The sequence below is a fragment of the Microbacterium hydrothermale genome (assembly GCF_004854025.1).
GTDB classification, from domain to species: Bacteria; Actinomycetota; Actinomycetes; order Actinomycetales; family Microbacteriaceae; genus Microbacterium; species Microbacterium hydrothermale.
The window spans coordinates 56,324-97,299 of record NZ_STGM01000010.1 but is presented as its reverse complement, the minus strand read 5'-3'; the positions used below and the strand labels follow the sequence as shown (position 1 = coordinate 97,299).

Here is a 40,976-nt window from a genome sequence, read left to right as displayed (position 1 = left end):
CTAGCCCTTCACGGCGCCGGCCATGATGCCGCTGACCAACTGGCGTCCGGCGATGCCGAAGAGAAGAAGAAGCGGGATCGTTGCGAGGGCCACACCGGCGAGAACGAGCGAGTAGTTGATGAAGTTGCCCGCGGCCAGTGACTGGAGCGCGACCGGCAGGGTCGGGTTGCTGGAGGGTAGGACGATGAAGGGCCAGAAGAAGTTCGTCCATGTGGTGACGAAGGTGAAGAGGGCTAGCATCGCGGCAGCCGGGCGTGCGGCTGGCAGTCCGACGTGCAGGAATGTGCCGAACATGGAGCATCTGTCGATGCGTGCCGCCTCGATCAGTTCGAAGGGGATCGTGTTGCGGAGGTATTGAGTCATGAGGAACACGCCAAATGGCGTGACGAGCGTTGGGACGATGACAGCCCAGATGGAGCCCGCCCATCCGAGGTTCGACATTGCGATGAAGAGTGGGACGACACTGAGTTGCGTGGGGACGGCGGTGGTGGCGACGACGAAGACGAGTAGCGCGTCTTTTCCTCGGAAGGTGAGCTTCGCGAAGCTGTAGCCGGCGAGAGTCGAGAACAACACAACGCTGGCTGACACCGTCACTGACACGATGATGCTGTTCGTCAGGGCGAGCCAGAAGGGGACGGCGTTGATCGCCCCGAGCCTGACGTGATCGTCCAAGACTTCCAGTTCAACGAATGGGCCCGAGGCGCAGCCGTCGTTGCAATCCAGATGCACGCACTCGGCGTCGGCCTCGGACGAACGGTCACTCACTGAGGCAGCAAAAGACTCCCCGTTTGTCGGTCGCGACCACGCCGTAGACGTGCCGGTGGGCGTCGGCTTGGTCGACGCGGATCACGGTCCCGGTGTGCAACAGGGAGCGCCCATGCTTGTAGAGCTCGGTCCACCGACGCAGGTCTTCGTCGGCTTCGGATTTATCTAGGTGGCGCGTCCACTTCGGTGGCGGAACCAGGTGGTGAGCTCGCGGACAGCACGGATAGTGACGGATGTGTCGGAGCTGTAAAGGTCGTCGAATGTGTCGCGGTATCCCTCGGGCGGGGTGTCAGCGGGGACTCCGATGGGTTCGTAGCCCATGGTCCAGCTGGGGAAGTTGCGTTGCTGGAGGGTCTCGCGCAAGAGAATGCGCATGCCTGTGTGCCGGGAGTCCAGGCGGATTGTCTCCACGAGATCCCGAACCACATCCTCGGGGCCCTCGAGCACCTGAATAAACCGACCGCCGCGATAGAGGAGCATCCCGGTGAGGTTGCTCGTACTGTTCTTTTGCCGGCTGTGCTTCAGCAGGTCTTGGAGGTCGACGGGGCTGAACGGCTTCGTGGCGGTGCTGGAGTAGACCACGGAGTGCAGTGCCTGGTCGGGCATTGTAGATCCTTTCACCACTGCGGGGGCTTCTGGTCGGGTACGGGCGGAGATGCTACCGCGGCCATCGCAGTCGCTCGGTCGGGAAAGGTGCCGATGTCGCGTGAGAAAGCGTCGAAGGCAACATAACTCTCGCTGGGGAGACGGTCGATGTAGCCGATGAAGTTGCCGCGGTGGCTCCCGACAAAAAATCCCTCCTCGACACGCGACCAGCTCACCTCGTCAACCTGGGGTTGGTCGGACATGTCGCGCCTTCCTGTGTTCATTAGCGAGCGAGTTACGCAGCGGGTTCCTTAGTGAGGGGACTTGCTCGTGCGATGGGTGGTGGCCGTGCGGCGTCATCGACTCTCCTGCCTGGATGCCGTCGGGATGCTCCCCCCGTTTCTAACTGACCCTGACGCCGCGACCGGCTGGTTGCGGATGCCGCGGAAACGTGTGGGCGATACGTGCACTACAGCAACACGCCCTCGAGAGCCCAGATTGCGTTCTGGGCCGTGGAGCAGGGGTACTCCGTCGCTGATGACGTAGGAGGCACTCGGCATTCCGCGCATCGCACGCGGGGCAAGGAAGTCTCATCAAGGACAGTCTCCGGGCGGTGGCCGTGGAGGATGATCGCCAACCCCGCAACCAATCGATCTCCACTGACCAGCGCCCGGCGCAAGACTGCGGCACGCCGCGCGACGTAACCATCCTTGGCAGCGTCTGCGCCGACAAGCTCTGCGGTCGGCTCTGGCCACCCACTCCCGCTCGATGGCAGGAGTGACACGGCGTCGAGATCATCGAAGCCCATCGACCACTGCGGAAAGCGACGGGCCGCGTGATTGCTAGACCACACCTTCATAACGTCTTTGTGTCTCTCGTCGATCTGGATGCGAGAGAAGAGAGATTCCACCTCCTGCTCCTCACCCTCCAGCACTTGCATCACCCTCCGCCCGCGCAACAGCAGCAGCCCCGAGATACCCCGACGAGCATTCGCCGCGCGAGACGCATCCAGCATCATCGCCACGTCCTCGGAGGCCGTGGGCGAGACCAGGGTGCTGACGTAGACAGTGGTGTGGATCACAAGCGAACCGTACGACATGCCGGACACTTACCAGGCTGGCTTGCGCCAGACCAAACGGAAAGCCGGCAACCAGATCATCGCCCACCTCAGCACCTAGGGGTGCAAGTGCAGCAGCTCCGCTGTCTCGACGTGGAATGGATCAGCTCCGCCCTGGCAGCCGAATCCTCACACGGCCGCCCCCTCCGTCTCGTCGGGCCTCAAATACTCCGCCCGCCTGCTTAGGCTCATCGCAGCTGGGGTAGAGACTGCTTATATCTCAGCTTTGTGGCGGTGAAGCCACCTACGACGGCGGTGATGAGAGCGAGGGCGAAAAGCACGGGTCGCCGGTGCCGGATGGCCCACGTTTGTGGGCTGAACGAGTGGGCTTCGTCCGAGAAGATGCCTCGGGCGCCGTGGTCGCCAGCGACGGGTTCCCAGAGGTTTGGATGTTGGGTGGAGCGAGGTCTGCCCGTTTGCACCTGACCGCTGTATGCAGTCTTGGCGAGGAACCAGTCGAGAAACCGTCCGGCGAAACGCGCCCCGAGGATGGTGGCTGCGGTAGGTTCACCCACCCAGGTGCGTCGACGCGGGACGTCAGCGACGTCGGCGACCGCGCGGGCCCCCACCTCGGGTTCGAAAATGGGAGGTACGGGTTGTGGGTGTTCGGGGAAGTTGGATTTGACCCAGCCGAACTGTGTTGTGTTGAGCGCGGGCATGTCCACAAGGGAGATGGCGACCTGGCTGTTGTTGTGAGTTAGCTCCGCGACAACGGCGTCGGTGAATCCGTGGATGGCGTGTTTTGCGCCGCAGTATGCCGATTGGAGGGGGATGCCCCGGTGGGCAAGGGCGGATCCAATTTGGATGACGTGACCTGCGCCCCGCGGAGTCATGCGGCTGAGTGCTGCGCGTGTCCCGTTGACAACTCCGAGGTAGGTGACACTCGTGGCACGGTCGAAGTCCTCGACGGACGTCTTAAGGAACTCCGAGATGGTGCCAGCCATGGCGTTGTTGACCCACAGGTCGATCGGGCCAAGGTTGGCTTCGATTTCTGTCGCGGCTGCGTCGAGGGCTTCTGAGTCGGCGACATCCGCGCTGACGGCGTACCCTCGTCGTCCACGTGCCTCGATTTCTCTTACGGTCGCGGCCAGGCCATCCGCACCTCGCGCCAGAACCGCCACGTCCCACCCGCGATCCGCGAGCTCCCGGCTGATTGCTCGACCCAAACCCGCCGAGCCCCCTGTAACGACAGCCACACCTCGCGTGCTCATGGTCAGCTCCCTCGTCATGAAATTGTTTTGTCGAAACCGTACATTTCCGACCAGGCGGCACGAGGGGGTTGCAAGACGGCCCAAACCTCAACATCGACTCAGGCGCGCGAGGGTTCAGCTCCGGGGCGGTCGCCGGGGCGCCCGCTGTACCGGTCCCATTCGAGGGCCTTGAATTGCAGGAAGGTGCAGAGGTTTCCTGCGACGACGAGTTCTGCCGCGAGGGAGGCGAGAGCGTGGGGTGCGAGGGTCAAGTCGTCATCTCGCGCCGTGAGAGTGGCCTCCCAGAGGGGTTGGTCGTACCCGGTTGCCTGAATGATGATTGCGGCGTTTGCGTGATGGAGGTTGACGATCACCAGACCGGTGTCGGCGGTGTCGTCGTCCTCTTGAGGGGCGACATGGACGTCGCCGGCAATGAGGTGTCCTTGAGCGCGAAACTCCTCCACCCATTCGGTGAGGAGGGTGGCGCTGCGCCTGGGGGGTGAATTGGTCAATTCGGGTTCCACACGATGATCGTAGAGGTGACCTCCGACACTGCCGCCGTCACCGTTTGCGGGGCCACGGCTGGATCAGGTAGGTGTCAATATCGACCGACCACCCGGCTTCGGTGCGATTGGCCCATCCGCTGTCGAAGATCCATGCCGCATCCATGTGTGCGCGCGCCGCGGCAGACCCACCGAGCGGATCATTCAGGGTGACGGTGCCGACGTTCTTAGCGATCAGACCGTCCCGGATTGCTCGCACGAGTGAGCGTCGTTGGCTGGGTTCGAGGTCGTCGTATGCCACAGCTGAGAACGCTAACGAGCAGCCCACACCCAACGGCCCGCTTGCACCCGCCGATGGAATCAAGTACATCGACGAGGAATCGTCTCTGTTATCGGCTATGAACGCACCGTCGCCTTGGGGGAGGGAGGTAAACGCCGCGCAGGCCGTTTTCCCGAAGCCGACAACATCGTGCCGCTAGACGCGAAACCCTGCCGTCACCAGCAACCATCCCCGTGTCCATCTGCCTCGCCACCTCTGTGCGCCAGCGTCGCTGTCCACTCCTGCCGTGACGGCGGGCACGGGCGTATTGCGAGTTTCACCCGGCACAGTTGCGCGTCAGGCTTCCTGTGCTGCGGCACGGTGGTTCCATAGAACGTGCGCCGCGGTGATGATGTCGTGCGCGACTTTTAGGTGATTCCAAATCGCGACAGCGCTCGGGTCCACCTGCGCAACCGGCTCGTCACGCACGTCTACACCGATGAACGTCATGTCCGCCAGCTCGCGCATGTTTGCGGGTTCTCCGTGTGCGATGGAGCTGGCCGTCGACCAGTACCAGTAGCCGAGGGCGTCGCCCAGGCCGGGTACGTATGTGCCGGCTTCGCTCGCGAGCGTGCTCGGACTGATGGGTTTTGTGGCGCGTTTGACTTCGAGTCCGGCGTCTGTGGCCATTGTCGCCAGGTCCGCGAGCTGCCCATTGACAAACCTCTCCTGCGCAATGAAAGCGTCCTGCGCGTCGGGGCCGGCTAGTTCGGTGAACTTCATGGCGAGCTTGCGAGAGTAGGAAATCTCGGTGTATCGAAGCCGTAGGGATCGGGCTATCCGTTCGTCACTTTCTTCAGGCCCGAGAACCCACAAAGCCGTGTTGGCAGCTTCGAGGAGCCCTCGAATCAGTACGAATTCGGCCGACAGGTGGAGCCGCATCCCCCTACGATCATCGCTCAGGACCATGCTGTCGAAGGCGCGCATGAGATTGTGAAACGTCTGGATGCCGTTGTCCGCTTGATGCGCTGGCGACACGAGCGAGAGCGGGTCGGTCTTCGTCGCCGCGCTGCGCTTCTCAACGGATAGCTTCGGCAGCCGAAGTTTGTCTTCGCGGAGGTCGGAGCCGTCTTCGCGCGACATAACCCCGTCACGGCCGTTCATCGCGTCCCTCCACCCATTGAGGAGACCGGCAATCTTCCGTTGCGCCTGCTCCTCGGAAACCTCGTCCCCGTGACGTTGTATGTAAGAGCCAACGAGGCCGACGAACCGGTGGTGAAATCTGCCGCCATGAGCACACGGTAGGCGCCGAGGGTTCCTCTTTGCTGGCATCCCGTGCGAAATGTTTCGACAGGCCCGTCAGGGAGTGCTTCGTAGGAGAACCCGAGCTGGGCTGCTCGCGCGGGTGTGTCCGTGGTGCGAAACCGATCGGTTTCGCACTACCGCCTGGGAGTCGTCGAGTTCTCGAGATCTGGCGGGTCATCGTGATGCAAAATCTTGGTGAAGTAGCTGTCCGAATGGGGATCGCTATCCGGTACGGCAGGGGCCGGCGGCCCAGCGACACGGATTCCGCGAAATCCCGCGGGGGACACTCGTACCGCATAGGCGTCCGATTGCGCATACCGTTAAGGGGAGCCTATGCGGTACGCTCCGCGTATGAGGGTGGGATACGCGCGAGTCTCGACAATCGAGCAGGACGCCGAGCGACAAGTGGCTCGGCTGCTCGAGCTCGGCGTGCCAGAGGACCGCATCTACAGCGATGTCGGTTTCAGCGGCGCGAAAATGACCCGGACCGGGCTGGACAACGCCCTGGCCGCGGTGCGCGAGGGCGACACCTTCGTCGTTCCCGCACTCGACCGTCTCGCGCGGAGCACCGAAGGAGCGCTCGAGGTGATCCGCAGACTGACGGATGCTGGGGTGATCTTCCAAAACGGCACCACGCCATACGATCCGAAGGACCCGATGGCGAAGCTGTTCTTCACCATCCTCGCCGCCGTCGCCGAGGCGGAAGGCGGGTGGATCAGCTTGCGCACGCGCGAGGCTATGGCGCGACCAAAAGTCCGCGCGAAGCTGAAAGGCCGGCGCCCGAAACTGACCGAACGGCAGGACGAGAACATCGCCAAGCACATGGCCGCGGGCGATCTCGCGGTCGCGGAGATCGCGCAGATGTTCAACACGTCACGCACGGGCGTCTACCGAGCTCAGGCGCGCCATCAGGCGCGCAGCGCTCAGAAGGTGGGGGAGTGATGGACACGCTGAGGATCGTCGGCCTGGTCGTCGGCGGGGTCATCCTGCTGGGGGCCCTGGTGACCATGGGGGTATGGGTGCCGAAGGTGCTCTACCGCAGCCCGGAACCCGGCAAGCTCGACGGCCTCACGGTGAAGTTCACCGATGCCCGCGTGTCCGAGGACCGCGTCATCGACCGCACGTGGGCGGTGTCGGTGTACATGCAGAACGAGGGCAGCCGCCCGCGGGAGATCCCGCGCATGGCCTACGACACCGCGTTCTGGTCGAACAGGCGAACGGGCGTGACCCGGGCTCGCACCGAGTACAAGGGCCACCTCGAGCACGATTTCCAGTACGAGGTAGTCCAGGGCAACGGCGTTGTCGCCAATCGCGTGCTCAACCCCGGCGACACCCCTGCCGTGTTCACCGCCTACGTCACGATGCCGGGGGACCAGTACCCCGAAGCGCTGGATATCGCGTCATTCGACGGGTCTCAGGCCGCCAAGCATCTGCGCGGGCGCCTACAGGTGAGCGCTGACGCATGATCTCTTCCACAAGGGGCCAGGCCCCGCGCCTTTCCGGAGGGCTGTCGATAGCCTCGATCACACGGCTGATCGAGGGGGGCAGAGATGGCACCACGTCGTCGCGCGCAGCGGCCACACGAAGGGCAAGGCGTCTTCGACCTGTGGGGGCTGTCCGAGCAACAGGCCGACCAAAGCATCGAGCAGGCGCGGAACGCGCCGCCCGCGCCCGTCGAGCAGCAGCTCGTCGACGGGCAACTGGACTTCAACTTCGACGAGGACACGGAGGTTCGCGATGAACCGGTACGGGATGCTCGCGCGCGAGCACTGGACGAAGTACGCACCCAGCAGAGTGGCGCAGCTGGAGAACCCGGACGAGTTCTTCGAGAGCCTGGGGGAGCAGGTAGCGGATCGGGTGACGACCCTCTCTCGGATTCTCGAGGGGCAGCATCGCCCGTCCCCGGACTACCTGGACCAGGTGGCGCTGCTGAACGCCTACCGGAAGCAGGCGGAGGAGCGGGCGCTGAGCGATCTGGTCTGGTTGACGCCGGATCAGGTGGAGTACGACGAGACGGAAGCGGCATCCCAGGAACTGGGGGAGCTTCCCGATCGGGCGGAGCTCGAGCGGCAGATTCGGTACCTGCAGGAGGATCAGAGCGACCCGGACTCGGCGCTGCTGACGGCGGTGTACGAGGAACGTCTGGCGCAAATGCAGCAGACGTTGGCGCGGATCGTGGAACTGGAAGCGAAGGTTCCCGAGGGGTACTGAGCTTCCGTCCTGCCGCGCAGGACGATCTGGCACCCTCCGGTGCCAAGGCGCGCTTCCAGGCGAACATCGCCGCCATCGAGACCGTTCGTCGGCTCGATGCAGGGCAGCGGCCGGCTACCGCCGATGAACAGGCCACGCTCGCGCGCTGGTCGAGTTGGGGCGCCATCCCGGGGGTGTTCAACGAACGCCGCGACGACTGGGCGCGTGAACGGGAGCAGCTGCAGAGCCTCTTGACGGACGCGGAGCTCACCGCCGCGCGCCGCACGACCATCAACGCGCACTACACCGACCCCGCCTACGTCGACGCAATGTGGGCGGCGATGCAGCGCCTCGGCTTCGAGGGCGGGCGCGTGCTCGAGCCGGGTAGCGGCGCGGGGACATTCATGGGCATGGCGCCGGTGGGCGCCGAGATGACCGGTATCGAGCTTGACCCGCTCACCGCCTCCATCTCGCACGGGCTCTATCCGGCCGCAGATGTGCGCACCGAGTCGTTCGCGGACACCCGCTTTCCGCGGGCATCGTTCGACGCCGCGATCGGCAACGTCCCGTTCGCCGACGTCGCGCTGCACGACTCCACGCACAACCGTGGCGGGCACTCGATGCACAACCACTTCATCATCAAGTCCCTCGCCCTTACGCGCCCGGGCGGGCTCGTCGCCGTGCTGACAAGCCGGTTCACGCTCGATTCGCAGAACCCCGCTGCCCGCCGCGAGATGAGCGACATGGCCGACCTGGTGGGCGCGGTGCGCCTGCCCACCGGGGCACACCGTCGCGCCGCCGGCACCGAAGCCGTCACGGACCTCCTCATCCTTCGTCGACGCGAACCCGGCGCCGAGCCCGCGGACGCGACCTGGGAGAGCGTCACCCCGCGGCTCATCGACGGGGAGAAGATCTACGTCAACTCCTACTTCGACAACCGACCAGACCACATCCTCGGCGCGCTCGAGGTGGGAACCGGTATCCACGGCTCCACCACGCTGCAGGTCCGCGGAGATCTCGCAACCGCGGCCGCGCAGCTGGACGCCGCCCTCACCGACATCACGACCAGCGGCATCGAACGCGGGCTCACCATGGCGGCGCCGAGCGCCGACGTTCTCACCGAGCGGGAAACGCGTGTCACAGCCGATCCTGCGCTGTGGGACGGAACCATCGTCGACCAAGGCGGGGGAGAGTTCGCCACCGTCGCAGACGGCGCGCTGACGCCGCTGAAGGTGCCCCGCACCCACGCGCGGGAACTCGCAGCGCTGCTCGGGCTTCGTGACCAGGCTCGCGCCCTGGTCACACGGGAGGCGCGCGAGTCGGAGGACACCGACGAGATGGTGGCGCAGCGTCAGGCGCTGCTCGCCGACTACCGCGCCTACGTCGACTCCTACGGCCCGATCAACCGGTTCAACGAACGTTCCACCGGCCGCGTCGACGCGGAGACCGGAGAGGAGATCCTCGCGCGGGTCATGCCGAAGGCGGTCAGTCTCATGAGAGATGACCCGTTCGCGGCGCTCACGCTGGCGCTGGAGCGCTTCGACGAACAGACCCGCACCGCCGTGCCCGCCACGCTCCTCACGGAACGTGTGGTGGCGCCGCGCTACATCGCGCAGGGCGCCGAGAACGCTCAAGATGCACTCGCCCTAAGCCTGGATCGCACCGGCAGTGCAGACCTCGCCGTGATCGCCGACCTGCTCGGCGTCGACGAAGCCGACGCTCGCGAACAGCTCGGCACACTCGTCTACGACGACCCCGCGACCGGTGGCATCATGCCGGCCCCCGAGTACCTTTCGGGAAACGTCCGCACGAAGCTGGAAGAAGCCGTCGCCGCCGCCGAAACCAACCCGACTCTCGAGGTGAACGTCACCGCGCTTCGCGAGGTGATGCCCGAACCCATCGGCATGGAAGAGATCGAGCCCCGTCTCGGCGCCGTGTGGATCGACGCTCCTACGCACCAAGCCTTCCTGCGCGACATCCTGCAGGACAACAGCGTCACCGTGGAGAACCCTCTTCCCGGCAAGTGGAACGTGCGCGGGCAGCGGTGGGGCATTCGCGCCACCAACGAGTGGGGCACCGATCGGCGCCCCGCTACCGACATCGCCGCAGCACTCATGGAGCAGCGCAACCTGATCGTGCACGACACGATCAAGGACGCTGAGGGACGGGAACGCCAGATCCCGAACGCCGTGGAAACGGAAGCCGCGCAGGAGAAAGGCCAGGCGCTACAGGCACGGTTTGCGGAATGGGTATGGGAAGAACCCGAGCGCGCTGCCCGCCTGCACGACGAGTACAACCGCCGCTTCAACAGCCTCGTTCTTCGCGACTACTCCGCCGCCGGCGACCACCTCACGCTGCCAGGGCTCGCGAGCAGCTTCACGCCACGCCCGCACCAGCGCGGCGCGGTCGCGCGCATGATCGCCGAACCCGCGGTGGGGCTGTTCCACCAGGTCGGCGCGGGTAAGACCGCCGAGATGGTCATGGGCACGATGGAGCTCAAGCGCATGGGCATGGTGAACAAGCCCGTCGTCGTGCTCCCGAACCACATGCTCGAGCAGTTCTCCCGTGAGTGGCTGCAGATGTATCCCCAGGCGAAGATCCTTGCGGCGTCGACCGCCGATCTCACCGGGGACAAACGACGTCGTTTCGTCGCGCGCGCCGCGGCGAACGACTGGGACGCCGTGTTGATGACGCAGAGCGCGTTCAAGACGATTCCCCTCTCGCCTCAGTTCGAAGCGGACTACATCCAGGCGCAGACCGACCAGCTTCGCGCCGCCCTCGCTGACGCGCAGGGCGAGGACGCCAAGTCGATCAAGCAGATCGAGAAAGCCATCCTCCGAGCCGAGGAGGCGTACCGAGCGAAGGCCGATATCCCGCGTGACCCCGGTCTGGAGTTCGAGAGCACGGGAATCGATTACGTCGTCGTCGACGAGATGCACATGTACAAGAACCTCACGGTCGTGTCGAACATCCAAGACGCGGGCAAGGTCGGATCGAAGCAGGCCACCGACCTGCACATGAAGCTGGAGTATCTGCGCAGCCAACACGGCGATCGCGTCGTCACCGCCGCGACCGCAACGCCGCTGGCCAACTCGGTCACCGAGGCCTACGTGATGCAGCGCTACCTCCGACCGGACCTGCTCGAAGAGGCGGGCATCACCTCGTTCGACGGATGGGCGGCAACGTTCGGCGAACAGGTCACCGAGTTGGAGATGGGACCCGCAGGGGACTTCCGTGTGAAGACCCGATTCGCGAAATTCCAGAACGTCCCCGAGATGCTGCGCATGTGGCACGTGTTCGCCGACGTGAAGACCGCGGAAGACCTCAACCTCCCCACCCCCGCGATCGCGGCACGCGACAGCGACGGTGAGCGCGCTCACGCGACCGTCGTCATCCCGCCGTCTCCCGCCATGCAGGAGTACATCGCAGAGATCGCCGACCGCGCGGAGCGGGTGCGCGCCAAGCAGGTGTCGCCCACCGAAGACAACATGCTCAAAATCTCCGGCGACGGCCGCGCCGCCGCCCTCGATATGCGCCTGGTGCGTCCCGGCGTCGAGCCCGATGGGCTCGGCAAGCTGGACTACGTTGCTGACCGCGTTGCCGAGCACTGGCGACGCGAACGTGGCCTCATCTTCACCGACAGCACCACCCGCGAACCCTCGCCCATCACGGGCGGTTTGCAGCTGGTGTTCTGTGACCAGAGCACCCCCGCCGCAAACCGCTGGAACGCCTACGACGAACTACGCACCAAGCTCACCGAACGCGGCCTCCCGGCCGACTCGATCCGCTTCATTCACGAAGCGAAGAACGACGCCGAGAAAGGCCGGCTATTCGCCGCCGCCCGCAGCGGACACGTCGCCGTGCTGATCGGATCGACCGGGAAGATGGGCGTCGGAACGAACGTCCAGGACCGCATCACGGCCATGCACCACGTCGACTGCCCGTGGCGTCCCAGCGACCTCGAGCAGCGCGACGGCCGCGGCATCCGCCAGGGCAACCAGAACGACGAGGTGGCGATCTACCGGTACGTCGTCGAGCGCAGCTTCGACGCCTACTCGTACCAAACGGTCGAGCGGAAAGCGAAGTTCATCAACCAGATCATGCGGGGCCGGCTGGACTCGCGCGAGATCGAGGACATCGGCGAGTCCACGATGAGCGCGTCGGAGGCGAAGGCCCTGGCATCCGGTAACCCGCTCATCCTGGAGAAGGCGCAAGCCGACCAGGCGCTGCAGAAACTCCGCCGTCAGGAGACCGCGCATCACCGCGCCCAATCGTCCCTGAGCACACGCCGCAGCAGCGCCGTGAAGGAGATCGACAGCGGCCAGCAGATCGTTGCCCAGTTGCGTGAAGCCGCCGCCCGCTCAACCGATGTCAGCGGCGACAAGTTCCGCATCGAGCTCGGCGAACGGACCTACACCAGCCGATCAGAAGCCGCCGAAGCTCTCGGCGCTTGGGCCCACCGACACGGCCTCCAGTACGGCACTGCCATCCCCGTTCCCGAACGCATCGGCTCCATCGGCGGGCACGTCATCACCGCGCACACCGAGCGCCAGTACTACGCCACCACGGGCGGAAAGAACATGCTCAGGCTCACCCTCGAAGACGCCCCCGGCATCGGCGTCACCGTCGATCCGGCAGAAGCGCTCCGCAACAACATCGGCACGATGGTGCAACTCGGAAACCGTGTCGACAGCATCCCCACCGTCATCGCAGAACACGAACGGCGGATTGCAGACGCCCACGCTGTCATCGCACAAGCCGACTCCCGCCTGGGTGCCCCGTTCGCTCACGCCGACGAACTCGCCGCCGCGCACCAGCGCGTGCAAAGCATCGTCGAACAACTCAACGCACAGGCCACGCCGGAACAGCCGGCGCCGTCCGAGTCGACGAGCGCAGAGCCGAAGTCGCCATTCGCCGCGGCATTCCCGCGCACACTCGCGCGGGACCTCTCACGAGGCGGATCAGCGGCGTCCGATCGACGGTCCACATCGGCCCCGGTCATCGAGCGCGAAGACCTCGAGCGCTAGTCATTTGTGAGCATCCGTTCCTCTCCCAGCTCCCCGATACTTGCCGCTCTTCGCGCAGCTAGCCCCGTCAAGGGTGCGGCGCCTGCCGCATCACGTAGTGACGCGAAGCGCCCTTGACGGGGGCTAGCTGGGTAATACCTTCCGGCATCGGGGTGGTGGGTCCGTGGACGTGACGAGGGTCCCGCTGTCCACCTGTGGGCGGGTGGAGCCCGAAGGTAGGTCAGGCCGTCCACAGGTGGTCAGGGGGATACGCAACTCATTCCGTTACGGACTCTTCCGAAGTGGTGCTCTGGCGACGAGACTGCCGCCGCGGACGGGGCGTCTTCGCTGCCTCGGCGAAGCCGATCTTGCTCAGCTCACCGCTCGTCCAACCCGCGCTCACGGCCGCGGCGTAGGAGCGGCTGTAATCGCTCTCGGCGGCGGCGACACGCTCGCGAGCGTCGGCGAGTTCGACGTTCGTTCGAACGAGGTCGTCGATCATCGCGAGGCGCGATTCCTGCAAGTCGCGTGCGCGACGCAGCACCTCATCGGGGTTCATCACGTTGGCCATGTCGTGTCCTTCTGTCGGGGGGATGTGAGACGGCGCGCAGCGCGCGCTCAACATCGAGTGTGTCAGCCACGGACGCGCACAACAACCCGTGAGTTCTTCTTGCTTCGATGACTAGAACCGATACTCGAATGCACCCGGTGGGGAGCAAGCTATACATTTAGGTCCCCTAAATGGCCCCTTTCCTCCCGCTGGGCGGCCGGATGCGGCACACTGTAGGTGTGGTCCCGTGTTCTACGGGTCGTTGCACTGGGCGAGAGGACGAACGGATGACGGACAACGCGCGTACCGCTCAGAGCCGGCGCCGCCGCGCGAACGTCAAGGGTGGACGCGTCGCGGAACACCGCGTGAAGGTGTCAGCCGAGGAAGAGCTAGCGCTGGTGAAGCGTTCCAAAGAAGCGGGTGTCACGGTCGCGCGCTTGCTGGTGGAGGCTGCTCTTTCGGACGGTGACGGCAAGACCGCCGTGCAGCGCCGGGATGAGCTCACTGAGTTGTTTCACATCCGACGCCTGCTGGCGTCGGTGTCCAACAACGTCAACCAGATCGCGCGTGCCGTGAACGCCGGCCACGGCGTCGACGGCGAACTGAAGCACACACTCGCTGCCGTTGATCGCGTTTGCGGATCGCTCGATGCCTACATGAACGACAGCGTGGTCGCGCGATGATGCCGAACATCACACGCGGCGACCGCATGGCGGGGCTGATGATGTACCTCGCCGGCCCCGGACGCGCCAACGACCACAGCGACCAGCACGTCGTGGCCGGACACGACGTCGTGATGCAGGCCGCCCGTGGAGCGTCCTTGCAGGACTCCGACACGGTGCTCGATCTTGCGCTCGTTCTCGACCAACCTCGACGCCTCTACGGCACTGAAGTGACCGCTCCCGTGTACGAGTGGGATGACGCCAGCCAGCGCAAGATCAAGGTCGGCGAGAAGGACGCGCACGTCTGGCACTGCTCGCTCAGTCTGAACCCGATCGAGGGACCGCTCAGCGACGCGCAGTGGAACGCCATCGCGACAGACTTCGTGAACGAGATGGGCTTCACCGACCCAGACGGCGGTAAGTCCTGTCGCTGGGTAGCTGTGCGTCACGGGCTGTCGAAGAACGGCAACGACCACGTGCACATTGCCGTCAGCCTTGTCGCCGAGGACGGCACGAAAGCTCGCATCCACAACGACCACCACCGCGCGCAGGCGGCGGCCAACAAGCTCGAGCACAAGTACGGACTCCAGGTGCTGGAATCCCGCGAAGCTGAGCGCGAGACGGTGCGCGGGAACAAGCCCGGCGACCTTCAGCGCGCAGCACGCGAGGGTGACGATGTGACCCAGCGCGACGAGCTCCGACGCCGCCTCCGCGGCGCGGCCACCGCGGCGCGCAGCGAAGCCGAATTCGTCGCACAGGCGCGCGACGCTCGCGTGCTCGTACGTCCTCGTTTCGCGAAAGGCGACACGTCGCGAGTTGTTGGTTACTCGGCCGCTCTGGTTCCGACCGTGAAGGACGGCGAGCGTCCCCAGCCCGTGTGGTTCGCCGCGTCCAAGCTGGACACCAACCTCGGGCTCGGCTCGCTCCGGGAGCGCTGGGGAACCGACGCGGACGCCGAGGCGCAGGCCGCGGCCGTTTGGTCCGAGCGGCACCAGAACCTGCGGGCTGGAACCCCGGACGTTCCCGCAGGGGTGCGCGCGAAGCGTCTGCCCCTGCACGTCGTGCAGCAGCTGAACGAATCTGCTCAGCAGATCGTCGTGCCCGACCGCACGGCCCGCTTTACGCGGGTAGCAGCCGTCGACGCATCGGGAGCGCTCGCCCGCGCCTCGCTGTACTTCGAGACGACCAGTCACGGTCCCATCGCCAAAGCATCGGACGTGCTGGCACGGGCATCCCAAGCCAGCCGGTACGACCCCAACCAGCCCGAGCGACAACGGATCGAGCGCAAGCAGCTCGGCGCCGACGCCGCCTACGTCTCACGACTTGCGGCGCGCGCGGTCGGTCGCGACAGCGCTGCAGGATGGCTCGCTGTCGCTCGCCAGATCTCCCGTGTCGGCAACGCCGTCGCCGCGGCCGAGCGCGCCCGCGGCCGACTCGCCGCCGCCCAGGAGACGACCGCCGCGGTCACCGCCGCGGTCGCCGTGATCGAACGCGCGGAAGCGCAGCGCACCGGCGCCACGGCGGGCACGTCGTCGGCTACCCAGCCTGGACGCCCAGGGGCTGCTCCGAGCATGCGACCTACAGTGTCGCCCACGACCCCCGACAGCGACCGCGGCCGCGGATAACAGCACGAGAAAGGACACGAGCATGGACGAGGAAGACGTCATCGGCAACGAGTTCGACCGGGTGCTTCGCGCCGCAGCAATGGGGGCAGGACAGGCAGCCGAAGGGCTGCGCCGTCGCGCCCAGGTGCGCGACGAGGCTGCACGCGCCGAGGTGATGCAGAAGCAGCGCGACCAGGCCAACCTCACGGCCACCATCTACGAGCGCGTCCAACGGGACGAGTTCTGGCGCAACGCGAACGGTGAGCGCGTCGCCAACGCCGCGACATACGGCGCCACGCTCTACAACCACGACCCGAAGGCGCGAGAGATCTACGAGATCGTGCGCGAACGCGCGAACAGCCAGTTCGGGCTGAACGTCGACGAGCTCCGCGCCGCGCACCCCGAAAACGAGGAAGCGCGACGCAACGCCCTTCTCAACGCCGTCGACGACCGCCTGGCAGCCCTGCGTGCAGACGCGCAGGCTGCAGACGACCGCTCAGAGGCCGCACGCGAGCGCGACGAGGAAGACCAGGCCAACGACGAGCAGCGCCAGCCTCACGCCGATCTGGCGCGCGAGCGCGCCGAGGCCGCGGATGAACGCGCCGAGGAACGCGAGGACGTGGCCGCGTTCCACCGTGGCGAAGAACGCGGCCACCAGGCCGAGGCACGCGGCCTCGATGGAAGCGGGAACGACACAGCCCGCGAGAAGGGTCTCAGCCCGCGGCAGCTCGAGGTGAAAAAGGCGGTCGACCGCAGCTTCCCCGAGCCGGCCGGCGAGTCCGTCGCCCGCGGTCTGCGCCGCGGATCACCCCGCGCACGCACCGCGCGCGGAGGATTGGCCAGCCGCGAACAAGTGCAGGAGATCTCGCGCTAGAGGTACACACGCGGCCGCGTCGGTCACCTAAGGTGCCGGCGGCGGCGTTGTGCGGCCGACCGGGAAGCGGTGCGGTTCGTCACGAGACGGTGCGGGCCCCCAGTGGGGTTACGCCGTCGATATACCGACAATCGGATACGCTCACGACAACCTGACTCGACGCAGTTTCTACATGGGGGTTGCTGTGCGCCGAACTTCGCTGCCCGCCGTCTATGCTCCAGCCGTCATAGTCCTGTTGCTGACAGGATGCAGCGCCACAGAGCAACCCGAGCCGGTCGCCTCCGGGATTGCTGTCGCTCCATCGGTAGACGCCTCCCCTCCTGAGGAGACAGCCGCTATCGACGTGACTGTACTTCCTGAGGACGTGCTACGTTTCCACCTCTTCCCCTCGTTGCCTGCCTCCACGCAGGAGCGCCTCAGCCGGATGGACGCGATGGACTTGGCCGAGTTCCGTGCACAACCAGCGGTGGATCAACTGTTCTTCGGCGACTACATCCTCGACAACAACCGAGAGATCGCGGTTCACCGTCTGAGCAAGAACGGAATAGTTGGCCTGGATGATGCGCCAGACTCTTCCGATCTGAAAGATGTGGCTGACCAGCAAGACTTCAACTTCGCGCTCCTATCTACTCTGAAGGAGATGGGAGAAGACGGGATTAGCTTCGACTCCTTGACCGCGAAGAAGGCCAGCGTCATAGTTGCCAACCCGTCCGAGATCGAACGCCAGGCTTACATTGACGGTCGCATCAATGAGTGGGGCGCTAGCACGGCGACCTTCATGGCATTGTCCCGCGTGCTTGCGTCGGACGTTGGCGACGACGGTGTGATCAGAATCAATGCCGAAAGCCCCACCGGGGACAAGACATACGACGTCCTCAGCCTGAAGAAATTCACCAACTACCTCGGCCAGGAAGATCAGATGTACACGACGGACCTCAGCGTCGTATCGACGGACGTTCGTTATACGGACCTCTTGAAGTAGCGCGTCATCGATCGCTTCCACCGGAGTGCGGGGATTCTCACGTGGAGAACACCCCCGTCAAGGGTGCTGAGCGTCGCTGTCGCGATGTGCTGCGCTCACCCTTGACGGGGGTGTTCTCTACGTCGGACCGCTGGTTATTCGGCGCAGCGGAAAGGTGCGTGCAAAGGTCTGTCAAAACATGCCGCGCGGCGCGGGTGTTGAAGGCCAGGCGTCAGGAACCGTGCGCTCGTCGCCGAGCTTGTCGAGGCGCCAGAACGGTCCGTTCTCGGACGTGAGCTCGCGCATCGTGGGGTCGAGGTAGTCGCGGAAAAAGACGGCCATGCCTGTCGGCCCTTCGAGGCGGAGGTACTCGAACGATCGCCAGAGCGCTTCGAGCCGCATCGCGACTTCCTGGTACTCCCACCACCGCGGGTCCCAGCGATGCTTCGCTGGGTTGCGGCGGTAGGTCGGCAACAGGAACTGCTCGACGAACTCGGCGACGTTCGCGTAGGTCGTCTCGACGACTTCGATGTCGTCGTCGTCTCGTTCGATAGCGTCCATCAGGCCACGTCCCTGCTCGAGGAGGCGACGGCGCGAGCTTCGTAGTACTCGCGACTGTCGTTGACGGCCTGGGCGTATGGCCGCTTAGAGAAGTGGTTCAGCTTGATCAGCGTCGCCGGGGCCCCGGATGCCAGGAGTACCGCGCGGCCGCGCGGCATCGCCGTCAGATCGGCGGTGTCGAGAATGCGCTCTCGCTGCAGGCTCGTCGTCACGCTCCGTCCCTTCGACTGCGACGACGAGGACCGCTTCACCACGTCGTGGTCACCGATAAGGCTGGCAAGGAACGGCAGGAACTTGTCTTCGGCGAGGCCGGCGCCCGCGACACGGATGTTGGCCGCGGACCAGAGCTTGCTCATCCCGGTCTCCCCGAACGCTTCAACTCCCTGCGCCCAGGACTGGAAGAACGCCGACATGATGATGCCGCGTGAGCCGTAGTGCGAGTACACGTCGGGGAGCTCGCGCCAACGGCACACGTTTGCGGCCTCGTCGAGCACCGCCATGAGCGGGGTCGGTAGCCGGCCCCCGGCTTGCGTGGAGCCGTACCGCTCCGCGGCCATGAGAATCGCCATGGTGAGGGCGCCGGTGATCGCTCGAGCGGAGCCGCCACCCTCCTTCGAGATCAGGTAAATGGTGTCCGTGGAGCGCACGAACGCATCGGGGTCAAAGTGCGGCCGCGATCGCGTCTCGTCGGTGATCCAGGGCAGCACCTTGGTGTTGCCCAGAACGCTGATCCAGGGGCGCAGCGTCTCGTACACGCCGTCGCGCTGCTTCTCCGTGAGGTTCTGCGTCTGCCGAAGCGCACGGCCCTGCTCTGTCTGACCGTTCTCGGAGAGGATCTGCGCGGGGTCGTCAGGGGCTCCCGGACGAGAGTCCGGGTCGTTGGCCCAGGCGAACACGTTGCGCACCGACAGGCCCCCGAGGGCCGCGGCGAGCATGAGACGGGATAGCGTCTCGCGTCCCGCCGACTCGAAATAGGCGTCCTGCTTGGACCCGGCCGCGGTCGCGGACGTGATGAACACGTCAGCCATCTTCTCCGCGGTCTCCATGTCGTGCACGAACGACAGCGGGTCCCACCACCAGGTGGGTTCCTCCCCGATGATGTGCTGCACGTCATGCACCCAGACGACACCGTTCTCCGAGCGGGGGCCGCGGGAGAGATCCACGATGTCGCGCTTGTTGGAGGTGGCCAGGACCGGGCCCCGGGTCTCCAGAATCTGCGGGACACAGACGCACGACGTTTTACCGGCGCGGGGTCCCATGATCCATAGCTGCACCCACTCCCACGAGGCATAGAGACGCTTGCCGCTGGGAATGTGGCTGGCCAAGGTGACGCCCGGGCCGGCTTTCTCGGCGCCGAGTCGGGCGCTATCGGCGCGTGCCGCCGGTTCCAGGAGGTCGGCGACGTCGCGCGTCTGCCCCATCGAGGACGCCTTGTGGTCCACGCGGGAGCGCTGGTTCCACTGCTTCCAGATCGCCCAGCCGAGGATTCCGACGAGGCCGACCACAACCACGGCCATCACGATTGTTGAGCCGATCTGAAGGGCCGTGGGAGGAAGCGTCCCGCGAAGCATGGCGGTCAGCACTGTGCCGATGCCGCGGTCGGGCAGGTTCTCGATCGCGGGGTTCAGCTGCGCGCCGACCCACACCACGGCGAGGCCGACGAGCCCGAGCATGAGGACGCCGCCGAGGATGATCCAGCCGAGGTCGTTGCCGGCGGGCTGAGCGCGGCGGTTTGCCTGCCTGCTCATGCGTCCACCGCGTCGTACTCGTCGACGGGATCGAGGCCCATGGCCGCGGTGCCCTCGGCGCGCGCCTGTGCCTGCTGCCAGGCGCGGTTGGTGTTGTTCACCTCGAGCTCGGTCGGGGTCAGCACCACGGTGAAGGGGATGCCGGGCTTCTTGCCGAGCTTTAGCAGGAAGTTCCCGCGTCCGGGAGGGGCCGCGGAGCGGCCGGTTTCGGGATTCACCGCGCTCTCTGCAGACCAATCCGAGATCATCGTGGTCTCCGTCTGCGACATGGCAAACACCTTCTTCAGATTGCCCATCTCGGCGTCTGCGAGGCCACCGAGGAAGACCATGCCGGATCGCTCGACGAAGCCGGATGCGATCTTGCTGAGGTGCTCGGAACTCAGCTCGAGGTCGTTCATCGTGTGGGTGATCATCACCTGTCCGATGCCGCGCTGACGGTTCAGGCGCGTGAGCGAGTCGAGGAAGTAGACCATGACGTCGGAGGCGCGCAGCATCCGCCACAACTCGTCCATGACGAGGAAATAGTGGCGCTGCTCTTTCAGGCCCGCCTCCGCCAGGTGCTTGTCAGCCGACACCACGGCGGAGCCGTAGTTCCAGCACACGGTCTGAACGGCCGCGTGCATCTGGTGATCGGCCTCGTCGATGGTCGACACGTCGAAGACCATCGGCCGTCCAACCTCGATGTGCTCGGTTGTTTCACGCGCAAACATGTCGCCGAAGGGACCGTTCGGGCCCAGCGCGGTGAGCCCGTCGACGAGGCTCTGCACGCGCTCGTGATACCGGTTCACATCGTCGCGATCGATGGCGAGGGCGGCGAGGCGGGGTTCGCGGTTGCGCACCAGGTCGGTGACATCGCCGATGACCGGAGTGCGCTCAGATCGCTCGTCAAGGATGCGCAGCGCTTCCGAGAGAATCGAGCGTTCGAAGGACTCCAGGGGCCGATTGTTCACCAGGGCCACCAGGCCGATGACCTGCGTCAGCCGGCGCCCGCGCATCTCTTCGAGCGCCTGTCGGCGGTGCTCCTCGTCGGGAATCTGCTCGAGCTGGCCCATGAGTGGGCCGAGGTCGAGCACGTTGAGCGCGCCGACACCGCGGCCGAGGCGGATGACCTGCCCGTCCATCGCGGCCATGAGGTCGGCGTAGTCGGGTTTGGTGTCCGAGAGGACCATGGGGACGATGCCCCACCCCTCGAGGATCGCGAGGATGTGACGGACGAGGCTGGACTTACCCAGACCCGGGCGCCCGATGACGAAGGCGCTGGGGTTGCCGATCAGGTTCGCCAGGAACCAGCTGATCGGGTCCGCACACACCACGGAGCCGGTGGTCAAGTGCCGCCCCAGCGGGGCGCCGACCACGGGGCTTCCGGAACCGGCAATGAAGGGCCAGAGGCCGCACACTTGTACCGTCGTCCCCTGGTACTCCACGGGCGTTTCGATGTAGTTGACGCGGCCGGTGCCGCGTCCGGCCCAGCCGCGGCGACCGGGACGGATCGCCGCGTCTGCGCGGCCCGCGGCGGCGCTGTTGAAGAACTCCTGCAGCCGGTCCAGGGCGCCAGAGGACTTCGGCTGTGCCGTGGACAGGCGCTTGGCATCCCGCCGCGTCTGGCGGGCCTTCTTCGGAGACAGCGTGAGGGACAGATCGTCGTCCGAGTAGGGACGCCGGTTGTCGCGGCGGGCCATCACAGCCACGCCCGCATCTTGTCGTCGAGCAGCGAGTGTTCGGCGAGGACAACCCCCAACGGGAGCCCCGCCTGGAAGGCGACCGCTTGATTGCCGAGCGCGGGGCGGATGCGCAGACGCGCCGCGTTGGCCATCGACGGAATGATCTTGTCCAGGCGCGGGAAGTCATCCGACGTCGCCGTGGTCGCCGTGATGATCATGCCGAAGCGCACCAGGCCGGCGCCCTGTGCCTCTTCCTGTGCGGCCTTCTTCGCGTAGGCGAGACGCTGCTCCTGGCGGGCGCTGATGCGCTGCTTCTGAGAGCCCGCGAACGCGGCGTTGTTGATGTCGCTCTCCACCAGCGACGCGCTCTCGGACGACGGGATCGGCCGGTACAGGATCGTCACGCGCTTGCGGAGGACGTTCGGGGTCGGTTCCATGATGCGCCGCAGAGCGGTCGAGTAGAACTGCCCGCGTGGGCCCTCGAACATCTCCCACGTCTTCGACACGGCGCGATCGTGGAAATACCGGTCCAGCTGGTCGTCGTGGAAGACAGGACCCGCATCGGGCCAGGACAGGCCCGTCCCGCCCTCCGCGCGTGCTTCCTCGATGAGAGATGCCACGGTGGGGTCGTAGCTGGTGCGGGTGAAGTCGATGATGTCCTGCGCGGTGCACGCGCGCACAGAGGTTCCCGCGCCCGTCGCGTAGAGATTGCCGATTAGGCTGGGCAGCCGGTTGGCGATCTCTTCGACCATGATCGAGATGCCGCGGTCGTTGGCGTCTTTGTCGAGTCCCTTCCCGGAGAAGGTCACGGCGATGCGGGTGGTCACCGAGGGTGAGCCCGAGTTGTAGTGCTCGGGCAGTTCGTCGATGACGGCGGCGGAGAATGCCGAGGCGTTCTCGCTGAGGTTCCCGCGCGTCATCCGCTCGAGGCGAAGGCCTGAGTCGGGCGCTGTTTCGACCGTGACGCTGGCGCCGACGATGCCGCCGTCGACGCCCAGCTGTGCCATCCATGCACCCCAGTGCCCGACCTGGGAGTCGATGACCTTCTGATCGACCAGCTGGTCACCGTCCGGGAACGCCTCGAGTACCACGGTGTAGTGCTTCGTGGCGCGCACGCGGATCAGACCAAAGGGGTTGCCGTAGGCGTCGGTGTGCTCGGAGAGCTCGCTTGCAGCGAGCAGGCCCGGGACGCGCATCTTGCCGTCCGGGACGCGACCGGCAGGGCCGGCGAGGTAGAGGTTGTTGCCCTTCTTCGCTTTGCGGCGGTGCGCGAACATGAGCACGCCCCTTTCGTAGATGTTTCGGCCGTCAGCGCGTCCGCGCCACAGCATGAGGCCCGCAGCCGTCGCGCCGACAGCGACGACGAGCAGCGCACCCAGGATGTTTCCGGTCACCAGGAGCAGCACCATGAGGATCACGACGGGGATCAGCGCGAGCGAGACCCCCATCGGCAGGCCCAAGATGCCCAGGCGCCCGGGCTTGACGATGTTTCCGTAGGTCACGCTGGCGTTCTCAGACATCACTGCTCCTCCGCGGCGTCGTCAACGTTGCGGTTGATGGTGCGGGCCCCGCCCGCGGTCAGATCGGCAACACGTCCCGTGTTGTCTCGGCGGCGCGTGGTGGGTGCGACGGACTGTGCGCCGCCCGCCGCGGCGCCGCGCGTCGGCGCGGCAGAAGTTTGCGCACCACCGCCCGCGCCCCCTGAGCTCGAAGGTGCAGCAGAGGCGCCGCGGCCGTTCTGCGTGCTCGGAGAGCTGCTCGAGGGTGCAGCGCTGTCGCCGCCGCCCGTGCGGGGTGCCGTGGCGACAGCTGCGCCGCCCCCACCCCCACCGCTGTTGTTGGCGGCGGTGCTGGCGACGGCTCTCGCTCCCTGCCCGGTGGCGGCCGCGGCGTTACCCGCGGTCGATGCCGTCGTTGCGGCACCCTTCGCCGCAAGAGCGCCGCCCGCGGCGGCGCCGGCGCCCAGAGAGACGACCGCGGCGCCCGCGGCCACACCGCCCGCGGCGAGTCCGGCACCCGAGAACGCCGACGAGACACCGCCAGCGGCCACCGGGGCGATGAACTTGATGATGGCTGGCAGCGCCAGCCCTGCGATCAGCAGCGTCATCACGCCCACCGACACGTGGTACAGCGAAGCGCCCAATTCATCCGTCGTCGTGAACGACGGCGGCGTGCGGATCAGGAGCAGCCCGAGAGCGTAGATCACAGCTGCGACCGGCTTGAACAAGATCAGTGCCAGAAGATACCCCTGAGCCTTCTTGAAAGCCTGGTTCCCCGCCTCCGTGGCGGATGCCGCAGCCAGAGCAGGCAGGAACGCGAACACCAACGTGACGAGCACGCCACGCAGGATCATGAGGATGACGTTCATCAGACTGCCGAGCAGAGCCACGATGCCCAAAAGGACACCGGGGCCGACGCCGGCCGTCATGATCGCCTGTGTCGTGAGCAGCTGCGTGAGGTCGAGATCCTGGGTGCCGGTGGCCCGGGCGATGATCCAGGGGGCGAAAGAGTCCCCGGCGAGGATCAGTGCCGTGGTGGCAGCGGCGTACACACCGGTCACCACGATGAGGTTCACGATCATCTTCATCGCAGGAATGCCATCTCGGAACGAGTTCGAGAAGATCATGCGGATTAGGGTCACGAACAGCCCAACGATCGCAAGGACGATCGTGTAGAAGTGCAGACCGCTGGTGATCTGTTGGATCGCGTCGGACTGCACATCCGGGGAGGGGATGTTGATCCAGAAGCTGGTCAGCCACCCCAGGAACTGCACCGCGCCGTCCGCGAGAGAGCGGACGAACTCCTGAATACCGCCCTTGACGACATTGCCGATCCCACACCCGACATCCCAGACTGGGCAGTCGCTTAGGCCTCCATCATTCACCGGCAGACCACGGGGTGTATCGGGCGCCGCTGTACTGCTGTGGAAGCACAGTCGATGTCGCATAGTCGACGAGCCAGGTTGACCTCGTCTGCTCCCAGACAAGATTCACTGTCGACGAGGCTTCGACGTCACCCTGCACGAAGATCATCTGCACGGAGACGGCTTGAGGCTCGACCGCCTTGAACGTGAAGCCGGCAATCTGAGCCACGCGGCCCGCGGGCTGGTCGCGGTTGGCGTTTTGCGTGCGAGCGATGAACTGCTCGCCGCCGCCATTGTCGACAGCGTTCGCCTTCACGACTGCTGCGAAGTCCTCGCTTGCGGCCCATGTCACTGCGTTGGCTGCGGCGAAGAGGGCGCCGGTGGGGGAGTGCGCGAAGCAGCCCCAGGGCCCGTCTGAGTCGACGGGCCCGTACTCGGTGCTTGTGGGATAGAAGAAGTACCGCTCCGGTACCCATTCGGCCGGGGGGCCGGCGGTGGGAATGTCCTGGTTGGCGGTGTTCACGTCGCACGCGCCGCCGCTGGTGGGGGGCGCGCTCGTCGTGCTCGGCTGAGAGGCGCCTGATGTGTCAGACGGCTCGGCGCCGGGCTGCGCGGCGTCGTTCTGCCCCCCACGTCCCAGGGCGAGGACGAGAACGATCGCCACCGCGACCGCGACGACGAACAGGGTCGAGACGATCCACCATCGGTTGAAGGGGGTGTTGGTGGCGGTGCCGTCGTTGCTCATGGCAAGTCCCGTCCAATCGTTAGATGAAGACCTGGATGATGACGCCCGCGGCTGAGGCCAGGACGCACACGATGATCGCGAGAACGATGCCCTTGAAACTGTTCACTTCGCGACCGGTGAACGCTGCGAATGCGAGCGTTCCCGCCGAGATGAGGAAGCCGGCCATGCCCGCGACGATGACGATCCAGCTGATCCAGTTCAGGACGGTGAGGATGCCGTCTGTGCCGGGCGGCTGCTCGGGGGTGGGGTTGGGCAGTGCCACGACCGCGTGAGAGAGGGCGGTGAGTGCGTTGCTGATCATGCTGGGTTTACTCCTGTAGGTGTGGCGAGAGAGCGAATGTTGGCGAGAACCCGTCTGAGACGGCCGCCGATGGTGAGGGGCGTGGGGGCTTCGTGGCGCCAGTTCTCCTGCCAGGGGATGTGCCACCCGCGCGGTGTCATCTGTCCGAGGCGGCGAGCGACGAGGCGCTGTTGTGAGGTGAGCTTTGGGCCGTCGTCCACCATGACGACGCCCAGCAGCCGGGATGCCGGAAGCTGATCTGCCCCCCACAGCCGTGCGAAGCGGCTGGCCGCCGCGACGCCCGCGTGATGGGTGCGCGCCACGGCGAGGACCGGCATATCGGGGAGTGGGCGGTCCCAGCCGGTGAAGACCGGCCAGGCGCCGTGGCCGTCTACAACGTCCGTGCCGAGGAGCGAGCAGAGCGTGGTCGCTCCCGCCCCGCCGTGCAGGCCGACAACGGTCAGCAGCGGCCGGTTGGTGGTGTTTTGCGTGGGCCAGGGTGCGAGACCGTCGATATTGCTGTTCGGGACGGCTGCGGGCGTCGACGGGCCGCGCAAAGCCACGGCGTTGTTCCACACCCGGTCTGGTTCGTCGCGTTCCTCCGGGTCGGCCGTCGGTACGGCCGGGGGGAGGAAGGGGTTCCGCGGACGGAGCTCAACGCTGCGTGCTTCTGCCAATCCGTGCCCCCGAGTTCATGCATAAGAATTAATTCTTGGTTATAGACAACATCTCGTAGTGTCTATAGAAGCACAAATGGGGGAGGGCGTCATGGTGAGAGCACGCAAAACGTCGGCCGTGGTGGCCGCGGTGATCTTCGTCGCGATGACGGTGGGTTGCTCCGGGGGAGAGGCAGAACCTGGCACGTTACCTGCTGCCAGCCCGGCTCTGTCAAATGCGCCGACCGCTTCAGCGGCATCCGCCGACACCCTCGACGACGAAGAACACAATGCGGGGACCGACACGGCACAGGCTGCACTGAAGGCGTTCCTGCAGCGCGACCTGCCCTACGACAGTTGGTGGGCTCAGCTGAAGCCGATGCTTACCCCAGAAGCGGTCTTCGCATACGAGTACACGGACCCGCAGAGCGTGCCCGGCACGACCATCACGGGAGAACCGCTTGTGTCAGCGGCGCCCAGTGCCACCCAGCTGAACGTGTTGATCCCCACGGGAATCGGGCAATACTTGATCGTCCTGTACCGCGAGAATGCTCGGGCGGGATGGGCCGTCGACCGGCTCACGCCCCCCGAACAGGCGGGCCCCTGACGGTGAGAAAGGTCATCCCCGGCGTTATTGCCGGCGTCATTCTCCTGCCGACGCTTCTCGTCGTGCTGTTCTTCGGAGACAACGGCGCCGCAGCCGTGTGCAAGCCCACCCCTGCCAACGTCAACGTCAGCCAGCTGCCGCCCGGAGGCATCGCCGGCTACAGCGGCGAGCAGCTGCAGAACGCTGCACAGATCATGGCCGCGGGCGCCGCCCTCGGTCTGGACGCGCGCGGGCAGACCATCGGCGTGATGACGGCCATGGGGGAGTCCTCGCTCCGTGTGCTCGATCAGGGCGACGCCGTAGGCCCCGATTCTCGCGGCCTTTTCCAGCAGCGCGACAACGGCCGCTGGGGGTCCTACGAGGACCGGATGGACCCGTTCATCTCGGCCACCAACTTCTTCAAAGCCCTCCAGCAAATCCAGGGCTGGGAGAACCTGCCGCCCTCAATCGCGGCCCATCGAGTGCAGGTCAACGCTGACCCGTACCACTACGAACGTTTCGTCCAGCCCGCCGCAGAGGTGGTCGCGGGCCTGTCCGGCGTGGACCCCGGGGAGATCCAGGAATGTACCGTCCCTGACGGCATCATCCCCGGCGGGATCAACGAACCCGGCCCGTGGGGCGGATACGAAAACGGCCGAATTTCCGAGGACACTCTCTCGCCGATCCCGTGGAAACCCGAGTACGTTCTTCGCGCCGACGCCGCTCAAGCTCTCGTCGCACTAAACAACGCCTACCGCGCTCAGTTCGGTCAGAACCTCATCGTCAACGACGGGTACCGCGACTACGACGAGCAGGTCAGAGCCAAGGAAATCTACGGCAGCGATGCCGCCACACCCGGACAGTCCAACCACGGGTGGGCACTCGCTGTCGACGTCGGCATCTTCAGCTTCTACAGCCTCGAGTACGCGTGGATGGACCAGAACGCCCCCCGTTTCGGGTGGCGTAACCCCGACTGGGCGCGACCCGGGGGGCGCGGTCCAACCGAATCATGGCACTGGGAATTCTGGGGAGTAGCAGCATGAGCGACGAAGAATTCGACCCGACGACCGTCCCGGCATTCCCGGTTCTCACCCTCGCGATGGAAGGTGAGCAGCTGGTCACCCTCAACGGCCTGCCGGTCGACGTACCCGAAGGCTCCACCCCTACCGAGGCGGGAGTCGCCGCCGCGGCCCAGCAGGCGGCCCAACTCGGCCTGAACGCGGTGCGAGTGCGTGCCGTCGTCGACGACACCGAGCACCGGATGGTTGTCACCGCAGACGGCGCCGCTCACGAGCTCGCCATGCCGGCGCCCGAGACAGAGCAGAAGCGCTCGCGCCTGCCGCTCCTGCTCGCGCTGGGACTTGCCGTGGTGATCGTCGTCGGCGGAACCGTCGCGACTCTCGCCGTCGTGCTGCAGCCGGCGCCGGCCCCCGTGGCCACAGCTGACCCCGGCCCCCCGGGTGCCGGGGCGAACATCCCCGTCCTGGTCCCGCCCGGGTTCTCCGAACAAGCATCGTGGTCGCTTTCGATCGCCCCACGCAGCGAACCACGGCTCATCGACGACCAGCGACTGCTGATCACCACGGACAGCGGCGAGTTGAATATCGTCGACGCCGCGACCGGCGCCCTCACATGGCGCGGCGCCCAGGCACCTCGCGTCAACGACGTCGTACACGCCTCCGAAGTGCAGGGACGCCCGGTCCTCGCCACGGGCGAGTCCTCACTCACCTTGTGGCCACTCGATACGGACCAGTCCCCGGTGGCTCCCGTCGAAGTCAACGTCGGCCGCAGTGCAGAGGTGACCTACCTCGGCTCACAGCCGCTCATCACCTTGCCTAACCAGACCGCGGGCCTGTTCACCAGCGACGGTCTCACGTTGACGGACGTGCCCGTCACCGCGGTCCCCATCCTGTCGGGCCGCGAAGGCATCATCGCGGCCAACGAAGAGTCGTGGTGGACGCTCACCGCCGATCAAGCACCCGTGAAAAAGCCCCTCCCCCGGCCCGAAGGCGTCGACGAAGCCCCGTTACTGATCTCCGCGGCCGACGACGACACCCTCATCGTCGTCTGGTCTCAGCGGCCGACTCTCACCGTGACACTGGTTGACCTCCCCTCCAACACGATCACGCTCACCGCACCGATGAACGCCCGGATCACCGCCCAGGACGTCCCCATCCACGCCGCCGACGCCGAAACGCTCACCCTCGGCGAAGCGTTCATCGACTACAGCGCCGCCCCGCGTGCTGTCGCACTCCCGAGTCGAATGACACCCGTCGCCGCATCCGGCTCCACCGTCTACGGCACCGAGAGCAACAAAGCCGTCCTCGTCGACGCCAGCGCCACCGCGCCGAGCTCGGAGCCGTTCACGACTTTGACCACCGGAGTATCGGAGTCGCCGCTGGCAGCGCTCACCACGACGGTCTACGTCATCAGCGAGAAGGTCGACGAGACACTGGTCTACGCCTCGACCGCAACCGAAGGAGATGCCCCATGATGAACGTCAGCATCGACACAGACGGCACGGGCGTAGTCACGCTCCCCGGCCAGAGCGTGCCCATCACCGCAGCGGACTCTGACGCCGCACGAGCACAAGCCGTCGAGGTGCTGGTTGCATACACTGCCACCACCGGCAGGCGGCAGTACGCCCATGCGATCGACACGGGCACCTCCTTCGTGCTCACCATCGACCCAGACGGCGCCGTCACCGCCGACAGGGAACGGGCCCGCGCACTGGCCCCCGTGAACGAACCCTCAGCGGACGAGGGATCGGCGCAGCCGATCCGCGAAACCGTCGACGAGCTCCCGGCGACACCTGCAGTAATCCTTGAGCCCGCCGCCCATACGGCGCCGGCGCCCACGCCCCAGATCGACCCCGACTTCGACCTCACCAGCGGCGGTGAACGTCGCTCGCGCGTGCGCAGCGCCATGATCACCTTCGACGACGGCTCCACCGAAATCATCCGCGGGACCATCCTGCTCGGACGTCGGCCCCTCGAGGGCGTCGAAGGCGTCGACGCCACCGTCACGGTCGATGACCCCGCTCGCTCAGTGTCAGAATCCCACTGCATCCTGTCGTTCCACGACGGCACACTCTGGGTCACCGACCAGTCCTCTGCCAACGGCACCACCGTCACCGAACCCGGAAAAGACCCCATTGACCTCACCCCCGGACACGCACGGACGGCCGTTACCGGCACGCGCCTTCAGATCGGCGATCGCTCATTCACGGTGACCATTCCGGCGCCTCGAGAAACGCGGGCTCGGTAAGCGGGTGCGGGTTTCTCTCACACCCGCCGCAGGTCTTTGCGTACCCTACGAGGACCAGCATCCCGCGTTGTCGAACCTGCGCACCCCCGCTTCACGTCGATAAGCATCCATCGCTTCGTCGTACCCACAGTCAGGAGCCCCAGTGCCAGCACCGACCGTTCCCGCCGACGCGATCGCACTGCTCGCCCGCACAGGCCCCCGAAACGTCATCAACTATCTCGTGAAGCACCCCGGCAGTTACTACGGCGACATTCGTGAGGCGACCAAGACGGCAGTGAGTTCACTCACTCGAGACCTGCGACTCCTGGAGGACATTGGCGTCGTTCGCACCGATGTCGACCAACCCATCGGTGCACGCCGCGGCCGCGCTCCCCGTTACTCGGTAGATGTCGACCGTATCGACTCGCTCATCACGCAGCTCCGCGCGCAACTGCTCGAGTAACTCGAACGTGGCGACCGAGTGCCAGTGGTACTTCGCATCACCCTACGAGGGAGGACAGGTCGTCGCACGCGGGGGAGTGGCGTCGATTAGCTGTTAGTGGCCTCGTACGCGTCAATGATGCTGCCAGGAACACGGCCCCGGTCGCTGACCGTGTGACCATTTGCGCGAGCCCACTCACGGACCGCGCCCAACTCGACGCTGCTCTTCCGGGGAGAGCTGCGCCGGGCGCGTCCAGCACCGAGCGAACTGACGGGTCGGGCCGCGGCGATGTACGGAGCGAACGCTTTATACAACTTGTCCGCATTATCGGCGGACAAATCGATCTCGTATGAACGTCCCTCCAAGGAGAAGGTGACCTGCTTACCCTCCCCTCCCTCAAGGACAGAACCGTCCAGATCATCGACGAGATGCGTCACGTGCTTAGTTGCCATGACTGCATTCTTCCACTTACTTGGCACGCCGATTGGAAAGCAGGCTGAGATCAGACCAAGCACCCGATCAGCACTCCACCAGTAGCAGTGAGATGAAAGCCCGGTTTACCTTGCGCGACTACAGGTCCAGCGCGCGGTGAACAAGGACTTCTTTGAACTGTATGGGCGGGTCGGTGACCCCATCCTTGGCTGCCAAACGGAACAAGGATCCGGGAACTCGGCACACACCCGCTCCGGGGGAGACCTCCGCAGAATCACCCGTAAGGAAAAGCCGTCTGCGCGCCCATCTATACATAACGCGGCGGTTCACCCAGGCATGGTCACCCTCACTCAGACGTCCAACGACCCATTGGACTACTGCACGGGGACACGTCAGCGAGCCCCTTCACAAGCTTGCAGCAAGAGCGGCACCGTCGTTTGACGCGCTGTACTTCATCAGTCCGCCAGTCACCGTCATAGTTCACAGGAGAGGCTTGCTGCCGACCGGCGGCACCTGAGCAGCCATTGTTGTGAGGTGTCTACGTGTGTACCGCCCAATCAGATGGCTGGGGGATGGCACGCCATCGCAGTCGACGCGCGATTACTACTCAACAGAGGGCCAGTTGCTCGTGAGGAACGCTTCGATGGCTCGGTGGCGGAAGGTGTACGGCTTTCCGCGCCCAATGATCCCGCGGACCCTGTCGAGACGCTGGGAGGGGGTGCCGGCATCGGTGGGCTTGGCAAAGCCCGCCTTCGCCGCAATTTGGCCCTGGCTGCGTTCCCTCGGGGGCAGCTCTGCCATCGCGCTGATGAACTCCCGTTCGCGCGGGGGGAGCCGCTCAAGAATTCTTTCGACGTGGGCGATGGCTTCCTGCTCAGCTTGACGCCAGCCGTTGAGAACCTCATCCCGGTTGATCACGTCCCCCTTCCCCGCGTACCAAGCACGCTGGCCCGCGAGCTGGAACAGGAACGGTTCCCCACGACACACATCGACGATGGCTTCCGCCGCGTCCGGCGCCAACCTCACGGCGAGGATGGACCCACCCTCAGACGGCGTCTCCCACCCATCGACAACGAGCGGTCGCAGAGCGCTTCGCAGGTCATTGTCGTTGATGGGCTCTAACGTGGTGGTCGCGAACCGGCGCGCAAAGGTCGCGCCTTTGCGCGCCCCCGATCTGTCGTCGAACTCGGGCAGGCCCGTCAAATACACGGCAATGGGGAGCGATCGGGTGATGGTCCCCACCGCGGGCACCGTAATCTCCACCTCCCGAGTAATCGCGTCGCCCAGTGCGATCAACATCTGCGACAAAAGCTTCTCGTCGGTGATGTTTTGCACCTCATCGACATGAATAAGGACGACCTGGTTCTGCCGAATCGCAGCGTGACCAATCTCCACCAACAGCTCCGTCAGGGCCGTATGCGGCTCGCCCCCTTCACGATCACGCAGTCCAAGCGAAACTCCGCTTGCGGCAACCGTTTGGACTCGCTCGAGCAAGCTTGAGATCCGGTTCTCGCGTGCGGCGGGCAACCCTGCCCGCTCTGCCAGCTTCAGAACCTCGGCAGCGATGCGCTTCAGCGGATCGGTACCTAATGCGAGACGAATCTGTGGGGTGACCCAGTCACCCGTTCGCTCCGCCTGCATCGCGATCCGCCGCACGAGCGAGGACTTGCCCAGCCCTGGCTCCCCGAGCACTGTTCGGCCGCGCTCGAACAGGCCTGCTTCGAGGCGCGGCCGGAGCACGTCACGCCAATCACTGAGTTGCTCTGTTCGCCCAGCCCAGATCTCGGGAACCACATCGGAGCCGGGTTGGAAAGGATTGTGGACCGCTGAGCGCATGTTGGTAAATTTAACACGGACGGCATTATGATCTAGGGGCTCCGGCCCCAGACGACCCAAGAGGGTCCGATTGCCGAACCCCCAGGACCGGTCTGACACGCATTTACGAACCCCGCAATCATGCGTTCGCGCGTAGGGTGCGTCAGTTCAACGGATGCCGCTGCGTGCGAAGCCTTGCACAAAGTACCGCTGGAAAAGCAGGAACAGCAGGACCATCGGCAGCACGGAGATGAGGGCGAGGGCCATGCTCGCGCTGTAGTCGGGGGTCGATTGTCCCTTGAGGTACAGCAGTCCGATGGGGAGGGTAAACAACGCCGGGTCTTTCAGGGCGATGAGTGGCCAGGCGAAGTCGTTCCAGCTCCCAAGTAGGGTGAGCAGCGTCAACACCGCGATGAGGGGCTTGCTCAGCGGCAGCACGATCTGCAGGAACGTGCGGAGGTGTCCCGCGCCGTCCATACGGGCCGCCTCGATCAGCTCCTGCGGGATGCTGAGGAAGAACTGGCGAGCGAGGAACAGGCCGAACGCCGCTGCCGCCCCGGGCAGGATGACCGACCAGTAGGTGCCGGCCACATGCAGCCCCGTGACGAGACGGAACTGGGCGACCATGATCGCCTGCACGGGGATCATCATCGTCGCCAGGGCGAGGATGAAGAGGATGCCACGGCCGGCGAAGCGGACGCGGGCGAAGGCGTAGCCCGCAAGCAGGTTCACGATCACCGTCAGGGCGGTGACAAAAGCACCGATGACCAGCGAATTCACGAACCAGTCCGCCACCGGGAACCGGGCGAACACCGTCGCGAAGTTCTCGGTGCTGAATTCGCTCGGCCACAACTGCACGCCGCCGGGACGGAATACCTCGCCGCTGGGGGAGAAGGCGATGACGAGCATCCAGTAGAGCGGGAAGAACACGAGCGCCGAGGCGACGACGGCCAGGACGATGCGTACGACGAGGCCGAACGCGGAGCCGTCGCGACCACCGCGGCGACGGCGCGGGCCATTGACGTGCGGTGGCTCGGCTACCGGAGCGATCTGGGTGAGGGTGGAGGAGGTCATGGATGCCTCTTACTCGACGAGGTCGCGCGAGCGGCTCGTGCGCCATTGGATGTAGGTGAAGAGCAGCGTGATGAGCAGGATGACGACGCCGAGCGCGGCGCCGTAGCCCTGCTCACGGATCTGGAACCCGTTGCGGTAGGCGTAGGTGCCGAGCACGGAGGTCGAGAACCCGGGGCCGCCCCCGGTCATGACGAACACGATGTCGAACACCTGGAACGACGCGATCACGTTCATGATCAGTAGGAAGAACGTCGAGGGTCCGACCAGCGGCGCGGTGATGTTGCGGAACAGCTGCCACCGGCCCGCCCCGTCGAGGCGCGCTGCCTCATATAGCTCGGGCGAGACGCTCTGCAGACCCGCGAGGTAGATGACCATGTTGAAGCCGATGCGCAACCAGATGGCCGTAATCATCACCGAGACGAACGCCGCCGTCCCGTCGGACTGCCACGCCACCGCGGGCAGACCGAACGCCTGGATGGCCTTGTTGATGATCCCAGACCCCTCGCTGAACATGGTGACGGCGATCATCCCCGACGCCACGCCCGAGATGACCAGCGGGAGCACGATGAAGGTGCGGAACAAGCCCTTGGCCGGTAGCACCGAGTTCAGCAGCACAGCGAGCGCCAAGCCCCCCACCAGCTCAATGGGCACGGTGATGGCGGTGAACAGCAGCGTGTTGCCGAGGCTCTGCCAGAACACCGGGTCGCCGACCATACGGCTGTAGTTGGCCAGCCCCACCCATTCGGGGTCACCGAAGCCCCGGGAGCTCGTGAACGAGAGCTGCACCGCGAAGACGATGGGGACGAACAGGAACAGCCCCATCAGGAGCATGTTGGGCGCGATGAACCCGTACCCGGTGAGGGTCTCCCGGACGCGCGCCGTCCGCGGACGCCCCGGCAGAACGAGGCCCGGGCGGCCGCGGACGGGCGCGACGCTCATGACGCGGTCGCTTCGCGGATGGCGTCGGTGAGGTTGGCCAGCGTGTCGGCCGTGCTCTGTCCGTTCAGGAACGCCGCCTCTAGCTGGTCCTGCATCGACACCGCGATCGACGCGAGGTACGGAGAGGTCAGCTGCGTCACGTCGGAGGGCTGGATCGTCGCGGCCTGCTCGACGAAGACGGGCATGACGTCGGGACGCACGGCGAAGTCGATGGAGGCCGGGTCGATGTCGACGCGCGTGGGCAATTCGTTCGTCGCGGCGCAGAAGGTCGTCATGTTCTCGGCATCCACCATGAACTTCAGGAACGACGCCGCCAGGTCGGGCTGGTCTGTGCCCTTTGTGGCCACCAGGGCGTTCCCGCCGAGGTCGGTGGCTCCGCGCTCGTCGACGGGCATCGGCAGTGCCGTCCACTCGAAATTGGCGAGGTTGTCGATGTCGGGCACGACGAACGATCCGGCGAAGGCCATCGCCACCGACTGCTCGGTGAAGAACGCGTCCGCGTAGGTTGTCGCCTTGACCGAGCTCGTCGGGGGCACCCATCCGTTCTCGAAGAAGGAGCGGGTGAAGTCGAGGGCCTTCGCCCCCGCGGCGGAGTCGATCGCCGGCGTCGTGCCGTCGTCGGCGAGAAGCGCCCCGTCGGCCTGGAATAACCAGCTAAGCCAGCGCGGGGTCCCGCCGAGCTGCCAGTTGTAGACGAACGGGTACGTGTCGGCCGGGAGGGAGGATTTCAGCTTCGCGGCGGCGTCGGCGAACTCGTCCCAGGTCCATGCGTCCGCCTGCGCGGTGGGTAGGTCGGTCACGCCCGCCGCCGCCAGGAGCTGCGTATTCACGACCAGCGCCGACACGTCGGTCTGGTGCGGGACGCCGTAGGGCGTGCCGTCGTACGACACCGCTTCCCACATCGCGGGCGTGAAGGCGGCGATCTCGTCGGCGGAGAAGTACGGGCTGACGTCGAGCAATTGGTCCTGGCTGGAGTAGACGCCGAGGTTGCCGTAGTCGACGCGGAAGACGTCCGGGGCGTTCCCGGCGGAGAGCTGCGCGTCGATATTGCTGAACATCTGGTCGTAGGGGACGACGTTGAGCTCCACGGTGACGCCGTCGTTCGCGGCCTCGAAATCGCTGACGAGCTGCTCGAAGGAGGCTTTCTCGGACTCGCTGGCCCAGGTCGTGAAGGTGAGGGTGCCCTCGGAGGTCGTGCTGCCGCCTCCGGTGAACCCGGTGCATCCGCTCAGGGTGAGCGCGGTCGCCGCCATCGCGGCGGTGGCGCCCAGGATTCGTCTGGTGGTCATGGTTCATCTCTCGTGTCGATGAGCGGACGGCTGTGGGGCAGCCGATCCCACTCGGGCACGACGAGCGATGTCCGACCGCGGGGGCCGGGAGCGCCGTCGCGCAGGCGAAGGGGGCAGGGACTGTGGGGTCGCCGGCGCGGCCGGTCGAGGCCGCGTCCGCCGAGGCGGTCGCTCGGCCGACCGGCGGTCGCGCGGGATACGCGCTGCGCCGCGACGGAGACGTGGGATGGGGCGGGGCGCGCTGCGGTCGGCCCGATGCCTGAAGCAGGCAGCACGGCGACTCGCTCGCGGAGATCCATTGCGCTCATTGTGGGGCGCGCGGTCTCCGCCACGGGGGCCTTGATTAAATCGGCGAAGTGGTCGTCACGCCGCGCGAACGACAGGAAGACGATCCCGCGGACGGCGTCGTCCCGGCATCCCGCCCGACGACGACATCCTCGATGCGCGAGCCGACCGACCTCCGCACGCCTCGGCTCAGGGAATACGCTCGAGCGACCAGTTCGACACCATGAACTCCACGCCCAACTCCCGCAGGCGCTGATTGCCGAGCGATTCCGGGTCGTAGCGCGAGCCGAGGAGCCACGCCGCCACGCGGGGGCGCCGACCGGTCGCCCGCTCGATCTCGGCCATCGGCCGGTCGACCTCGGCGCGGAGGTTCGCGCGCGTGATCGTCGGCGCGCTGCGGTGCGTCGCGGTGTGGAAGCCCACCTCGTGGGCCGTCGCGATGTCGGCGAGATCGTCGGCGGTGAGCGTGCCGCGCCCGGAGCGCTGGGGCCGGGTGATCGGGAAGAAGAACGCCCTCACCCCGAGTTCCGCGCAGACGTCGGCGCCGAAGAGGGCGGTGTCGCGCCACCCGTCGTACCACCCGATGACCACGCGCGGCCCCTCGGCCGGTTCGTCGAGGCGGTCGAGGTCGAGCCCGGGTCCGAACCGCAACAGGTCGGCGATGCGTTCCCGCGCCTGAGGGCGCCATTCGAGCGGCACCTCGTGGAAATTCAGGGCGATGAGGGGGCGGGTCTCGAGCGCCCGCTGCCGCGCGGGCGACCAGCGCAGGTCGTCCGTCACGCGTCCTCCTCCACGACCAGGTGCCCGGCCACGCTCTGCAGGCGGTAGGCGTCGGTGGTGAACAGCTCGACGTCGGCGAGGTCGACCCCGATCGCGTCCGCGGCGGCGCGGACGGCCCCCGCACCGGCGGAGCCCGGTGCGTCGGTGGCATCCGTCGCGTCCGTCGCGTCGAGCGTCGCATCGGTGAAGAGCAGCACCGGGATGCCGACGGGTCGACGCCCCTGCTCCTCGACGATCCGGACGAATTCAGGATCATGCGGCATGTGCAACCTCCGGCTCGCCAGCACCACACGTCAGTACGTTGACCCGTATGGAAGCAGCCGACATCATCACACACTATGAGGCGGCGCTGCGGGGAATGGGCACCGTCGTCGAATTCGACATCTCGGGCCTGGACCGGCTGGGCGTGCCGGTGACCACGTGCTCCGCTCTGCGCGACGGCCGCTTCGACGCGCAGGGCAACGGTTACGGGCGCACTCTCGAGGCCGCCCGCATCGGCGGTCTCGGCGAGCTCGCCGAGGGCACGGTGCTCGCTCGGGCGCTCCGCGAGGCGCTGCCCGACGCCATCCGCGCATCGCGACGCGAGCTCGTCCTCCGCGACGGCGACGATCACGTCGTCGACCCCCGCACGCTCGGGCTCCCGGCGGGCAGCACCTACGACGACGAGACGGTCCTGACCTGGCTCCCCACCGTCCGGCTGCGCACAGGCGAGAGCGTCCTGGTGCCCGTGGACTTCCTCGTCAGCGACTCCGGCGTCCTCGACGGCGAAGCCCTCATCCCCCCGGTGACCAACGGACTCGGCGCGGGCCTCGACGCGGAGCGCGCGATCGCCCACGGGCTTGGCGAGATCCTGCAGCGGCACACCAACGGCCTGCGCTTCCGCGCCCTCGACCGGCTGTCGCCGACCATCGACCCCTCGACGCTGCCCGCGTCCGTCCGCGCCCTTGCCGACGAGATGCGGAGGTCGGGCGTGACTCCGGTCTTCAAGCACGCGGCGACGGAGTTCGGCGTGTGCTCCACCTACGTGATGGGCTCGGACGATCACTTCCACGCCGGGATCGAGGTGTCGGCGTGCGGCGAGGCGGCCCACCCGTCCGCGGAGGTCAGCCTCACGAAGGCGCTCCTGGAGTTCGCCAACTCCCGGGCGCGCAAGATGTTCTGCTTCGGTCCGCTCGACGAGGCCCGCCGGCTGGGTCCCCCCTCGTACTGGGACGCCGTCGACGCCGGGTCGTCCTCGCGCGGGGAGGACCGCGCGTACGCGGCCATGCGGGAGTGGGCGGATCTGTCGCCCGAAGCGCTGCGCGACCTGACGGCCCCGCGCACCGATCGCACGGTCGACTACCGCGACATCGTGGTGACGGACCTCCCGGAGATCTCCACCCAGGCGCACCTGCTGGCTCATCTCCTGGCGTCGCTCGACGGCCACACCCCGCCGCACGACGTGCTGGCGATGGTCACGTCCCACGGGGACGTCACGGTCGCCAAAGTCCTCGTGACGAATCTCGAGGTCGAGATCCTCTCCTACGGTCGCATCGGCGAGCTCGGTGTGCGCGCATCGCTCGACGACGACCTCGACCTCGTGCGTCTCGGCGCTCAGCCCACCGGCACACACACCGCGCGCGTGCGCCTCACGGAGGATGCCGAGCAGCGGCTCGGCGGAGCGGCCTGGTACTCCTACGAGGTGGCGGAGCAGATTGTCGGCGACTTCTACCCGTTGTATCGCGAGCCGCCCCGCCACTCCGTCGCCGTGTAATCGGTTGACTTCCTCAAAGTTGACACGCGGCTTCGCGTCGAACCTTAGTGGGTCTCGCGCCTACGGTGGTGCGCTCGCCTCGGGAAACATACTGCCGCGTGCGGCCGCGGATCGGGCGGTCCGGTACCATCACGAGGTTGCCTGTTGGGGCGCTGATTTGAAGGGGCACCGTTGGGCCGTCTGATCTACCAGGAACGCACCGTCGTCGACATCGAGGACCGGCTGCTTTCCCACTTGCGCATCGTGGTGATGAACAAGCTCCGCCGCCAAGAGTCGTTCATGCTGAACCTGCCCCACCCCGAGCACGGCAAGCTCAGCATCTGGTTCCATCCGGCGACGCCGATCGTCATGCAGTTCTACGGCAGCCGGCCCCCGCAGATCGACAAGCACCTCATCGAGGAGATGATGGAGCAGGCCAGCGGACCGGACGGGTTGACGCTCCCGTCGACGCGGGTGTGACCTGATCACCTGAGCGGCCGGTGATCCAGCGAGATCGCGGCCGCCCAGGTGACACCGGGAAGCGCGGACCCCAGCAGACGGTTTCGCCTCCGCTGCCGGGGGCCGCAGACGTGACCGTACTAGCACCGAATACCGAACGACGCGGATTGACGCCTCACCGGCGAATGCCCTATACGTCAGGAAACCCGCCAAAGGTGCGGGGGAGTGGCCGCGTCCCAAGGTCTTCAGGGGGGGCTGCCTACCGTGTCGTATGATCCGCTATCGGTCTATCACCTGAAAGAGGCGTTCTTAGCACCCACAGAACGCGGTTCGACGAGCCGGACGGGCCGGAAGCGTTCGAGCCTCGTCCCCGCATCGGGGGGGGGCGGGCAGATTGCTGCGGTCGGGTAGCCGCCCAGGGCGGTTCGTGCGTGTCGGTGGGTTGACCGTACGATGTCCACATGGACGACCTGGGGGGGCCACGCTTCAAGCGCATCCGTCTCACGGGCGACCGGTTCGAAGGCGGCCGGCTGCCGGTCGACTCACTGATCGAGCTGCAGCGCTACCAGGACGTGGTCCGCAAGCTCGCGGAGTTCGAGTGGCGCCGCGATCACCCCGAGGACGAGCTGCCCGCCGACTTCGCGGGCGGAGTGGGTCTGACGATCGAGAAGATCGATGAGGGCAGCGCAGATGTGCTCCTGGCGTTCGAGCAACATGCGACCTACGTGCAGTACCAGGTCGAGGCGCAAGACGCCGCTGACGCGACGATCTTCGCCGCCTACTCACACACGCCGCTCCCGGACCTACCATCTGTGCCCTCGGCACTAGTCGCCGAGGTGCGCGAGGAGATCGCCGACATTGGTGAGTCGCTCGTCAACGGACAGTCGATCGAGTTCTACGCGGACCCAGCGGACGCAACGCCGACCGTCATCACCGTCGAGACGCGCCGCGAGGCTCGCGCCGACTTGATGCTGACCGACTTTTTCGCCGAGCCCGAACCGCCGACGATCGCCCCGCTGGTCGAGAAGCGCGACGAGAGCCTCGTCGGTCGAATCACGGCTGTCGACGCGAACTCGACGAAGTTCGAGCTTGTCACTGCCCAGGGCAAGGTGCACGGGTGGTATCGCGAGAATACAGAGCTGCTGGAAGATTTGCGCGCCGTGCTGAACTCTGCCAACGAGGGCCCACTTACCCGCGTAACGGGCGAGCTGCGGTCGAAGAACGGCGAGCCACAGCGATTCTGGCGCACGCACATCGTCGAACTCGTCGAGTTTGACGCGACACCGGCGGGTAAGCGGCTGACGGAGTTCGCGGCGTTGCCCAGCGGATGGGAAGACGGCGAAGGCGAGCAGATCTCGTTCGTCGCACTAGAGGCTGCGCAAGAGATTGTGCGAGCGGTCGGTGCCGACGTCGCGCTTCCTGGACTCTTCCCGACCGCGGAGGGTGGCGTGCTCCTGGAGTGGGCGAGCACCGCCGGAGTCCGCAGCGTCGAGATCTTGGCCGACGGCCTGTTCGAGCTGTTCGAGATGACTCCGACAGATCGCAGCGGTGTTCACTTCGAGACGAAAAATCTGGCTGAAGCGATCGACTTTGCCCGCCGGGGGGTGGAATGACCGACGTCGACCTCGAGTTGCGCCAGGGGGAGAGTCTCGTGAGCGCGGTGGAAGAGCAGCTCTATCGTCAGATCACGGAGCTGATGATCGACGGGGATCAAATCGCGACGACCGCCTTCGGCCCGGCGACGATCGACCGGGACATGCCCTCATTCGCGCGGTCGTCGCTCACGTCACCGCAGGACGCTCGAGACTGGCA

Annotated in this window: 41 protein-coding genes (1 of these 41 cut by a window edge); 17 read left to right on the top strand and 24 right to left on the bottom strand. The window is 66.2% G+C overall.

Annotated features, from left to right (window positions below; all coding sequences use genetic code 11):
• From FB047_RS15925 to FB047_RS15890, 8 genes are all read right to left on the bottom strand, one after another.
• Entirely contained in the window at window positions 1-765 is a 765-nt protein-coding gene (locus FB047_RS15925) for a carbohydrate ABC transporter permease (protein WP_136588183.1), read from the bottom strand.
• 165 nt (window positions 766-930) lie between these two features.
• Window positions 931-1,371: a BLUF domain-containing protein gene (locus FB047_RS15920; RefSeq protein ID WP_136588182.1), complete on the bottom strand. Its 441-nt coding sequence runs from the start codon at window positions 1,369-1,371 to the stop codon at window positions 931-933.
• Between the two features lie 11 nt (window positions 1,372-1,382).
• Window positions 1,383-1,613 carry a hypothetical protein gene (locus FB047_RS17460; protein ID WP_240752869.1) on the bottom strand — a complete coding sequence of 77 codons (231 nt, stop codon included), beginning with the start codon at window positions 1,611-1,613 and terminating at the stop codon, window positions 1,383-1,385.
• A 206-nt stretch (window positions 1,614-1,819) separates the two neighbouring features.
• Complete coding sequence (locus FB047_RS15910) at window positions 1,820-2,431, bottom strand: BLUF domain-containing protein (RefSeq protein WP_167494268.1); 612 nt, start codon at window positions 2,429-2,431, stop codon at window positions 1,820-1,822.
• Between the two features lie 224 nt (window positions 2,432-2,655).
• Window positions 2,656-3,678 carry an SDR family oxidoreductase gene (locus FB047_RS15905; protein WP_206311349.1) on the bottom strand — a complete coding sequence of 341 codons (1,023 nt, stop codon included), beginning with the start codon at window positions 3,676-3,678 and terminating at the stop codon, window positions 2,656-2,658.
• Between the two features lie 98 nt (window positions 3,679-3,776).
• Entirely contained in the window at window positions 3,777-4,181 is a 405-nt protein-coding gene (locus tag FB047_RS15900; protein ID WP_136588178.1) for a hypothetical protein, read from the bottom strand.
• A 37-nt stretch (window positions 4,182-4,218) separates the two neighbouring features.
• Complete coding sequence (locus tag FB047_RS15895; RefSeq protein ID WP_136588177.1) at window positions 4,219-4,461, bottom strand: hypothetical protein; 243 nt, start codon at window positions 4,459-4,461, stop codon at window positions 4,219-4,221.
• Window positions 4,462-4,776: 315 nt separating this feature from the next.
• Window positions 4,777-5,583 (bottom strand): hypothetical protein, encoded by an 807-nt coding sequence (locus FB047_RS15890; RefSeq protein WP_136588176.1) that lies wholly within the window; start codon window positions 5,581-5,583, stop codon window positions 4,777-4,779.
• Between the two features lie 492 nt (window positions 5,584-6,075).
• On the opposite strand from FB047_RS15890, the gene FB047_RS15885 reads away from it, so the two are divergent.
• The 4 genes from FB047_RS15885 to FB047_RS15870 all read left to right on the top strand — a co-directional run bounded on the left by FB047_RS15885 (window position 6,076) and on the right by FB047_RS15870 (window position 12,941).
• A complete protein-coding gene (locus tag FB047_RS15885; protein WP_136588175.1) occupies window positions 6,076-6,666 on the top strand; it encodes a recombinase family protein in 591 nt (196 codons plus the stop codon).
• A complete protein-coding gene (locus FB047_RS15880) occupies window positions 6,666-7,190 on the top strand; it encodes a hypothetical protein (RefSeq protein ID WP_136588174.1) in 525 nt (174 codons plus the stop codon). The genes FB047_RS15885 and FB047_RS15880 overlap by 1 nt, the downstream gene beginning before the upstream one ends.
• A 271-nt stretch (window positions 7,191-7,461) precedes the next feature.
• A complete protein-coding gene (locus FB047_RS15875; RefSeq protein WP_076677824.1) occupies window positions 7,462-7,935 on the top strand; it encodes a hypothetical protein in 474 nt (157 codons plus the stop codon).
• A gap of 320 nt (window positions 7,936-8,255) precedes the next feature.
• Complete coding sequence (locus tag FB047_RS15870) at window positions 8,256-12,941, top strand: helicase-related protein (RefSeq protein ID WP_136588173.1); 4,686 nt, start codon at window positions 8,256-8,258, stop codon at window positions 12,939-12,941.
• A 256-nt stretch (window positions 12,942-13,197) separates the two neighbouring features.
• On the opposite strand, the gene FB047_RS15865 is transcribed toward FB047_RS15870, so the two are convergent.
• Entirely contained in the window at window positions 13,198-13,491 is a 294-nt protein-coding gene (locus tag FB047_RS15865) for a hypothetical protein (protein ID WP_136588172.1), read from the bottom strand.
• A gap of 266 nt (window positions 13,492-13,757) precedes the next feature.
• Between FB047_RS15865 and FB047_RS15860 the strand changes: the two genes are divergently transcribed.
• The 4 genes from FB047_RS15860 to FB047_RS15845 all read left to right on the top strand — a co-directional run bounded on the left by FB047_RS15860 (window position 13,758) and on the right by FB047_RS15845 (window position 17,592).
• A complete protein-coding gene (locus FB047_RS15860; RefSeq protein WP_136588171.1) occupies window positions 13,758-14,153 on the top strand; it encodes a plasmid mobilization protein in 396 nt (131 codons plus the stop codon).
• Window positions 14,150-15,757: a relaxase/mobilization nuclease domain-containing protein gene (locus FB047_RS15855; protein WP_136588170.1), complete on the top strand. Its 1,608-nt coding sequence runs from the start codon at window positions 14,150-14,152 to the stop codon at window positions 15,755-15,757. Before FB047_RS15860 ends, FB047_RS15855 begins: the two co-directional genes overlap by 4 nt.
• A 22-nt stretch (window positions 15,758-15,779) precedes the next feature.
• Window positions 15,780-16,610: a hypothetical protein gene (locus FB047_RS15850; protein ID WP_136588169.1), complete on the top strand. Its 831-nt coding sequence runs from the start codon at window positions 15,780-15,782 to the stop codon at window positions 16,608-16,610.
• A 172-nt stretch (window positions 16,611-16,782) separates the two neighbouring features.
• Window positions 16,783-17,592: a hypothetical protein gene (locus FB047_RS15845; RefSeq protein ID WP_136588168.1), complete on the top strand. Its 810-nt coding sequence runs from the start codon at window positions 16,783-16,785 to the stop codon at window positions 17,590-17,592.
• A gap of 171 nt (window positions 17,593-17,763) precedes the next feature.
• On the opposite strand, the gene FB047_RS15840 is transcribed toward FB047_RS15845, so the two are convergent.
• The 8 genes from FB047_RS15840 to FB047_RS15805 all read right to left on the bottom strand — a co-directional run bounded on the left by FB047_RS15840 (window position 17,764) and on the right by FB047_RS15805 (window position 26,007).
• Complete coding sequence (locus tag FB047_RS15840; RefSeq protein WP_136588167.1) at window positions 17,764-18,132, bottom strand: DUF4913 domain-containing protein; 369 nt, start codon at window positions 18,130-18,132, stop codon at window positions 17,764-17,766.
• Window positions 18,132-19,805, bottom strand: a complete 1,674-nt coding sequence (locus FB047_RS15835; protein ID WP_240752868.1) for a type IV secretory system conjugative DNA transfer family protein — start codon at window positions 19,803-19,805, stop codon at window positions 18,132-18,134. Before FB047_RS15835 ends, FB047_RS15840 begins: the two co-directional genes overlap by 1 nt.
• A 71-nt stretch (window positions 19,806-19,876) precedes the next feature.
• Window positions 19,877-21,559, bottom strand: coding sequence for a hypothetical protein (locus tag FB047_RS15830; RefSeq protein WP_420812660.1), 1,683 nt, complete (start codon window positions 21,557-21,559; stop codon window positions 19,877-19,879).
• The gene (locus FB047_RS15825; protein ID WP_136588164.1) at window positions 21,559-23,061 is read right to left on the bottom strand and encodes an SCO6880 family protein; all 1,503 of its coding nucleotides are present in this window, start codon (window positions 23,059-23,061) and stop codon (window positions 21,559-21,561) included. The genes FB047_RS15830 and FB047_RS15825 overlap by 1 nt, the downstream gene beginning before the upstream one ends.
• Entirely contained in the window at window positions 23,061-24,425 is a 1,365-nt protein-coding gene (locus FB047_RS15820) for a TrbL/VirB6 family protein (protein ID WP_136588163.1), read from the bottom strand. Before FB047_RS15820 ends, FB047_RS15825 begins: the two co-directional genes overlap by 1 nt.
• Window positions 24,418-25,149: a DUF8175 domain-containg protein gene (locus tag FB047_RS15815; RefSeq protein WP_136588162.1), complete on the bottom strand. Its 732-nt coding sequence runs from the start codon at window positions 25,147-25,149 to the stop codon at window positions 24,418-24,420. The genes FB047_RS15820 and FB047_RS15815 overlap by 8 nt, the downstream gene beginning before the upstream one ends.
• A 19-nt stretch (window positions 25,150-25,168) precedes the next feature.
• A complete protein-coding gene (locus FB047_RS15810) occupies window positions 25,169-25,450 on the bottom strand; it encodes a hypothetical protein (RefSeq protein WP_136588161.1) in 282 nt (93 codons plus the stop codon).
• Window positions 25,447-26,007, bottom strand: a complete 561-nt coding sequence (locus tag FB047_RS15805) for a DUF6668 family protein (protein WP_136588160.1) — start codon at window positions 26,005-26,007, stop codon at window positions 25,447-25,449. Before FB047_RS15805 ends, FB047_RS15810 begins: the two co-directional genes overlap by 4 nt.
• A gap of 190 nt (window positions 26,008-26,197) precedes the next feature.
• On the opposite strand from FB047_RS15805, the gene FB047_RS15800 reads away from it, so the two are divergent.
• The 5 genes from FB047_RS15800 to FB047_RS15780 all read left to right on the top strand — a co-directional run bounded on the left by FB047_RS15800 (window position 26,198) and on the right by FB047_RS15780 (window position 30,380).
• The gene (locus FB047_RS15800; RefSeq protein WP_136588159.1) at window positions 26,198-26,692 is read left to right on the top strand and encodes a hypothetical protein; all 495 of its coding nucleotides are present in this window, start codon (window positions 26,198-26,200) and stop codon (window positions 26,690-26,692) included.
• 2 nt (window positions 26,693-26,694) lie between these two features.
• Complete coding sequence (locus tag FB047_RS15795) at window positions 26,695-27,714, top strand: M15 family metallopeptidase (protein WP_167494267.1); 1,020 nt, start codon at window positions 26,695-26,697, stop codon at window positions 27,712-27,714.
• A complete protein-coding gene (locus FB047_RS15790; protein ID WP_136588157.1) occupies window positions 27,711-29,165 on the top strand; it encodes a hypothetical protein in 1,455 nt (484 codons plus the stop codon). The genes FB047_RS15795 and FB047_RS15790 overlap by 4 nt, the downstream gene beginning before the upstream one ends.
• Window positions 29,162-29,938 carry an FHA domain-containing protein gene (locus FB047_RS15785; RefSeq protein WP_136588156.1) on the top strand — a complete coding sequence of 259 codons (777 nt, stop codon included), beginning with the start codon at window positions 29,162-29,164 and terminating at the stop codon, window positions 29,936-29,938. The genes FB047_RS15790 and FB047_RS15785 overlap by 4 nt, the downstream gene beginning before the upstream one ends.
• Before the next feature lie 142 nt (window positions 29,939-30,080).
• The gene (locus FB047_RS15780; RefSeq protein WP_136588155.1) at window positions 30,081-30,380 is read left to right on the top strand and encodes a hypothetical protein; all 300 of its coding nucleotides are present in this window, start codon (window positions 30,081-30,083) and stop codon (window positions 30,378-30,380) included.
• Between the two features lie 86 nt (window positions 30,381-30,466).
• On the opposite strand, the gene FB047_RS15775 is transcribed toward FB047_RS15780, so the two are convergent.
• The 7 genes from FB047_RS15775 to FB047_RS17015 all read right to left on the bottom strand — a co-directional run bounded on the left by FB047_RS15775 (window position 30,467) and on the right by FB047_RS17015 (window position 37,236).
• Window positions 30,467-30,811 (bottom strand): histone-like nucleoid-structuring protein Lsr2, encoded by a 345-nt coding sequence (locus tag FB047_RS15775; protein WP_136588154.1) that lies wholly within the window; start codon window positions 30,809-30,811, stop codon window positions 30,467-30,469.
• A 583-nt stretch (window positions 30,812-31,394) separates the two neighbouring features.
• A complete protein-coding gene (locus FB047_RS15770; protein WP_136588153.1) occupies window positions 31,395-32,627 on the bottom strand; it encodes an ATP-binding protein in 1,233 nt (410 codons plus the stop codon).
• A gap of 147 nt (window positions 32,628-32,774) precedes the next feature.
• Window positions 32,775-33,680, bottom strand: a complete 906-nt coding sequence (locus FB047_RS15765) for a carbohydrate ABC transporter permease (protein WP_136588152.1) — start codon at window positions 33,678-33,680, stop codon at window positions 32,775-32,777.
• 9 nt (window positions 33,681-33,689) lie between these two features.
• On the bottom strand, window positions 33,690-34,619 hold the full coding sequence (locus tag FB047_RS15760; RefSeq protein WP_136588151.1) for a carbohydrate ABC transporter permease: 930 nt from the start codon (window positions 34,617-34,619) through the stop codon (window positions 33,690-33,692).
• A complete protein-coding gene (locus FB047_RS15755) occupies window positions 34,616-35,908 on the bottom strand; it encodes an ABC transporter substrate-binding protein (protein ID WP_136588150.1) in 1,293 nt (430 codons plus the stop codon). Before FB047_RS15755 ends, FB047_RS15760 begins: the two co-directional genes overlap by 4 nt.
• Window positions 35,909-36,382: 474 nt before the next feature.
• Window positions 36,383-36,973, bottom strand: a complete 591-nt coding sequence (locus FB047_RS15750; RefSeq protein WP_167494266.1) for a polysaccharide deacetylase family protein — start codon at window positions 36,971-36,973, stop codon at window positions 36,383-36,385.
• A complete protein-coding gene (locus FB047_RS17015; RefSeq protein ID WP_167494265.1) occupies window positions 36,970-37,236 on the bottom strand; it encodes a hypothetical protein in 267 nt (88 codons plus the stop codon). The genes FB047_RS15750 and FB047_RS17015 overlap by 4 nt, the downstream gene beginning before the upstream one ends.
• 47 nt (window positions 37,237-37,283) lie before the next feature.
• Here FB047_RS17015 and FB047_RS15745 point away from each other — a divergent pair, with 47 nt between their 5' ends.
• The 4 genes from FB047_RS15745 to FB047_RS15730 all read left to right on the top strand — a co-directional run.
• On the top strand, window positions 37,284-38,726 hold the full coding sequence (locus FB047_RS15745) for a YcaO-like family protein (protein WP_136588148.1): 1,443 nt from the start codon (window positions 37,284-37,286) through the stop codon (window positions 38,724-38,726).
• A gap of 171 nt (window positions 38,727-38,897) precedes the next feature.
• Complete coding sequence (locus tag FB047_RS15740; RefSeq protein WP_136588147.1) at window positions 38,898-39,185, top strand: DUF7882 family protein; 288 nt, start codon at window positions 38,898-38,900, stop codon at window positions 39,183-39,185.
• A 440-nt stretch (window positions 39,186-39,625) separates the two neighbouring features.
• A complete protein-coding gene (locus tag FB047_RS15735) occupies window positions 39,626-40,777 on the top strand; it encodes a hypothetical protein (RefSeq protein WP_136588146.1) in 1,152 nt (383 codons plus the stop codon).
• A protein-coding gene (locus FB047_RS15730; protein ID WP_136588145.1) for a hypothetical protein crosses the window boundary here: on the top strand, window positions 40,774-40,976 show its start. Its footprint extends 265 nt past the window's final position; only the first 203 of its 468 coding nucleotides appear in the window; it begins with the start codon at window positions 40,774-40,776; the stop codon falls past the right edge of the window. The genes FB047_RS15735 and FB047_RS15730 overlap by 4 nt, the downstream gene beginning before the upstream one ends.

What these genes read in the sequence shown, in the direction of transcription:
- FB047_RS15835 (WP_240752868.1), bottom strand. Translation starts at nt 19,805, where the DNA reads ATGCTCGGGCTCGTCGGCCTCGCCGTGGTGTGGGTCGGCGCGCAGCTG.
- FB047_RS15850 (WP_136588169.1), top strand. Translation starts at nt 15,780, where the DNA reads ATGGACGAGGAAGACGTCATCGGCAACGAGTTCGACCGGGTGCTTCGC.
- FB047_RS15890 (WP_136588176.1), bottom strand. Translation starts at nt 5,583, where the DNA reads ATGAACGGCCGTGACGGGGTTATGTCGCGCGAAGACGGCTCCGACCTC.
- FB047_RS15885 (WP_136588175.1), top strand. Translation starts at nt 6,076, where the DNA reads ATGAGGGTGGGATACGCGCGAGTCTCGACAATCGAGCAGGACGCCGAG.
- FB047_RS15770 (WP_136588153.1), bottom strand. Translation starts at nt 32,627, where the DNA reads ATGCGCTCAGCGGTCCACAATCCTTTCCAACCCGGCTCCGATGTGGTT.
- FB047_RS15830 (WP_420812660.1), bottom strand. Translation starts at nt 21,559, where the DNA reads ATGGCCCGCCGCGACAACCGGCGTCCCTACTCGGACGACGATCTGTCC.
- FB047_RS15920 (WP_136588182.1), bottom strand. Translation starts at nt 1,371, where the DNA reads ATGCCCGACCAGGCACTGCACTCCGTGGTCTACTCCAGCACCGCCACG.
- FB047_RS17015 (WP_167494265.1), bottom strand. Translation starts at nt 37,236, where the DNA reads ATGCCGCATGATCCTGAATTCGTCCGGATCGTCGAGGAGCAGGGGCGT.
- FB047_RS15790 (WP_136588157.1), top strand. Translation starts at nt 27,711, where the DNA reads ATGAGCGACGAAGAATTCGACCCGACGACCGTCCCGGCATTCCCGGTT.
- FB047_RS15760 (WP_136588151.1), bottom strand. Translation starts at nt 34,619, where the DNA reads ATGAGCGTCGCGCCCGTCCGCGGCCGCCCGGGCCTCGTTCTGCCGGGG.
- FB047_RS15735 (WP_136588146.1), top strand. Translation starts at nt 39,626, where the DNA reads ATGGACGACCTGGGGGGGCCACGCTTCAAGCGCATCCGTCTCACGGGC.
- FB047_RS15880 (WP_136588174.1), top strand. Translation starts at nt 6,666, where the DNA reads ATGGACACGCTGAGGATCGTCGGCCTGGTCGTCGGCGGGGTCATCCTG.
- FB047_RS15815 (WP_136588162.1), bottom strand. Translation starts at nt 25,149, where the DNA reads ATGAGCAACGACGGCACCGCCACCAACACCCCCTTCAACCGATGGTGG.
- FB047_RS15765 (WP_136588152.1), bottom strand. Translation starts at nt 33,680, where the DNA reads ATGACCTCCTCCACCCTCACCCAGATCGCTCCGGTAGCCGAGCCACCG.
- FB047_RS15775 (WP_136588154.1), bottom strand. Translation starts at nt 30,811, where the DNA reads ATGGCAACTAAGCACGTGACGCATCTCGTCGATGATCTGGACGGTTCT.
- FB047_RS15840 (WP_136588167.1), bottom strand. Translation starts at nt 18,132, where the DNA reads ATGGACGCTATCGAACGAGACGACGACGACATCGAAGTCGTCGAGACG.
- FB047_RS15785 (WP_136588156.1), top strand. Translation starts at nt 29,162, where the DNA reads ATGATGAACGTCAGCATCGACACAGACGGCACGGGCGTAGTCACGCTC.
- FB047_RS15905 (WP_206311349.1), bottom strand. Translation starts at nt 3,678, where the DNA reads ATGAGCACGCGAGGTGTGGCTGTCGTTACAGGGGGCTCGGCGGGTTTG.
- FB047_RS15755 (WP_136588150.1), bottom strand. Translation starts at nt 35,908, where the DNA reads ATGACCACCAGACGAATCCTGGGCGCCACCGCCGCGATGGCGGCGACC.
- FB047_RS15800 (WP_136588159.1), top strand. Translation starts at nt 26,198, where the DNA reads ATGGTGAGAGCACGCAAAACGTCGGCCGTGGTGGCCGCGGTGATCTTC.
- FB047_RS15865 (WP_136588172.1), bottom strand. Translation starts at nt 13,491, where the DNA reads ATGGCCAACGTGATGAACCCCGATGAGGTGCTGCGTCGCGCACGCGAC.
- FB047_RS15810 (WP_136588161.1), bottom strand. Translation starts at nt 25,450, where the DNA reads ATGATCAGCAACGCACTCACCGCCCTCTCTCACGCGGTCGTGGCACTG.
- FB047_RS15845 (WP_136588168.1), top strand. Translation starts at nt 16,783, where the DNA reads ATGGGGGTTGCTGTGCGCCGAACTTCGCTGCCCGCCGTCTATGCTCCA.
- FB047_RS17460 (WP_240752869.1), bottom strand. Translation starts at nt 1,613, where the DNA reads ATGTCCGACCAACCCCAGGTTGACGAGGTGAGCTGGTCGCGTGTCGAG.
- FB047_RS15875 (WP_076677824.1), top strand. Translation starts at nt 7,462, where the DNA reads ATGAACCGGTACGGGATGCTCGCGCGCGAGCACTGGACGAAGTACGCA.
- FB047_RS15860 (WP_136588171.1), top strand. Translation starts at nt 13,758, where the DNA reads ATGACGGACAACGCGCGTACCGCTCAGAGCCGGCGCCGCCGCGCGAAC.
- FB047_RS15745 (WP_136588148.1), top strand. Translation starts at nt 37,284, where the DNA reads ATGGAAGCAGCCGACATCATCACACACTATGAGGCGGCGCTGCGGGGA.
- FB047_RS15825 (WP_136588164.1), bottom strand. Translation starts at nt 23,061, where the DNA reads ATGTCTGAGAACGCCAGCGTGACCTACGGAAACATCGTCAAGCCCGGG.
- FB047_RS15870 (WP_136588173.1), top strand. Translation starts at nt 8,256, where the DNA reads ATGCAGCGCCTCGGCTTCGAGGGCGGGCGCGTGCTCGAGCCGGGTAGC.
- FB047_RS15855 (WP_136588170.1), top strand. Translation starts at nt 14,150, where the DNA reads ATGATGCCGAACATCACACGCGGCGACCGCATGGCGGGGCTGATGATG.